This window comes from Geopsychrobacter electrodiphilus DSM 16401, from assembly GCF_000384395.1.
Lineage (GTDB): Bacteria > Desulfobacterota > Desulfuromonadia > Desulfuromonadales > Geopsychrobacteraceae > Geopsychrobacter > Geopsychrobacter electrodiphilus.
On the sequence record NZ_ARWE01000001.1, the window covers coordinates 2073318 to 2130988 of the forward strand.

The 57671-nt window shown below is 44.4% G+C and carries 54 protein-coding genes, 1 tRNA gene and 2 pseudogenes (2 of these 57 cut by a window edge); 3 read left to right on the forward strand and 54 right to left on the reverse strand.

All coding sequences use genetic code 11. From position 1 onward, the window contains the following. The 25 genes and pseudogenes from D888_RS0109805 to D888_RS0109940 form a co-directional block, all read right to left on the reverse strand. Positions 1–436: the 5' portion of a YdcF family protein gene (locus D888_RS0109805; protein WP_026362324.1), read on the reverse strand. The gene continues 161 nt to the left of window position 1, outside the view; 436 of the gene's 597 nt are visible here — the first part of the coding sequence; it begins with the start codon at positions 434–436; the stop codon falls past the left edge of the window. A gap of 334 nt (positions 437–770) precedes the next feature. Then, positions 771–1442, reverse strand: a complete 672-nt coding sequence (locus D888_RS0109810; protein WP_156826987.1) for an acyltransferase — start codon at positions 1440–1442, stop codon at positions 771–773. Positions 1443–1454: 12 nt separating this feature from the next. Continuing rightward, positions 1455–2546, reverse strand: a complete 1092-nt coding sequence (locus D888_RS0109815) for a DegT/DnrJ/EryC1/StrS family aminotransferase (protein ID WP_020676377.1) — start codon at positions 2544–2546, stop codon at positions 1455–1457. Positions 2547–2555: 9 nt separating this feature from the next. Beyond that, the gene (locus tag D888_RS0109820) at positions 2556–3539 is read right to left on the reverse strand and encodes a Gfo/Idh/MocA family protein (RefSeq protein WP_020676378.1); all 984 of its coding nucleotides are present in this window, start codon (positions 3537–3539) and stop codon (positions 2556–2558) included. Between the two features lie 326 nt (positions 3540–3865). Then, complete coding sequence (locus tag D888_RS0109825) at positions 3866–5971, reverse strand: hypothetical protein (protein ID WP_020676379.1); 2106 nt, start codon at positions 5969–5971, stop codon at positions 3866–3868. A gap of 118 nt (positions 5972–6089) precedes the next feature. Continuing rightward, positions 6090–7259, reverse strand: a pseudogene (locus D888_RS22665) (IS3 family transposase). A gap of 139 nt (positions 7260–7398) precedes the next feature. Continuing rightward, positions 7399–8688 (reverse strand): glycosyltransferase family protein, encoded by a 1290-nt coding sequence (locus D888_RS0109840; RefSeq protein WP_020676381.1) that lies wholly within the window; start codon positions 8686–8688, stop codon positions 7399–7401. Continuing rightward, entirely contained in the window at positions 8685–9206 is a 522-nt protein-coding gene (locus D888_RS0109845) for a serine O-acetyltransferase (protein WP_156826988.1), read from the reverse strand. The genes D888_RS0109840 and D888_RS0109845 overlap by 4 nt, the downstream gene beginning before the upstream one ends. Positions 9207–9208: 2 nt before the next feature. Further along, positions 9209–10360 (reverse strand): glycosyltransferase, encoded by a 1152-nt coding sequence (locus D888_RS23640; protein ID WP_083928832.1) that lies wholly within the window; start codon positions 10358–10360, stop codon positions 9209–9211. 74 nt (positions 10361–10434) lie between these two features. Next, positions 10435–11544, reverse strand: a complete 1110-nt coding sequence (locus tag D888_RS21295) for a glycosyltransferase (protein ID WP_020676384.1) — start codon at positions 11542–11544, stop codon at positions 10435–10437. A 49-nt stretch (positions 11545–11593) separates the two neighbouring features. Beyond that, positions 11594–12262 (reverse strand): acyltransferase, encoded by a 669-nt coding sequence (locus D888_RS0109860; protein WP_020676385.1) that lies wholly within the window; start codon positions 12260–12262, stop codon positions 11594–11596. Then, positions 12259–13758: an oligosaccharide flippase family protein gene (locus tag D888_RS0109865; protein ID WP_020676386.1), complete on the reverse strand. Its 1500-nt coding sequence runs from the start codon at positions 13756–13758 to the stop codon at positions 12259–12261. Before D888_RS0109865 ends, D888_RS0109860 begins: the two co-directional genes overlap by 4 nt. Before the next feature lie 9 nt (positions 13759–13767). Next, complete coding sequence (locus D888_RS0109870) at positions 13768–15039, reverse strand: O-antigen ligase family protein (RefSeq protein WP_020676387.1); 1272 nt, start codon at positions 15037–15039, stop codon at positions 13768–13770. Positions 15040–15041: 2 nt separating this feature from the next. Then, positions 15042–16142: a hypothetical protein gene (locus D888_RS0109875; RefSeq protein WP_020676388.1), complete on the reverse strand. Its 1101-nt coding sequence runs from the start codon at positions 16140–16142 to the stop codon at positions 15042–15044. A gap of 13 nt (positions 16143–16155) precedes the next feature. Next, complete coding sequence (locus tag D888_RS21300) at positions 16156–16965, reverse strand: glycosyltransferase family 2 protein (protein WP_020676389.1); 810 nt, start codon at positions 16963–16965, stop codon at positions 16156–16158. A gap of 51 nt (positions 16966–17016) precedes the next feature. Continuing rightward, complete coding sequence (locus tag D888_RS0109885) at positions 17017–18333, reverse strand: nucleotide sugar dehydrogenase (protein WP_020676390.1); 1317 nt, start codon at positions 18331–18333, stop codon at positions 17017–17019. Positions 18334–18446: 113 nt separating this feature from the next. Next, complete coding sequence (locus D888_RS0109890; protein WP_020676391.1) at positions 18447–19571, reverse strand: XrtA/PEP-CTERM system-associated ATPase; 1125 nt, start codon at positions 19569–19571, stop codon at positions 18447–18449. A 3-nt stretch (positions 19572–19574) separates the two neighbouring features. Beyond that, positions 19575–20807 (reverse strand): TIGR03016 family PEP-CTERM system-associated outer membrane protein, encoded by a 1233-nt coding sequence (locus tag D888_RS0109895; RefSeq protein WP_020676392.1) that lies wholly within the window; start codon positions 20805–20807, stop codon positions 19575–19577. Between the two features lie 193 nt (positions 20808–21000). Beyond that, positions 21001–21834, reverse strand: a complete 834-nt coding sequence (locus D888_RS0109905; protein ID WP_020676394.1) for an XrtA-associated tyrosine autokinase — start codon at positions 21832–21834, stop codon at positions 21001–21003. A gap of 40 nt (positions 21835–21874) precedes the next feature. Continuing rightward, a complete protein-coding gene (locus tag D888_RS0109910; protein ID WP_020676395.1) occupies positions 21875–23386 on the reverse strand; it encodes an XrtA system polysaccharide chain length determinant in 1512 nt (503 codons plus the stop codon). 9 nt (positions 23387–23395) lie between these two features. Further along, a complete protein-coding gene (locus tag D888_RS0109915) occupies positions 23396–24187 on the reverse strand; it encodes an XrtA/PEP-CTERM system exopolysaccharide export protein (protein ID WP_026362326.1) in 792 nt (263 codons plus the stop codon). A 4-nt stretch (positions 24188–24191) separates the two neighbouring features. Next, positions 24192–25553 carry a TIGR03013 family XrtA/PEP-CTERM system glycosyltransferase gene (locus tag D888_RS0109920; RefSeq protein ID WP_020676397.1) on the reverse strand — a complete coding sequence of 454 codons (1362 nt, stop codon included), beginning with the start codon at positions 25551–25553 and terminating at the stop codon, positions 24192–24194. A 12-nt stretch (positions 25554–25565) separates the two neighbouring features. Then, on the reverse strand, positions 25566–28223 hold the full coding sequence (prsT, locus tag D888_RS0109925) for an XrtA/PEP-CTERM system TPR-repeat protein PrsT (RefSeq protein ID WP_020676398.1): 2658 nt from the start codon (positions 28221–28223) through the stop codon (positions 25566–25568). A 12-nt stretch (positions 28224–28235) separates the two neighbouring features. Beyond that, complete coding sequence (locus D888_RS0109930) at positions 28236–28592, reverse strand: PilZ domain-containing protein (RefSeq protein ID WP_020676399.1); 357 nt, start codon at positions 28590–28592, stop codon at positions 28236–28238. 421 nt (positions 28593–29013) lie between these two features. Then, complete coding sequence (locus tag D888_RS0109940; protein ID WP_020676401.1) at positions 29014–29670, reverse strand: response regulator transcription factor; 657 nt, start codon at positions 29668–29670, stop codon at positions 29014–29016. A 532-nt stretch (positions 29671–30202) separates the two neighbouring features. On the opposite strand from D888_RS0109940, the gene D888_RS0109945 reads away from it, so the two are divergent. Further along, on the forward strand, positions 30203–30892 hold the full coding sequence (locus D888_RS0109945) for a CAAX prenyl protease-related protein (RefSeq protein WP_020676402.1): 690 nt from the start codon (positions 30203–30205) through the stop codon (positions 30890–30892). Positions 30893–31179: 287 nt separating this feature from the next. On the opposite strand, the gene D888_RS23110 is transcribed toward D888_RS0109945, so the two are convergent. After that, positions 31180–31884, reverse strand: coding sequence for a DUF4114 domain-containing protein (locus D888_RS23110; protein ID WP_020676403.1), 705 nt, complete (start codon positions 31882–31884; stop codon positions 31180–31182). Positions 31885–32314: 430 nt separating this feature from the next. Between D888_RS23110 and D888_RS0109955 the strand changes: the two genes are divergently transcribed. Next, entirely contained in the window at positions 32315–33394 is a 1080-nt protein-coding gene (locus D888_RS0109955; protein WP_020676404.1) for an IS5 family transposase, read from the forward strand. A 150-nt stretch (positions 33395–33544) separates the two neighbouring features. On the opposite strand, the gene D888_RS0109960 is transcribed toward D888_RS0109955, so the two are convergent. The 12 genes from D888_RS0109960 to D888_RS23115 form a co-directional block, all read right to left on the reverse strand. Continuing rightward, positions 33545–33847: a hypothetical protein gene (locus D888_RS0109960; RefSeq protein WP_020676405.1), complete on the reverse strand. Its 303-nt coding sequence runs from the start codon at positions 33845–33847 to the stop codon at positions 33545–33547. Positions 33848–34037: 190 nt separating this feature from the next. Further along, the gene (locus D888_RS0109965) at positions 34038–34637 is read right to left on the reverse strand and encodes a PEP-CTERM sorting domain-containing protein (protein WP_020676406.1); all 600 of its coding nucleotides are present in this window, start codon (positions 34635–34637) and stop codon (positions 34038–34040) included. A 368-nt stretch (positions 34638–35005) separates the two neighbouring features. Beyond that, positions 35006–35092, reverse strand: a tRNA-Leu gene (locus D888_RS0109970). A gap of 34 nt (positions 35093–35126) precedes the next feature. After that, positions 35127–35960, reverse strand: coding sequence for a menaquinone biosynthetic enzyme MqnA/MqnD family protein (locus tag D888_RS21310; protein ID WP_245555042.1), 834 nt, complete (start codon positions 35958–35960; stop codon positions 35127–35129). Positions 35961–36117: 157 nt separating this feature from the next. Beyond that, complete coding sequence (gene accC / locus D888_RS0109980) at positions 36118–37455, reverse strand: acetyl-CoA carboxylase biotin carboxylase subunit (RefSeq protein WP_020676408.1); 1338 nt, start codon at positions 37453–37455, stop codon at positions 36118–36120. Positions 37456–37526: 71 nt separating this feature from the next. Beyond that, positions 37527–38000, reverse strand: coding sequence for an acetyl-CoA carboxylase biotin carboxyl carrier protein (gene accB / locus D888_RS0109985; protein ID WP_020676409.1), 474 nt, complete (start codon positions 37998–38000; stop codon positions 37527–37529). Positions 38001–38051: 51 nt separating this feature from the next. Next, positions 38052–39122 (reverse strand): M24 family metallopeptidase, encoded by a 1071-nt coding sequence (locus D888_RS21315; RefSeq protein ID WP_083928834.1) that lies wholly within the window; start codon positions 39120–39122, stop codon positions 38052–38054. Next, on the reverse strand, positions 39119–39559 hold the full coding sequence (gene aroQ / locus D888_RS0109995; RefSeq protein ID WP_020676411.1) for a type II 3-dehydroquinate dehydratase: 441 nt from the start codon (positions 39557–39559) through the stop codon (positions 39119–39121). The genes D888_RS21315 and aroQ overlap by 4 nt, the downstream gene beginning before the upstream one ends. 1 nt (position 39560) lies before the next feature. Next, positions 39561–39920 (reverse strand): roadblock/LC7 domain-containing protein, encoded by a 360-nt coding sequence (locus D888_RS0110000; RefSeq protein WP_020676412.1) that lies wholly within the window; start codon positions 39918–39920, stop codon positions 39561–39563. Further along, positions 39913–40764: a tetratricopeptide repeat protein gene (locus D888_RS0110005; RefSeq protein WP_020676413.1), complete on the reverse strand. Its 852-nt coding sequence runs from the start codon at positions 40762–40764 to the stop codon at positions 39913–39915. The genes D888_RS0110000 and D888_RS0110005 overlap by 8 nt, the downstream gene beginning before the upstream one ends. Before the next feature lie 3 nt (positions 40765–40767). Beyond that, positions 40768–41868, reverse strand: coding sequence for a 3-dehydroquinate synthase (aroB, locus tag D888_RS0110010; protein WP_020676414.1), 1101 nt, complete (start codon positions 41866–41868; stop codon positions 40768–40770). Between the two features lie 78 nt (positions 41869–41946). Beyond that, complete coding sequence (locus D888_RS23115; protein ID WP_425402582.1) at positions 41947–44088, reverse strand: type IV pilus secretin PilQ; 2142 nt, start codon at positions 44086–44088, stop codon at positions 41947–41949. Here D888_RS23115 and D888_RS24975 point away from each other — a divergent pair. Continuing rightward, the gene (locus tag D888_RS24975) at positions 44054–44512 is read left to right on the forward strand and encodes a pentapeptide repeat-containing protein (protein WP_425402583.1); all 459 of its coding nucleotides are present in this window, start codon (positions 44054–44056) and stop codon (positions 44510–44512) included. The genes D888_RS23115 and D888_RS24975 overlap by 35 nt on opposite strands. On the opposite strand, the pseudogene D888_RS24980 reads toward D888_RS24975, so the two are convergent. The 16 genes and pseudogenes from D888_RS24980 to D888_RS21330 form a co-directional block, all read right to left on the reverse strand. Continuing rightward, positions 44500–44862, reverse strand: a pseudogene (locus tag D888_RS24980) (AMIN domain-containing protein); the annotation flags it as partial. The gene D888_RS24975 and the pseudogene D888_RS24980 overlap by 13 nt on opposite strands. A gap of 40 nt (positions 44863–44902) precedes the next feature. Next, on the reverse strand, positions 44903–45430 hold the full coding sequence (locus D888_RS0110020) for a pilus assembly protein PilP (protein WP_020676416.1): 528 nt from the start codon (positions 45428–45430) through the stop codon (positions 44903–44905). A gap of 14 nt (positions 45431–45444) precedes the next feature. Then, a complete protein-coding gene (locus tag D888_RS0110025) occupies positions 45445–46035 on the reverse strand; it encodes a type IV pilus inner membrane component PilO (RefSeq protein ID WP_020676417.1) in 591 nt (196 codons plus the stop codon). A 22-nt stretch (positions 46036–46057) separates the two neighbouring features. Further along, positions 46058–46606: a PilN domain-containing protein gene (locus tag D888_RS0110030; RefSeq protein ID WP_020676418.1), complete on the reverse strand. Its 549-nt coding sequence runs from the start codon at positions 46604–46606 to the stop codon at positions 46058–46060. Next, positions 46603–47664: a type IV pilus biogenesis protein PilM gene (gene pilM, locus D888_RS0110035; RefSeq protein WP_020676419.1), complete on the reverse strand. Its 1062-nt coding sequence runs from the start codon at positions 47662–47664 to the stop codon at positions 46603–46605. The genes D888_RS0110030 and pilM overlap by 4 nt, the downstream gene beginning before the upstream one ends. A gap of 41 nt (positions 47665–47705) precedes the next feature. After that, entirely contained in the window at positions 47706–47909 is a 204-nt protein-coding gene (locus D888_RS0110040) for a helix-turn-helix transcriptional regulator (RefSeq protein ID WP_020676420.1), read from the reverse strand. Between the two features lie 120 nt (positions 47910–48029). Then, complete coding sequence (locus D888_RS0110045; protein ID WP_020676421.1) at positions 48030–48809, reverse strand: prepilin peptidase; 780 nt, start codon at positions 48807–48809, stop codon at positions 48030–48032. Further along, complete coding sequence (locus D888_RS0110050; RefSeq protein ID WP_245555007.1) at positions 48799–49998, reverse strand: glycosyltransferase family 9 protein; 1200 nt, start codon at positions 49996–49998, stop codon at positions 48799–48801. The genes D888_RS0110045 and D888_RS0110050 overlap by 11 nt, the downstream gene beginning before the upstream one ends. Continuing rightward, entirely contained in the window at positions 49962–50927 is a 966-nt protein-coding gene (locus tag D888_RS0110055) for a glycosyltransferase (RefSeq protein ID WP_020676423.1), read from the reverse strand. The genes D888_RS0110050 and D888_RS0110055 overlap by 37 nt, the downstream gene beginning before the upstream one ends. Before the next feature lie 174 nt (positions 50928–51101). Then, positions 51102–52271, reverse strand: a complete 1170-nt coding sequence (locus D888_RS0110060) for an IS4 family transposase (RefSeq protein WP_020676424.1) — start codon at positions 52269–52271, stop codon at positions 51102–51104. Between the two features lie 262 nt (positions 52272–52533). Then, the gene (locus D888_RS21325) at positions 52534–54033 is read right to left on the reverse strand and encodes an O-antigen translocase (protein ID WP_020676425.1); all 1500 of its coding nucleotides are present in this window, start codon (positions 54031–54033) and stop codon (positions 52534–52536) included. Further along, positions 54033–55139: a DegT/DnrJ/EryC1/StrS family aminotransferase gene (locus tag D888_RS0110070; RefSeq protein ID WP_020676426.1), complete on the reverse strand. Its 1107-nt coding sequence runs from the start codon at positions 55137–55139 to the stop codon at positions 54033–54035. The genes D888_RS21325 and D888_RS0110070 overlap by 1 nt, the downstream gene beginning before the upstream one ends. Further along, the gene (locus D888_RS0110075) at positions 55140–55550 is read right to left on the reverse strand and encodes a sugar 3,4-ketoisomerase (RefSeq protein ID WP_020676427.1); all 411 of its coding nucleotides are present in this window, start codon (positions 55548–55550) and stop codon (positions 55140–55142) included. A gap of 71 nt (positions 55551–55621) precedes the next feature. Next, positions 55622–56362, reverse strand: coding sequence for an acyltransferase (locus D888_RS0110080; RefSeq protein ID WP_020676428.1), 741 nt, complete (start codon positions 56360–56362; stop codon positions 55622–55624). Between the two features lie 73 nt (positions 56363–56435). Then, complete coding sequence (locus tag D888_RS23645; protein ID WP_083928836.1) at positions 56436–57341, reverse strand: glycosyltransferase; 906 nt, start codon at positions 57339–57341, stop codon at positions 56436–56438. A 3-nt stretch (positions 57342–57344) separates the two neighbouring features. Beyond that, a protein-coding gene (locus D888_RS21330) for a glycosyltransferase family 2 protein (RefSeq protein ID WP_020676429.1) crosses the window boundary here: on the reverse strand, positions 57345–57671 show its 3' end. Its footprint extends 660 nt past the window's final position; 327 of the gene's 987 nt are visible here — the last part of the coding sequence; its start codon lies beyond the right edge, outside the window; its stop codon occupies positions 57345–57347.

The following is a 57671-nucleotide window of genomic DNA, read 5'->3' on the forward strand; positions in this document are numbered from 1 at the left end:
CAAAGGCATAATCGAGGATATGTTTTACATCAAAGTAGGTTCCGCTTTTTGTAAAGGGTAATTTAACGATCGCGTGAACAGGAACCCCAGCTTTGATTAATTTCTGCTCTGCCCATTCAATTTTATACAAGTTTCTTTGGAAAGATTCCGACCAGGCACTTAAGACTCCATCGTTGGCCAGAATGACCCGTGAGGCTCGTCCCTGATTAAACAAAAGAGCTGCTGCCGGTAACCTTTCGCGTGCGCTCCCTGCCATTAAAACAATCGCATCTGCGTGAGCCAGAGGTTTCTCAAAAACCAAATACTCATCGAGTGCCATAAAAAATAGAATCAACCCCAGGATAAAAAAGGCTGGGATTAAAAACCCAGAGATAAAGAGGAGTCGCCACTTTCTCGTTATGGGAGATTTATTCTTTACATTAAAGAAATATCTCATCTCTCGGATGGGGTCCACATGGCTATACGATTACCACTAAAATATCGAATCCAGGCATCCAGAATTGCAGCATTTGCCGTGACGAAATAAAGAGCAAATACAAAGTGCCTGTCCTATTGATTAATTACCAGACTCCAGGAAATTCTATGCACAAGGGTCGACTTATCGAAAATACCCTTTCACATACGGAGAAAAGAGTCAGCTGTAGACTTGGCCCCTAGAGTCATTTGGAGTGTTTTGTAGCGGTCTTTCACCTCCTGATCCATGCCGGCTTTTACCGACGCTTCCCTAATATTCCTTAGCCTTTCTATAGCCTTTCTAGAACGATTAGACGTCAAAAAGTTGGTTTGGGTTGACGCCTACTTTTAAATTCACGGTAAACAGTTGCTCCAACAGCAAGGTCATCGGGCAGTACTGAATCTTCATCCAGATCGAGGCAGCGCAATAGCCCGGGTTCGTTTGCCTGATAGCGGTACCCGCTTTCTGGACAGGTCAGAATCCCCTGCTCATCGGGAGTTCCTAGCAGATGCCCATGACGGCTCATCCAACCTGTCTGCTTAGCAGGGACGCCAACCATCAGAGCATAATCGGGAACGTCCTTTGTCACCACCGCGCCGGCAGCGATAAAGGCATAGCGCCCAATGGTGGTGCCACAGACAACGGTAGCGTTAGCTCCTATGGTTGTTCCACGACGAAGCAGGGTTTTTTCGTAAAGCGCCTGACGTAAGACCTGTGAACGAGGATTGGTGACGTTCGTTAGTACGCAGGAAGGGCCGAGAAAGACATCGTCTTCAATCTCGGTCCCTTCATAAATAGAGACATTATTCTGTACTTTGACATTGTTGCCGATAAGTGTGCCCCCAGAAACACAGCAGTTCTGCCCAAAGCTGCATTTCTCGCCAATTTTTGCCCCCGAAAGGACGTGACTGAAATGCCAGATTTTGGTACCACTACCAACTTCAGCTCCATCATCAACATAGGATGATTGGTGAACAAAATAATCCATGACGATCTCCATTTAAGAAAGGGCTTCCTTAGCGCACATCACAATAAAATTTTGGTCTTTCTCGCTCAAATAAGGGTATATTGGTAGACTCACAATACGGGAAGCTACCTTTTCCGAGACTGAGAAGTCTCCGTTTTTATAACCAAGATAAGTAAAAGCAGGCTGCAAATGCAGAGGAATGGGATAATGAACTGCGGTCGGCACCCCTTTGCCCTTAAGATTTTTCACAAAGCGATCACGCTCGCTCACCTGAATGCAGTACTGGGCGAAAACAGAAGTGTTGGCCGATGCAATATGCGGGGTGATACAGGTGTCGCAAAGTTTTTTGCTGTACCGAGAGCCGATGGTGCCACGCATCTGGACCTCTTCGCTAAATATATCTAACTTAGCCAACAAGATTGCAGCCTGCAGCGTATCAAGCCTGCCGTTAATACCAATTAGAGGATGGTTGTAGCGGCGATCCTGGCCATGCACACGGATCTGGCGCATTTTACTAGCCAGCTCGTCATCATCGGTAAAGCAGGCACCGCCATCGCCATAACCACCTAGCGGCTTGGATGGAAAGAAACTGGTACAACCGATGGTGGAGAGCGCGCAGGATCGACGTCCGTTGTAGGTTGCGCCGAAACTCTGGGCACCATCTTCAATTACCGGAATGCCATGCCGCTCAGCGATGGCGTTTATAGCATCGAAATCAGCGCATTGGCCATACAGGCTAATCGGCATAATCGCCATGGTTTGTGCGGTAATGGCCTTTTCGACCAATGAGGGATCAAGGTTATAGGTTTGCGGATCGATATCGACAAAGACTGGACGGGCACCAAGTAGTGCAATCATCTCGCCGGTGGCAATAAAGGTAAAAGGGGAAGTTATCACTTCGTCTCCTGTGCCGATTCCCAATGCCAGCATGGCGATCAGAAGGGCATCGGTCCCAGAAGAGACGCTGATACAGTGCTTTACTCCAGTAAAGCCCGCGAGTCGTGTTTCGAGTTCCTGCACCTCGGGCCCCATGATGTACTGCCCGTGTTCCAGTACCTTATTCATACGGCTATCGAGTTGTTCGCGAATCTTTGCCTGTTGGGTCTTCAGATCAATAAAATCCATAGTATGTCTCTAACCAACGCTGGTCTTTTTGAAAGGCAACAGTGAATGTGATCTATCTTGGCTAGGACTAACCGGATTGAGATTGCGCAATTGATGCACCAGACTAATAGAGGCGCGCGCATCTTCGAGACCGAAACCACCGCCAGTGAGGATATCGCGGTAGACAAGCGTATGCAGATCGGTAAAACCGGCAGAAAACTCGATTTCTTCTTCATTCAACAAAATAGAACGGTACGTCGTCTGCCCAGATGTCTTGACCGGTTCTGGCAGGTCGCCGCGATCAGCAGAAAGAAACCAGCGAATATTGGCGTTCTCAAGTTCCAGAAATCCTGCCATGCGCTTTTCGTCGGCACAGTGAACTTCAGCATGCTGCAACCCGCCGAAGATCCAAAGGAGCATATCGAAGAAATGCACCCCGATATTGGTAGCGATACCCCCCGATTTCTGTACATCTCCTTTCCACGAATGAAAGTACCAGTTACCTCGTGAAGTGATGTAGGTCAGTTCAATTTCTTGTTTTATTCCGGAATTATTAGATTCAAACCGCTTTTTTAATTCAACAATGGCAGGATGAACCCTGAGCTGAAGGATATTGTAGATTCGCTGACCACTCTCCTGCTCAAGTTCAGCAAGTGCGTCCAAGTTCCAAGGGTTGAGCACCAAAGGTTTTTCACAAATAGCATCGGCACCGATCCGCAGAGCGAAGCGAATATGAGCATCGTGCAGATAATTAGGGGAACAAATACTGACATAATGGATCTTCTGCTCATGATTCTGGCGGCGTAGCTTTTCGGCAAAGCGATCAAAGCGTTCAAATTCGGTAAAAAATTTAGCGTCATACGAAAAACTATCAAGAACACCGACTGAATCATTTTTATCAAGTGCACAGATCAGGTTGTTACCCGTATCAGCGATGGCCCTCATATGCCTAGGTGCAATGTAACCACCAGCACCAATCAATGCGAAATTCTTGCGGCTAATGCCATCATTCATAAAAGTTCCTATATTATTCTATAATCACAATAAATTATTCATTATATCTTTACGATAAATGTTAATTGTATATAACAGTCATACGTTTTTACGTTGAAACGATACCATAGAAGGTCTCAATTATGTTAAAGGGCATGCAAGCGTATACTGATCCATCTCTGTTGAACGGCTTAATCATCTACCATCGCTCAGATGGCTACCCCATTGTTTTTACAGAGCATTCGTTGACGTTCTCAGCTTTGTTTCGTTCTTCCGCATACTTTTCCCCCTGTTTTTCTAGCCTCAATCTCTTTGTGCCGGGCTATAGCGAGGCGACCTAACCGACTCTAATTTAATTTTCGTAACGTTGGGGGTAAAAGAGTAGTATTTACACTATAAATAGCTCTTCCACTAGGCGCCGTAAATTCAATTATCCCAGCACTTCCAGAACTTTGAGCATCAACGATCGTTGTCCCTGCTCTGATTACTGTGATTGCTGTATTAACAGGCAGGTCAGCAATATAGTGCCTTGTGGCGTCTACCACATAGGTAAGCGCTGACATATCGGCGTTACCTGTTGAGCTGGTAAACATAACAGCAGTATTACTAAACAAAGCCCCTTGGCCACCTATACCACTAATCAGCGAGGTTGTGAGTTTTTCTGATGTCGTTCCAGCCTTATTGACAACTAAAAACTTGTCATGTTGTTGAAGCGTTGAGTTTTTGATATTAACTCGCGTTGCATAGGTCAGAGCAGTGGTTGTTATTGTTGCTGTGGCTGGTAGCAATACTTCGCTGATAACTCTGGAGCTAGCCCCGGTGTAGGTGATCTGGTTGCCGGAGATAGACGGTGCTCCTGCATAGTGGATATGGTCAACCTTTAAAACTTCATGCCCGTTATCAACCCCGCTCACCGATCCAGCAAGGCTTGTGGTTGTGATATTATCAGCGATGACAACGTAGTCGCCTACATGCAGAAAAGAGCGGTAATAACTATCCACTTTCTTCATGTACGTGCCATCGACATATAAGGAGGTCAAATTACCTCTGGCGTAAGCATAACCAGTTCCTACCTCTTGTCGGTCAATTTGTGCAGAAGGACTAATATAACTCCACCCACCAGTATTTCTAGCCGACCCATAGGATTCATCACGAATATAGCCATCATCAAGAAAAACATTGTTTGCATCAATAACGGAGTTTACGCCTGTAGTTTGTGCGGCTCCTGGCCCTTCTGTTATCAACGGTTCTTCTCGGTAGATTTTAAATGATCCTGCGTTTTTACCTTGATGATCGCCCATCCAATCAGCGGCAGTAAAACCGGCCCACGTTGCGGTGGTCGTCCAATCAGACTTAGACAAGATAATATCTGTACCATCGGAAAAGAACGCCAATGGTAAAGTTGTGTAGGCACTGGCTGTTTCCCGGCTGTCCAGCCACATAAACGCATCACGAAAATAAAGAGAACCACTCACAGAAGTTGGTTGAATGACAGTGTTTAAAAAGTTATACCCCTGTTGTTTTAAAGTACCAGTTGCCCGATAGAGAGCCTGAAAATAGGCGGTCATCGTTCTAAGATTCAAGGTCGGATTGCCGACATTCCCCTCATGGTAGAAGGTTGCAAGGCTTGCCGCACCACTGTTGGTGTTTGGTGCCAGTTGCAACATGAAATATTTTAAGGTCGGATCAGTATCGGGCCATGCGTCTAATCCTAAAGCGTTGGCAAGCGTTTGATAGATAGCAAAACCATAGGTGGCAACACGGTTATATCCGTATGCTGCCCCGCTGAAGTTGTGGCCGTTAATCGCTCCGGCTAGAAACTTTGGCTCTATCGTTCCTTTCCATTCCGTCCAAGCATCCTGCACCCATTGCTGACCTACTGTTGAATCCTCATAAGTTGAAAGGCCGAGCATAAAATAGCCCATCATTTTTGTTAATCTGAGGTTCCATGTTGTGTAAGCGTGTCTATCCAGCATGGGTTTAAATGACCCTTCCATCCATGTGATGAAAGTCGTTTTGTCTCCAGCAGAAAGAAGGGGATACATCCAATCATAGGCGTAAGCAATATCCCTCGAATGAATCGAGCCATAATCCTCGTTCACTGTCCCGGAAGAGGTATCATAATAGCTACCAATATTGATCAGCATTAACCGGGCGGCTGCGCCCTCGGCAGCGTAGGTTGTCGGATCGATCATATACATAAGTGCGTACTGAGCCATATCTTCGGTGTAGCCGCTGACGGTATAAGTCGGAGTAGCAGGAAGCGCCCGATCAACAATCCAGTTCCAGTAAGTATTACCAACAACTGCTTTCGCTTGCAGTTCTGCCGAAGAAATAAACCTATTTCCATGTGACGTTAAAGCATAGTCAGTCCCACTTAGAGTCACAGTCGCAGAGCAAACATCATGAACAGAGAAAAGCATAACCAATAAAAATAAAATAAAACTTTTCATTTTATGTCCTCCCGGACGCCAAAACTCTGTTAAAAGCTACTTTTAAACCTACAATAACGTAGAGACTTACAAAGAGACTTACAAAATATTATTCTTTTTTAAATCTTTGGTGTAGTGGTCAACTATTTCCGGACAGCAGTTTAAGTTTTTCTTCTGCCAGGGTCGGTGCGACTCCACCATTATTCTGATGCGGCCGGTACCAATTGTAGTAATCCATCAAATAATCACTGATGTCTTTTTTTGCCTCTGCGAATGACCTGTAGCCCTCAGAGGGCATCCATTCACTTTTAAAACTACGGAACACGCGCTCCATCGGTGCATTGTCCCAGCAATTACCTCGACGGCTCATGCTTTGCTTCATGCGGTAACGCCAGAGTCGTTGGCGAAACAGTTTGCTGGCATATTGACTGCCTTGATCCGAGTGAAACATCACGCCACTTGGATTCCCGCGTAATTGATAAGCCATACATATCCAGTGCCGCAATAACCAATTCAGCATCGGGCCGACCAGACAGGCTCCACCCAACAACACGACGCGCGTAAAGATCTAAGACAACTGCTAGATACACCCACCGACCTTGGGACCAAACGTATGTGATGTCGCCACACCACCGCTGGTTGGGTTGCGTGACCTCGAATTCACGATTGAGATGATTCGGAATATCTGGTCTCTCAACCTTTGCCGTTTTGTAAGCGGGAGGCTTTGGTTGCTTGCTTACCAAACTTGCCTCTTTCATCAGACGGCGGACTTTGAACCGCCCAATAACCTCGCCTGCCTCACGCATTTTGATTTTGATGGTGCGACTGCCTGCCGATTGACGACTCTGGTTGAAGATCTCGGTAGCCTTGATTCGTAGCCGTATGCGCGCAGCGTCTATCCGTTTCTTGCGGTTGCGATAGTCGTAATAACTCGATCGGGAGATATCAAACACAGAACACAGCCGATACACATCTTCACGCCCCCTTAATTGGTCGATCAGTGCAAATGCTGTATCTCGTCCGATATCAAGAGAGCGGTAGCCTTTTTTAGAATCGACTTCTCTCTTTCAAGCCGTTGCACTTGTTTCTCTAGCTCTTGAATACGCCTCTGCTCTGGTGTCAAAGCTGGCGCTTTTGGCGTTACCCCGTGATGTTCGCCTTGAAGCTGCTGAACCCAACGTCGTAATGCAGTAGTTCCAACCCCCATAGCACGGCAGGCCTCAGCCATCGTATAGCCCTGGTCAACAACTAGGCTGGCTGCTTCGTGCTTGAACTCTTTAGTGAATGATCGTCTGTTTCTTTGGTTCATTGAACACCTCTCGTTGGGTGGCGAATATACCACCTTAATTGGTGTCCGGTTTTATTGAACCACTACATGGCATAAGTAGGTAGCACTGAGTTTTTTCAAACAACGTGATACCCTAAATTAAACTGATAAAAATACTGCGCTATTTTAGGTGACTGGCTACACCATCAAAGATATCCGCTAATTTACCAGTGAGAGCCTTTCTAGAAAAATCAGCCCCCCGACCCTCGTCAATAATTCGATAAGATTCAACCATAGCAGGAAGACTTATAAAAAAATTCTCAATGGCCGCAGTATCACCAGGGGAGATAATTGTGCAATTGCTATAATTTTCCAGCAATGCCTTTTTGGCCTCGCCGTCAGGAATCAATGCCAATATATGTTTTCCTGTAGCCATATATTCGAATGTTTTCCCGGGCAAAAGGGCATCAGCATTTGGTAAATCAGAAATAGTCAGGACCAAAACATCTGCTGACATGGCCTTAAGAAGTGCATCCGAATGTGATAAGTAGCCAAAAGTCCGTATATGTTCAGATGTATTTTCAAAACAAATGGCTTCCTCGTCAACAACCCTACCGACAATGGAAACGTTCACCCTTTCAGAAAGTTCAGTATTCAAATTTATGGCCGAACCAAAAGAATATAATAAGTTCTTAAGACTTGTGGCTTTCCAAACAGTCCCCATATAAACAACTGATATGTCTTGCTCATTCAATACCTCGTCGTTATGATCTTGCTTAAAGTCCTCCTGATCATAACCATTAAAAATAACCAGACCTTTACACAAATCATAAATGCCATTACGATATTTAATATTCTCTACACACTTCCTTGTAACTGAAATGAAATTATCACAGTTTTTAACTACATATTTCTCAAAAATAGAGTCTATCAAGAAGCTAAACTTACCCTTCACTGTCTTTTCCCAGTTCAAACGTGAAAAGGTCCACTCATCTCTAAAATCAGCAATTACGGGTTTTTTATAAAATCTACACCAAAAAACGGTGAACAACAAAGCAGAGAAAGGAGGACCAGTAACAAAAACTACATCATACTTACGACTGCGAAGCAAATTTCTTATTTCTATAGAGGTATAAAACCACCAAAGAGTCTGAACATCAGGTATAAGCAATATTTTTACTAAATATTTAATTATTGTTTTAAAGAATGAAAGCCTCCCCCCTTCACCGGAGGAGACAAAGTTCTTAACTTTGTATGATGGTTCTAATGTTTTAGTACGAATGACCGCTATATCTTTGGATATTTCATCGAGAAGGGCATCATCAACCAACGGAACTGAAGGGTTTTTTGTGGTTAAAACAGTCGGCCGCCAGCCAAAACACGGCAAATACTTCACAAACTTGCTCACTCTCTGCACCCCAGCGCCACCGACAGGAGGAAACGTATATGAAACAATCAGAACATTTTTCATTCGGTAGGCACCTTACCCTTATTAATGACTTTCGCAGGAACACCTACGGCGACAGAATCACAAGGGATATCCTTTACCACAACGGCATTAGCGCCAATCAACACATCACTTCCAACTGTCAAGCCACCCACTATTTTAGCACCCGAACCTATAAACACCCGCGAGCCAATAACGGGCGATAATCCCTTTTCTGCACCAATGACAACACCGCTTTCAAGGACAACTTCATCTCCAGCCACAACAGAGGAATTAACAACCACGCCAACACTATGTAAAATAAGTAATTTCCTACCAAAACGAGCATTAATACCAATGACACACCCACAAATGATGGCATTTAACTTATGAAAAATTAATGCAAATAGCATAGTCCATTTTCGTTTTGCACAAAATGCCATTATACGATAAAAAACCATTGACATTGTTGCATCACTACAAATAGCCCGTAAAATTGTTATGAAACTTATTCTGCCATAAAGCCATTCTGCCTTAAATTTAATGTCATCAAATATTAACACAATCACCCCTCACCTTCATAACCGAACAAATTAGCCAACTGAGACGCATTTTGATCCCAAGTACCTAAATTAATAGCCTTTATATCGTTAGTTGAGACACCTAAAGCGTCAATAAGGCCACTCCGAAGCCCTTCAGAATCTCTCGGTTTAACAAGTATAACTCGATTGTCTTGGGCAGCTATCTCTGGCAACCCTCCGACATTAGTAGTAACGACCCTTGTACCACAAGCTAACGCCTCCAACACCACATTCGGTACACCTTCCATGTAGCTTGGCAAGCACAAAACATCTGAAACATTCATCCACTTTGCCACATCGGGCAAAGGGAGAAAACCCATCATCCCCACTATATTTAATAGTTTATTGTCAGTCAGATATTTATTGATCGATCCGATGCAAGAGCCCTCACCGATAATATTCAATCTCAAATTATTAATGTTATCTTTAGACATTTCCTTAAACGCATCTAAAAGTTCAAAAATTCCTTTTTCCTTCTCTAACCGACCAACATAGAGAATAAGTTTGCTACCTTTTTTTATTTGCATTTCCCCTTTTAATAGAAATTTATCTGCTGGATGGAAAATTTCCTTATTTATTCCATTATACAAAACATGAATTTTGCTGCCATTACATCCAAAATCGACAAGCCTATTTTTCAATGCTCGACTAACACAAACAACACCCGAAGATTGTATTACTGCAGATAATGATTTTTTCGCAAATAGACTGCCCCGATCAAGTCTATTCACATCCGTGCCATGGACCTTAAAAAAAAACGGTAATTTCAATTTGTCAGCGACTTTCTGAGCAGCCCAAACATCAGGGTATAGCCAAGATGAAAATATTAATTCATAATTATTTTCACGAGCTAACCTATTAACAAGACCTATAATGGAATAATAATAAAAATCGCCATGGAAACACCTTGCAATCCTAGGCGGATAGTAAAAAGTTGGGAAAAAACAGCGGACATCACCTTCATCAACCCAATTACACCTACTAGAGTTATTCTTTTTAGAAATCCAAGGTATAGGAGAAATCACATCTATCAAATAATACTTACTCAAGCTAGATAGCTGCTGCTTATTAAATGGGGCCACACGCATGTCGAATGGATTAGGATAAAGACTTGATATGAATAATATTTTTTTCAAAAAAAACACCCTACAATCAATCTTCTCAAACCAGGCTAAAACTAGGGCAAAACACGTCAATATTGACGTTCGCTCTAAGAAAAATCCCGACAAAGAACGGATTCATAGACCTTTTCATACTTATGAGCTGTTTCCTGTATAGAAAAATACTGGCTGACTCTTTTTTGTGCTGCGCTAGAAAAGTTTTTGCGCAATTCCGCACTTTCAAACAATTCAAAAACTTTACTGGCAAACTTAACCGGTGAGTTTGAAGGAACAATGAAGCCACTAACACCATCCTCAACGACTTCTGCAATACCACCGACATCCGTTACAACACATGGCAAGCTACAAGCAAGTGCTTCAAGTAACGTAAGAGGAACACCTTCAGTTACTGACGACAAACAGAAAACATCCAGCTCATTTAATATATCAGGGATGTCAGACCGCAACCCAGCAAAACAAATTTTAGATTCAAGTTTCAAATCAGCAGCTTGCTGCATAATATCCTTACGTAACGGGCCATCACCAACAACCAACAATTTGAATGGAACCCCTTTATTTGCAAGATGGCTACAGGCTTGAAGTAGCATTTCATGATTTTTTTCTGGGCACAGTCGTGCAACAATTCCTAGCAGAAAATCATCGGGCAAGATACCAAACTCACCTCTCACGTTATTACTTGCTGGCCCCTTCTGAAATTTAGCAATATTGATACCGTTCCATATTGTAAGTACCTTTGATTGACCCACATGCTCAAATTCAAGACAAACTCTCTTGGCGTCCTCAGAAACTGCAATGATTTTATTTGTCAACAGGGAGGAAAACCAATTCAACAAAACTTTTTTTCGTGCGGAGGGATCATTTCGACCGTGTTTAGTATGAACAACCGGAATATGTAAAAGAAATCCTGCGATAGCCCCGTAAAAATGGGGCGCAGCATTATGGGTATGAATAAGATCAATCTTATTCTGCCTGAGAAGTTTAACCATCGCAAAGACAACACCCAAGGAGAGTCCTTGTTTACGATTTAAAGTCAAAATTTTAATTTTATCAAGGTCACTACCAAGTATCCCCTTACCTTCCAGGCAAAGAATTGCAGAATTATACTTACAAGAGAAGCTTCCGATTAGATCAATGACAATCTTCTCAAGCCCGCCTACATTCAAGCTATTAACAATGTGCAACACGTTAATATTACTCATACACACCTAGGTAATTCCACGTTAACAGCAGCAAAAGAAAGTACCCACATCAATAAGTTTTCTCGCTCAAAATCTTTTCACCTAATTCCAAAACAGACATTTCCGGCACAGGTAAATCTTTCACCTTTTTGGCCGGATTTCCTGCAACAACAGTAAAAGGAGCAACATCTTTAGTCACTACAGAATTCCTGGCAATAATTGCCCCATCGCCAACGGTTACCCCCTTTAAAATTGTACAATCGGTACCAACCCAAACTCCATCGCCAATTACGATAGGAGCGGATTCAGATTCTTCCCAACCGTTACCCAAGCCAGAATATCCCTCCCCACCAGGTGCCACCCTGATCCTGTGCCGGACCCACTTCTCAATACCAATAGCATGAGTGTTATTGTCTATAATAGTCGTGCCAGCAGCAATGCCGGTAAAGCTACCAATGCGGATATTCTCAAGACAGAGAAGAGAGGAACCATCCTGGAGAACGGAATAATTGCCAATCTCAATGAAACCGCCAGATTTACATGTAATCCTACTCGCACTTATTTTACAGTTATCCCCAATAACGATTTGGTCAGGGTTGCCAGATTCATTTTTAATCCTAACGTCTCCCTCTAGCTTAAAGTTTTCTCCGATATTGGCATTTAAGTTAAACAATGTAACTCGTTGTGATATTTGTTTATTTAGAAAGTAATTCATAATAACTTTAAACAGATATGTCATTTTAAACCCTTACTTGAAATCAAACTGCATATTTTCATTTTTTCTGAACTATTAAATAAAAAATAATAAGTAAACAACGCATGACCAATGCAACAACAAGTCACACAAAAAGAAAGTGAGCCAAATCCAATAATATTAATGTATTTATTTATTGATAAATATATAACTAGATAACTAATAGACGAAAAGACTGGAACAAGCATAGAAAAATAAATATATTTATAAATATTTATTGAAAATGATTTTGTCATATAAATAATAATACCTATAGTGACAATAATATTTGGGATTGTGGTCCCCCATGCAACACCATTGATACCAAATATTTTCCCCCACCAAATACTTAAAATTAAATTTAAAAGTGCACAAAAAAACATCAACAAAGTAACAAATTTCATCCTTGATGTTCCCATCAGAATCGGAAAAGCGATTCCTCTTTGTACTAAGAAAAATAAATACCCACTCGTCAGGATAGACAAGACCTGGCCAGAGACATAGCGATATTTCTCCCCCATCCAAATAGCGATAAAATCGCCACCGTACAACCAAAAAGACAAACAAACGGGCACAACGAAGAATGCCACCAATCGGCTGTAGTTATAATAAGTGTCGCCGATAAGCCTACTATCGCCAACGGATTCAGATTCGCTAATTTTCGGCATTAACGTCCGGGAAATTCCAATCATAAATTGCATAAAATAGATTAGCAAATTATTAGCAATATTAAACCAAACGACGGAAGCGACAGAAACAACACTACCCAAAACAAGAGCATCTGTTTGAAAGCTTAAACGACTTGAAAATTGAAAAAGTAGTACAAAAATGCTGTAATTTAGAATCTCTTTAAAAATCCCTTTATCAATAAACTTTATGTCAAACTTTACAAATTCATAGTTTTTCTTTGTGTAAATAAGAAATACTAAAGATTGGGCTACAGTAAGAAACAATAGAATAAATGCAATTTGAACCAAACCAAAATCTGAGGTAACAAACAATATTGTCACGACAACACGAATGACAACAATAAGATTCTTAACGACATTGATAAGTACGAATCTTTGTCGGGCGTGCAAAATCCCTTCAAAGACCTCAAATACAAACCGACACGCGATTTCTAGAGTAACAACTACGGTTGCTAATTTTGCCAAACGTACATACTGAACAGGAATATCAAAGAGATTATCTATGAAATAAGAAAAAGTCGTGCCAAACAGAAGAACAAAAACACTTAAAGCTGAGAAGAAAAGTAAGTTTGTACAAATAACACCGCTTAATCTATCGAAATTTCGACTGGCATAATAACGAGATATATAACGAACATTCGCTAAAGGAACACCAGCCTGCAATAATGAAAAATATCCTGTTGTGGAAGAAATAAGCAACCAAACCCCATATTGGTCTTCACCTAATGTTTTTACAAAAAAAGGGTACAGAAAAAAAACACCAAACGCCGAAAAAAAAATATTTGACCAGTTAGCAATTATATTTTTTAACATTGTAATCCTTCAAATAAAAATTTTTATAAAAATATTAACTAATACGATTTGAAGGACTACTAGTATAAATATATTTTTGTTGAAAATTTCATTACCAACTAGACAACATTCATTACCTGAGGTAGCGTTGCTTGATATGGAAACTATTGTAGCAATAAGTGCGAAAGGCAACAAAATATATGAACGACTCAAAAAAAACATTGCGATTAACATACCGAATAGAGAACCATAAATTGCGCAGACCACCCCCCCCAAATCGGGGTCCAGATCTAAAGCATTGGTAAAGAGAGTATTCTTTACCCATTTAATAGGATGGTAAAAAAGTCCGAGAAAAAAATACAAACCAAACAAACCCAACTCAGCCATTACTAAAACGAAAGAATTGTGGGCAGTTAAATTATAGTATTCAGTAAACGCTCCCCTTCCAACTCCAAAAAGAGGAAAAGATTTAAACATTTGATAACCTGCATACCAAGCTTCAAGACGTCCATGAGCGGATCCTTCGGAGGATGACAATTGAGCCATTCGACTTGGACCGAAGGTTACAATAAGAACAGCTAACAATAAGCCGAAAATTACACCATAAACCGATCTTGTTCTAAGTACAAAATATACAAAGACTGATACAATGAGAGCCAGAATAGAACCTCTAGAGTCCGTCAAATAGATACCATATAATATAATTGGTAAACATATTAACGGTACAATTAATTTTTTTTCTATCAACATATTAACAAGAAAAGGAACAGAGATAACTAATGCCAGACCTAAATCATTTGGATCATTAAATGTACCAAACCAGCGTGCCCGATATATTACATACCGTAGTCCCTCATCACCATAAAACCACTGTGACATAGGCTCCATTCCACCATGAGAATACCCTGTTGTGATTTGTAAATATGCTTCAATGGCAAGAAATGAAGACAAACAAATTAGAAAAAAAACAAAGAATTTTATTTTTTTTGGGGAATCAAGTGCATAGACAATAAGAAAGTAGGCTACTAAACTTGGGAAAAAAAACATAAGAGAGTCATAAGCACCACCTAAATAACCATGCCTTAAATGGGAGAAAACTATAGCTAGGACAAAACCAAGAACCATTAAATCTGTTTTGTACTTAAACGCTTTGTTTTTTCCACCGACGCCACAAATAAACAATGCAAGAATACATACAACACCGAGTACGGAGAATATAGGTAAACCCCGTAGACCTGGTAGCCAATCAAATGGCCGTACATAATATAAACCGATATAGAAACAAGTCAAAAAATACAACATACCTAAGTAGCCTTTAAATAGATTTGATCGGTCGATTCTTGCAAATTTCTGATTTTTTCATTTTCAATTGAGCAAATCACATTGGCGACTTCCCTAGCACTGACAAAATGAAGGACAGCGCCTAGCTTCTCAGTACATGTAATAACCGAATACAACAGTTCCTCCCCTCCTCCGGCATTAAAAAAATAATGCAAATTTCTTTCCTGTGTCCCATGTGCATAAATTTTCACAAAAACATGTTCACCGGCACCAGATACATGCACTGCTTGAGAAAACCAATCCTTCACTCTATGTTGAGTCACAGGGTTATTCGCGATCAAACCACCGTTCTCAATACGGGGAATAATACCCCACTTACGATTTCGCAAAGCCAAACCCAACGGCCCCTGGACAATTAAAAGCCCTTTCTGCGCAACCCCAACTTGAGCATCCCGCCCCCAATCATGCGACTTTGATTGACCGGGCTTGTCCACCGCATAATAGATACTATTCACCTTACGCGTCTGAGTATCACTAGGCGCCGAGGGCATGGTGAAGTCGGCATAACAACCTGTTTCCTGAAGTATGCGGATCTCCTCATTCACCCCACACCAACGCCCATCGGGTCGTGAATTGCACAGTGCCCAATTGCCATGAATGAAACCATAGACAATTTCACCGGTGCGCTTATCGATGGAAAGCAACCCATGCTCTTCATGCAGACGCTTTTTATAATCCAGCAAGGTCCGACGCAGATTCTCGGAAGTATCATTGTCGTGATGTAGGTGGATTTCGACCTCTCCATACCCGGCATGACACATCTCAGACAGGGCAGACAGGTCATCTTTTTGATATTCCTCTTCCGGGTAGAAAAAACTGTATTTCAGCATCTCACCATCTGAATCACGATATTTCTCAGCGATCTTCGGCCATTCATTAGTCCAGGTATTTATGCGTATCTGTGCCGTCCGCTTATCAGCCTTACCCCAATAGGGTTCAAAATGATCGCAGATACAAAAATAAACGTGTTTGGGTTTAACGTACGAACTCAGCAGTTTCATTTTGAGGTCACGATGCAAATAGTATGGCAGCCAATTGAGGGTGTTTTTAATTTTATTGAACACTCAAGTTACCTTGTTATGAATACAGGTGGCTGTTGCTAAACCAACCACCATGCTTTCTGAAATAGTAAATAAGACCAACAAAGTGACTGCGGGAGACCTTGGAGAATGGCTTCTTGTGGGAAATGTGCTGGGTGTCGTGAAAAACCCGCATTGCCGGCCAATAGAGAATTTTTAAACCCGCTTTGCGAACACGAACACAAAAATCCAGATCTTCGGGCGAATAAAAGATCTTTTCGTCTAAATATCCGACGGAATCAACGAGCTCGCGGCGGAAAAACCAACAGGCAGAAATTGCCGTATCGACGAGTTTTTCTTGTTCAAATGGAAAATCAGAATAGAAATCTTTATTGGGAGATTTTAGCCCTAGGGCAACTTGTGGAATTTTTAAAAGTTTGTGCCAAAAGGTCGGAAATTTTTTTACGGAATTTTGTATGGTTTTATCCTGCAGAAAAAGCTGCGGGATGATCAAGCCAAGGTCCTTCTGTTCCCTGAGCCTGTCAATAATATCGGCAAGGTTCCCCTCATGTAGTTCGGTGTCTGAATCCAGGATACAAAGGGTCTGTCCTTTTGATTTGTTAATCCCGATATTTCTCGAATAAGTTGTTCCGGTATTCCTACCCAGATATTCGACCATAAATTGATCAGGATATTCAGCTTTAAACGCGGAAAACACCGTTTGCGACTCATCCGTCGAACCATTATCGACGACAATAATTTCAAAGGTCAGATTTTCATCCTGACATTTCTCAATAATTGAGCTGAAACACTTAGTTAGAAAGCGATATGAGTTCCAAGTCAAAATAATAAATGAGATATCTACCATTGAGTTCCCCTGTTAGAACAACAACTGAATGAGCCATAACCAACGGTAAAATCATAACGACCAGTAAGCCAGCCCCGCCGCCTCAACCTCTTCCTGCTGCAGCAGGCATTTCACATCAACCACCACGCCACAACCATGTCCATTGCAGCAGAGCTCTGCCATCTGCTCAACACCCAGGGTGGAAAATGCCTGGTGACTGACAGCATAAATAACAGCGTCTACCTTGCCGACCTGATCAAGTGGGGTGAGTTGCAGGTTATATTCGTGAGCGGTCTCTGCCGGATCTGCGTGGGGATCGTTGATCAGGACCTCGATTTCGTAATCTTTCAATTCCTTGATGATATCAACCACCTTGGTATTGCGGATATCCGGCACGTTCTCCTTGAAGGTCAGCCCCAAGACCAAAACCCGCGCACCCTTGATCACTTTACCGGCTTTAATCATCTGCTTGACGGTATTTTCTGCGACATACTTGCCCATGCCATCGTTGATGCGCCGCCCGGCCAAAATCACTTGCGGCAGATAGCCGATCTGTTCGGCTTTGTGGGTCAGGTAGTAGGGATCGACGCCGATACAATGTCCGCCGACCAGGCCGGGGGTAAACTTGAGAAAGTTCCATTTAGTCCCAGCAGCAGCGAGCACGTCGCGAGTTGAGATCCCCAGTTTGTTGAAAATCAACGAAAGTTCATTGATCAGAGCGATATTCAGGTCGCGTTGGGTGTTCTCAATAACCTTGGCGGCTTCGGCGACCTTGATGCTTGAGGCGCGATGGACACCGGCGGTAACGATCAACTCATAAACCCTTGCGATGGTCTCGAGGGTTTCGGCATCCTGGCCGGAGACCACCTTGATGATCTTGTCAACCGTGTGAACCTTGTCGCCGGGATTGATCCGTTCAGGCGAATATCCAACCTTAAAATCAACGCCGCAGATAAGCCCGGATTCCGCTTCCAAAATCGGTACACAGATTTCCTCAGTCACGCCCGGATAGACGGTCGATTCATAAACGATGACCGCGCCCTTTTTCAGGTTTTGGCCGATGGTGCGCGAGGCCTTCTGCATGGGGCTGAGATCGGGATTATTGTTGGTATCAATTGGGGTTGGAACGGTTACGATAATGAAATCAGAGGTGTTGAGATCGGCGGGATTGGTGGTGTAGTTGATTTTGGTGTTAGCCAGATCAGCCGCGCTCAGCTCACCAGTACTGTCATAGCCTTCTTGCAGCTGATTGACCTTTTCGCGGTGGATATCAAAACCAAGGACATCGAATTTGCGCCCAAATGCAGCCGCCAGCGGCAACCCGACATAACCAAGCCCAACCACGGCGATACGCGCCTGTTTATTGATGATTTGCGTAACAGTAACCACTTTGTGCCCTCCTGAATAAATCTAAGAATCTAAATTCAAACGTTTATTCAATCCCCTTGCACATAACTGCACCCATCCGTTCAAACTACCCAGACTGTTATTTTAAAAATCACCTACAAAAAGCCGGGTTTCCCGTTCCCGAGCAGCAGTTTTTCGTGTGTTGCGGAAGACTTGCATTCGTCCTGGATCTCCTGTCGCAGATAATCTATCTGGGCGGAGATTTCGGCCAGCCGTTCTTCTGAATGATTAAACTGTTTTTGTTGCTGATTGATCAGGTACTTCAAAATATTCCCCTGACTCTCCAGGCGTTCCAATATTGATTCTTTCTCGGAACGGCTGACATGCAGCTTGTCGTATTTTTGTTCAATCTGAAGCAGTCTTTCATCCTTCGACGCCTGCGTCAGGGACTCATCAGCTGGACTGGATTCCGGTTCTTCAAATGAGAGTTCTTTGACGGCTTCCGACACCAGGTCGAGGCTGATCTGGAACGTCTCTTCGACAAAGGCCGAGAGCAGGAGAAAATCACAGATCACATTGATCAGTCGAGGAATGCCGCCGCTGAAATCAAAGATCAGATCCATGGTGCCATCCATAAAGGTGACACAGTCCCGCCGACCGACGGTGGCAAGGCGGTGAAGGATATACTCTTCGGTCTCTTCGCGGCTGAGGGGCTCCAGGTGGCAGCAGAGGCTGATGCGCTGACGTAACTGACGTAGTTCCGGTTGCGAAATAAGCTGTTTCAATTCGGGCTGGCCGACCAGAATGATCTGCACCAGTTTAAAGTTGTCGGCCTCAAGGTTGGACAACAACCTGACCTCTTCCAGCGCCTCTGCCGACAGATTCTGTGCCTCGTCGATAATGATAATCGGTTGGCGACCCGTGCTGCCTTCGTCGATTAAAAAATCATTCAATTCGCGTAACAGCTGGGGCTTATCTTTCCCCTCTGCATCAAGCCCGAATTCTTCATTGACCATGGCGATCAGTTGTCGGGGATCAATCCGGGTATTAAAGATCATAGCCAGAGTCGCGTCTGCACAGTTTTTATTGACAATGTCGCGGATCAGGGTGGTCTTACCCGAGCCTACCTCACCCGTTAGCAGGGTGAACCCGGCGCGCTCCTGGACACCGTATTGTAGATAGCTGAGGGCCTTGCGGTGCCCCTTGCTCAAATAGATAAATTTGGGGTTGGGCAACAATTCAAACGGCTTGGCGCTCAAACCAAAAAAGTCGGTATACATATTTCAAAACCGCAGGGCAGCGTTAAAGGCAATGATCGCGTTCCTGAAATCTCGCCCGGGAAGATCAGAATTATTGATGCGATAATGAAAACTGGAGCTCAGCAAAACCCGGCGATATTCAAACCCTATAGTGCCACCGAATCCGTAGCGATCAATCTGCTCGGCGTCCGGTTTAAAGTTGGCGTGTTCAAAATCAACATCCAGGTCGTAAAAAACAGCTTTGCTCGGCAATATATGCAGTTTAAAGCGGCCTCCCCACGCCTTATCCTGACGTGAAGACTGAACATATTGGGAGTCGTTCCAATAGACTTCGCCGCGGCTCTCAAGCCGAACGCGAGAATAAATGATGCTGGCCGTGGCAACACGGTCTTTACTAAGACCATCGAGGGAATAGAGTTGAAACTTCTGGGCATAGTCGAACGCCAGACTAACGGGTGGGGTCAGTTGGTAGTTCAGGCCAACCAGCCAATTTGGGCTGGAGGCATCGCCTCCGTGGTCATATTTTACCTGGGAGGCCCCCGCTTCGGCCTTGACGCTCAGGCGCTGACCTACCTGTTGCGTCAACCCAAGTGTATAATCCTGCTGTTTATAATTATCCTCAACGTCAGACTGCTGCATCAGGTAACGATAGGTTGCGCTGACCAGGGTGTTAGTAGAGAGCTTCTTTTCGAGCGACACCGACCCTGTGTGCCCTTCGGAATCGTTTGCCGCATGGGCGACCTGGATGCGGTCGTAGAGGTAGCCAAAAACTACCGAAAATGAGGGGGCCATTTGCCAACGATATTCTGGCGCAACCGTTAAATGGTAGACGGTTGACTTGTTGACCAGGTCATTTGCTGCGGCGCTGTTGTTACGCACATCTAACGATTCGCGGGAAATATCACCGTTCATGCGCAAAATAAACGGACGCCCCGCAAAAAACAACGCCGTGCCATGGGTGCGTTGGACATCGACAAACCGATCGAGGTTTTGCTCGCTATGCTTCTTATAAAATTGATAGTTCAAGGAATAATCAAGCGCAATATCCGCATAGGGTGCTTTGTAATTCAGAATAACACCCGGGGTGAAGGTCGTGATTGCATCCGATTGCGGATTGTTATCGGATAAAAAAAGGTTATCCGTGTACTCCTCACCCAAGGCCACCGAAGGGTGGAACTCGACCTGGGCGGCCATAACCGAAACAGGGAGTAAAGGCAGACAAAAAACGAACAGCAGTACCCTCTTGAATAGTTTCATACTATGACCTCGATTCGCTTATGCAGACGATATATTCCCAGGGCTGAGCTAAAACAGAGCCTGAACTTTTTGGACTGGAGAACAATCAGTGCTGTCTGTTGAAAGGGGAAAGGCAACAAAGCTTGTCGTCTATGGCTAGCCTTCATCAGCAGTTCTCCCTTTTCTCCCGTCAAATAAATGCCTGAGTCACAGGCTAGTAGTAATAACAACTTGGTTTTTTGACGAAACTTCGTGCATCGTTGTAGACGACACCAAGAAGATTCCCAGAGCTAAACTCCTTCAACGTTTTTTTAACGTCTTCGAGTTCGGCCTTCCCTTCACGCACCACAAACAGAATGGCGTCGACGATACCCGCTAAAATGCCCGCATCGGCAAACGGCATGGCCGGTGGCGTATCGAAGATGACATAGCGTTCGGAATAACGCTCTTTAAGCTCTTTGACGACCTGCTTCATCCGCTGCGAAGCAAGCAGATTGACCGGATCATTAATGGCTTCTCCGGCAGGTAGCACGACTAATTTGCCCAGACCGGTTTTGATCAAAACCTCCTCCAGCGGCAGATTATCCCGCAAGCAATGCACCAGCCCTTTTTCCGGAGTCAGCCCCAGATACTTGTGTATCGAAGGACGGCGCAGGTCGGTATCAACCAACAGAACGGTATGATCGTGCTCTTTCGCCAACGAGATCGCCAGATTCAGCGCCATTAGCGACTTGCCCTCTTCACTGGAGGTGCTGGTCACCATTACTGTGTTAAGAAATTCTGTGCCGGTGGTCAAAGCGATAATGGCCGAGCGCAACTTGTTGAATTCTTCGACCAAGGCCGTTTTATCATCGTTGACCGTCGCCAGCAGCGGATGATCGACCGTGATCGGCACCACATCGAGCAGAGCAGAGCTTGTTTTTTTACTAGCACGGCTCCTGACCTCACCGCTTATGGGTTCACCTGGTTTTTCGGCGACCGTCAATGTCGGTGAAGGATCTTTCCGTTGTGCTGCGGCCTTTTTTAATGCATCTTCAATTCGGCTCATCTCTATAACCCCGATTACTGACTTTCTCTCTGGATTTTCATTAACGAAGCAGTAGAATGGTATAAGCAAAGACCCCGATAACGCCCGACATGTACAGCCCGAAAAAGCTGGCCAACAGAAGATCTTTGCGGCCATTACGAGCCATTTCTTGAGCATTAGTGATATTTGGCACGACCGCTAATATCTCAATCCCAAGATCATCCAGAAAAGAAATATCACGCACACGCGTATCAAAATTTTCACGTAGAAAAACTGCCCCGAAGCCACAACCCAACCCACCGATAATTGCCAGAAACAACATTTTTAACATGTTGGGAGAAACCGGAACCTTTGGGAGGATGGCCGGATCAACTATGCGAAAGGTCGCGGCCTTGTTGCTGATTTCCATCTGCTTGGAAACTTCAGATCTCCCCATACGCGCCAACAGTTCCTCATAAATTTTCCGATGCGAATCGCGCTGCTGAATCAAGAGGCCCAGTTCTTTCTTATTGGTGGGTACACTCGCCAGATCTTGCTGGCGCTTGGCAACCAGACTTTCCAGACTATGTTTCTTGGCCAATAAAGAGGAGACTTCCGCTTCCACTTCAAAAAGCTTCTCCTGTATGTCCTGGTGCAGGGGATTCAGTGAGGTCATTTTTGAGGTTTCAGGTGTTTTTTCTTTGCCATCTGTTTGGCTTAATTGCTCATGGAAACTCGCGATTTCGGACTTGAGACGCACAATTTCAGGGTAATTATCGGTATAACGCAGGCGCAGATTCTCCAACCGCATTTGCAAGGCAGCCAACTTTGACCCCGCGGCGGAACCACTGAGGACACTGTCAACAGTGGGCGTCAATGAATTAAGCTGTTGCTGAAGTCGAGCCTTTTTTGCATTCAGAGTACCGATCTCCAGATCAAGATTCTCAAGCTGAAGCATATAATCTTTAATTGTGGAGAGCGTGGCCTGTTCGTCGACGGAGAAATATATCCCCTGTTTCTGACGAAAGGCGATAATTGCATCTTCGGCTTTTTCAAGCTTTTGTTTGAAAACTTCGATCTGTTCCTGCAAAAAGCGGTTGGCACCGTAAGTCTCGTCACGCTTCGACGAGATATTTTCTTCAACATACTTGGAGACCAGAGTATTTATAAATTTTTGTGCAAAAACGGGGTCAGAGTCGACCAAAGAAATGATGAACAGATCGTTTCCCTTGACGCGCAAATCGATTCTTTCTTTCAATTTTGATAAATAGCTTTGCTGTTCCTGGACCGACTTGGTGAAAATTGACGAGTCAATCTCTTCCAGAGTCTTCGTCAACAGGTCACGACTGAGCAAGGCGTATTTAAGAACCTTGATCCGGCCATCAAGATCAGGAGTAATGGCAATCCCCTTAACCAGATTGTCGATCACATTTTTTTCAATAAAAACAGTGCTGTCGACCTGATATTTTTTAGGTGCAAAAAAACTGTAACCGGTCACAAGGGTCATGACCAGAATCGACACACAGGTGAACATGTAGCGATATCGATATGTGGCACGTAAATAACGATAAATTTCTTCCAGATTCTGTTTCATAAATATGACCTAAAATATGCTCTCTTCAACGACGACATAGTCACCAGGGTTGAGCGCCACATTATCCGTGAGATCCTTACCCCGCCGAACATTCTCAAGATTCAATTTCTTTTTCTGCTGTTGTTTATTGATCAAATATACCGAACTGTCCTTGGCGAATTCGGTAAAGCCTCCAGCAGCCAGAATGGCGTCGAGTACCGTCATCCCTTCAAAATATTGAATTTTTTGGGGTTTTACTACAGCACCTAAAACATAAACCTGATTCAGCACATTACTCGGCAAAAAGATAATATCTTCTGCCTGCAGCAGCTGATCCTGGCTGAAATCTCCTTTGTAGTAGAGGGCATAAAAATCTTTGAAGAGGATCTTCCCCTTGCGAGACAGGTATGCCTGCCGCAGATCGATTGCGGAGAGATCACCCAGTTCACTCAGCAACTTCAGCAAACTGGTCTCCTTGACCATGTCAAATACACGGGAGACATTCCCTCCGGTAATGTAGACCCGATTATTCCGGATCTGTTCAACCGAAACAGTCACGATCGGTTCCTTGATAAAGTTTTTCATGGCAGTTGATAATTGGCTGCTGAGTTGGGACGGGGTCACACCGGCAGCAACAACATCCCCGATGGCAGGAAGAGTGATTTTACCATCGGGTCGGACAACCACCGAACGACTCATATCCGCAACCCCCCAGACAGAGATCTGAAGCACGTCCCCTTTGCCGATCAAGTAATCTGAATCAGCCGCAGCGATCTGGGGAAAAGAGCCGAGCAGCAGTACGAACAGCAACATTAAACGCATTTTTTTATCTCCCACCAAAACCTGAAAGAACCACATTGACCGTCTCTTTGATGATCTTTAAATCGAGAAATATTGAGTAGTTTTTAATGTAATACAGATCGTAACGCAGTTTTTCGAGTGCGTCTTCATCGGAGGCGCCGTAGGGGTAACAAACCTGCGCCCAACCGGTTACGCCGGGTTTTATGAAGTGTCGTGTCGAATAAAAAGGGATGGTCTCTTTGAGCCGATCAACAAACACCTGTCTTTCGGGACGTGGGCCGATAAAACTCATATCCCCCTTAAGAACGTTGTAAAGTTGTGGAATCTCGTCCAGACGGCATTTGCGCATGAATTTACCAATCCGAGTCACCCGTGGATCCTGTTTTTGCGCCCAAACGGCCCCCGTCTCACTCTCGGCATCCAGCCTCATGGTTCTGAATTTATAAACAAAATATTCCACCTCTAATTCTCCAACCCTTAGCTGCTTATAAAAAATGGGCCCAGGCGAATCGAGCTTTATCGCCAGAGCGAGCAACGGAATGATTGGCGAAACCAGGAGCAGGCCAACCCCGGCAAAAATGAGATCGAGTATTCGCTTGGTACTGCGCATGAATGACGTAATTCGAAATCCATCGGAAAAAATAAACGCGCTGGGTTGAATATTTTCAACCATCAGGCGTCCGGTTTGTTTTTCGTAGTAGGTTGCCGCATCAAAAACTTCGACGCCGCGTATTTTACAGTGCATGATCTCTTTTAAGGGTAATGCACCCCGTCTTTCGGCCAGAGCCAGTATCAACTGCTGTGGCCGGTAATCCTGAACCAGATCAGACAATTCATCGATGTGGCCAACAATACGTTCTGCCGCTATAAGTGGTTTTTCTTTGCCGCAGCTAACAAACCTGACGTAACTTAAGAGGTTCATATCTTTAGGCACAACTTCAGCGATCGTCTGGGCCAATTTGCCCACACCAATGATCAGTACCCGATTCGCAAAACGTGTTGTTCTTAAAAATTGCCGGGCCAGCAAACGTAAGAAAATTTGACCGCACAAGGTCAACAACAGATAAAGCGATAAAAGTCCACGTCCAAACTGCAGATCTGGCAGCAGGTAAAAGAGAGCCGATAACAAAAAAAATGACGCCAAGGATGAGTAAATGCACCTTTCCACAATAAATGCGCGACGTCTAAACAGATGGGGTTCATACATTTCAAAATAATATGTCGACAGTTCAACCACAAACAGGTAAATCAACAAACGCAGCAGGCCGTCGTTTGGTAATAATCCAAACTCATCCAACTGCCCGAAACGCAAGTCAAAAGCGCTAGCGAGACATCCGAAAGCCAAGGCCAGATCACAGAGAATAAGGATAAATTTGGGTCTGATCATGGACTGCCTCAATTACAGATTTTTAAGCAGAGCTTGTGCTTGGCCCACTTCTGCTACCGCTCCGCTTGAGACGACCTCGTTCAATAATTTTCTGGCTTTCTCTTTTTGACTTATTTCGATCTGCGCCATGGCTAAATGCAATTTTATAGCTGCAACCTCCGGCAGAAGCTCGGCGGCATGAGCAAGCAGCTTGGCGGCATCACCGGCGCGTTTGTTTTTCAACAACACGTAACCGAGGGTATCCATAATCCGTGGATCATTGGGTTGATTACGGTAAGCCTGCAGCGCAAGATCAAGCGCTTCTTTTTCCTGGCCGAAATTATCGGTCAGCAGATAAGCCAGGTTATTCAGGGCAGAAACATTGTTGGCGTCATATTTAAGTGCCGTGCGGTATAAATCGAGGGCCTTCCCTTTCTCGCCACGCTGCTCGTTAATAAATCCGAGCGCTGTATAGGCCGGAGAAAACCGTGGTGATTCTTCGAGCATTCTCTGATAAGTCTGCTCAGCCTGCACCAGGCTCCCTTTGGCCTGATAAACTCCAGCAAGCTGCATCTGCAAGCGCAGTTTGTTCTTCACTTTTCCAAGGCCCTGCTGCAGAAGTTTTATTGCCTCTTCCGGGTGCTTCTGACTCATAGCCAGCCCCGAAGCTAACAGATAGCTATAGTCCTGATCGGGAGCTGACTGCAGCAGCTCCGTGATGAGTGTTGTCGCCTTGTCCGGTTGCCTGGAAGACAGATAAAACCGCAACAGCAATTGGTTCCCACGTTCCGGGGTGACCCTGGAAAGATGAAGGAAGCTCGACTCAGCCTGATCAACCTGGTGAAGCTGCTGATACAAATCCCCCTGCAACTCAAGTAAAGTAGCGGAAGTTTTATACTGTTGCAGACCCCGCTCAACAATCTGCATGGCCTCAGCAAATTTTTTCTGTTTTATTTTATAGCTCGCTGCAGCGACGAAACCCTCTTCGACACCCGTGGCTTCAAGCTGAACATAGGTTTTGGCTAATTCGGCGGGGAGTCCTTGCAGGTTATAAATTGCAGCCATGCCGAGTAGCGCCTTGATGCTCTTGTCATCATGCTTCAGAACGGCCTGATACTCACCAAGCGCCTCTTGATAATCAGCTTTCGTAGCATAATAAGAGGCGAGATTAAAATATGGCGTCAGGTAGTCCGGATTGACCTTCTTGGCGTTTTGCAAAGACTGCAGGGCAAGCTCAGGCTTTTTTTGCGAAAAATAGGCGGCAGCCAGGTAGTTATCGAGCAGAGCATCGTTGGGGGATCCGTTAATACCTGCCTGCAGTGTTTCAATTGCCCCCGAGTAATTTTTTTGTCGCAGATAATGAGTCACCAACATCAGACGGCTGTTGAGCACTTCGGGAGCGGCCGCTACCGCTTTAACCAGATCCGCCTCGCCCTGGATCCCTTCGCCCTTTGCCAGATGAAAAATACCTTGTTTCAGATGGGCGTCCGCCAACCCAGGATCGATCTCAGTCGCCCTGTCCAGTTCAGCCATTCCATCATCGAACTGCCCCTTGGCCAGGTATGCACTACCGAGAATATTATGGGCATATGCATTATCAGGGTTGGAGCGCAGAACTTTCTCAATTTCAGTGATAGCGTCATCAATCCGCTTCTGTTTAAGCAGGGTCATGGCAACCAGAACCCGTGCCCTTTCAAAGTTCGGGTTCAGGTCGAGGGCCTTTTGAAAATCATTGAGCGCAAGTTCAAGCTGATTCAAACTGAAATGACTCAACCCCATAAAAAAATATGCAAGAAGATGTGGTTGCTTGACAATTGAGGCTTCGAAGGTCTGCACTGCCTCATTAAATTTTCCCTGATGGTAGAGCAATAAGCCTTTCAAACGCTGGCCTTCCGGACGATCCTTAAATCTGGTCAGCAACGAGTCAACCGTCTTTTGCGCCTCACTCAGTTCTCCTTTATCCATCTGCAGTAATCCAACCATATAGAGTGCCTGGATCTCTTGAGGCTGGACAGCCACCAGCGCCTTATAAACATCAAGTGCAGCATCCCGTTTGCCGTCGCGGGTTTCAATACCGGCCAGCAAATAATAAGCCTGAACGTTCATTTTATCCTGAAGGATAATTGCTTTAAGCAGTTGACGCGCAGCGGTTAAATCTTTGCGTTGCAGATAAACCTTGGCCAGGTTCAAGCGTGGTGGGATAGCCTTTGGATCCAGTTGGAGTGCTTTTTTGAAAAACTTCTCGGCAGCATCAAAATCGCCTGAGGAGCCGTGCGCCTGGCCATATAAGGTGAATAATTCAGATGTTTCCGGCATGGAAGAATGGTATTCATCCAAAGCGAGGAGTGCCGCCTCTGATTTTTTCTGGCCCAAATAAACCTTGGCCAGTTTTAGCAGAAGTTCGGTAGATGCAGGGTTTTGGTGCAATACCTTTTTATATTCGTTTTCCGCCTTGTCGAAACTCCCGGTAGCCAAATAAGCATTGGCCAACTCGGTTCGTGCTTCTAAATAGTTGGCATCTTTTTCAAGAGCGTTTTTATACAGGACGATAGCACCGCGATAATTCCCTTGAGAGCTAAGCTGATTGCCTTGTTTTAATAAGCTTTCTTTGGACTGACCACACCCTGCAAGCAGAAGCACAAGGGTCAGCAGGCAACAAACATTCCGAAAAAGTTTAGTTTTGGATAGCATAAAAACCCCTCTTTAATTATTGCTTTTATTTAATCCTACCGGCAGATTGATCGGCATGTGCAGATAATTCCGATCGAAGCGAACTGCCATCCCGGTCTTCTCTGCACGTATGACCTGCCCTGTAAATTCAAGAAAGAAATGCTCCTTTTCTGTCTCAACTTCGGGTTTATTAATTTCGAAAATCAGACCTATTTTTATCCGGGTCTTTTCTGGGAATGGATTTGTGGTATGAAAGTACCCGCCATCCCCTGATAAATCACGAGTCATTGGGTAACAAAAGATATTCTGCTGATCAGATTCGAGGATTTCCACAAGAGCTGACAACTCAATATCAAATCGTTCTAACGCTCTTGGAAAAGTGTAAGTCATGCCATCCCCCAAAGCATCTTGTGATAATTAACAAGCTGTTACTAAACGCCGCCGTACGTACCTGCTCGCTGTCAGATTTACCAAGGCCGAAGCGAAAACTTGGATGGTTAAGCTAAAATATTGCTTCATCTGAAGGTTCTGGTTTTTAGCTATGAAGCAACAAAGAGCTAGGATGCTGTCCAAGTTATTGAAATCGCAGCTAAACCTAAAAATCCCGGCGGGCTTCCAAGGTTGCAAGGATAACGAGTATATGCGGAGAGGGTTAATTAACAATAAGACAGAACTCCTATTTTTATACGTATTTATTAATTAGAGATCTGATACAAATTTCGTAGACAGAGGATGAGTGGATAAACCCCACTCTGATATTCTAGGTCTGTGTAGTAATTGGATATGGCAGGATTAAACGGGAGGAATACCTTTAGAAATTCTTGGCTGCCCACAAAGACGCCTGTAGACGACTGGGAACTTTGATTTTTTTAAAAATATTATAAACATGAGTTCTAACAGTATGAGGACTGATGCAAAGCTTTTCAGCAATCGCATCGTTACCCCCCCCCATAGCAATCATCGACAGAATTTCAATCTCCCTGGCTGTTAGAATTTTCTCGACAGGACGTCTCTTTTTTGGGCCGGAAGCATTATTTTTACCTAGAGCCAGACAATCAATAATTTTCTGTCTGGACACCCAATAATCACCGCTAAATAATACATCCACCCCCTTGATCAAACTGGCAGCGCTGTCAACTTCGTAAAAAAAACCACGAACGCCATAACCCAGGGCAATATTTTCGATCTCAAGTCCAACACCAAGGTTAATAAATGCCATCAGGCTAGTTGAAAAGACATCCGGCTCAATATTATTTAAAAATTCTTGAAAATCATCACTGCACCAGCCCCTGCAATCACAGAGGACCAGCAATTTTGCCTGCTGATTGGGAATGCACATTCGCGGAAGCTTACCGAGGTCATCAATAATTCGGCAATCCAAACCCAACTGACTGGCGATATGCCCAGCAATCAGGTCATTCTGCAACCCGTTATGACCAATCAAGTAAACCTGTCCGGAATCAGACAAATAAAAACCCCTCTGAAAATAAAAGCAACAACAACCATCGGTCAGAAAATAGATTCAATAAGAACAAATAAGAACCAATAATCAGAAGGTTAACAGAATTCCGCAAATCTACAACAGATGAACACAAAAGCTTTCCTGCAGCCGTAAAGCTGTCTGAGGAAGATTTACCACAAGTTGAAGTTAGGCATTAAACCAACAAACTCAAAGTTTTTCTCTGCGTTCTCTTCACCTCGCCTCAAGGGACCTAAAACACGGGCATGAGATGTTTATGGTTCGTTTGGTAGTTGATAGAGCGAAGTAAAAAAACAAATTCCTTTTTTAAAAAAATAGTTAAAGCATTGATAATACGAATAGTTTTTTCATACGCGGTCAACTAATTACTTTGGATATTTGATGCAAAACATAATGATGCAAAATGACATAAAAATAAATTTTTCCACTATTACTAATAAAATGTCACAATTTATCTGATAAAGTCATCGACATATATCAATTCTGCATTGCTCTATTCTACAAAAAATCAGGAGGACACATGGTGAAATTGGAATCTTTTGCCAGAATCACACCATTCGCAATATATATGGTGTTTGTTGGCATCGAAGGCGGACTTCGCTATTTTAATCGAGAGGGTATTTTCGCATTATCAGATCAGTCTATCTACCTGCTTTATCCCCTCAAGGTGCTGGTCGTGACCTGTTTGCTGATTTTTTTATGGGGAAAATATTCTGAAATCAGCCTTCGCGATTTTTATAATGTTAAAAACAATCTTCTCAGCATTTCTGTGGGTCTGGTCGTATTTGTTCTATGGGTCAAGATGGATTGGACTTTACCAGGACAAGATGCTCCGACAGGGTTTGACCCCAGAGTCTATACAAATGAACTGACCAGACATATGATTGTCCTCAGCCGCATCGCTGGCGCTGCTCTCGTGGTCCCGATCATGGAAGAGATTTTCTGGCGTTCCTTTTTATTGCGCTACATCATCAACAGCGACTTTTCAAAAATCCCCATCGGTCAGTTCACCTGGGTTTCTTTTTTGATCTGCGCCGCCCTCTTCGGCCTTGAGCATCATTTTATTATCGCCGGAGTCATGGCTGGCATGGTTTACACCCTGCTGCTGTACCAAACCAAAAGCATTGCGCAATGTATTCTGGCCCATGCTGTGACTAACTTTACTTTGGGGATTTATGTGTTGCAGACCGGGAGATGGTATTTTTGGTAGAAGATTTGTAGTTGGATCTGTTGGGTGATCACAGAAGTCACCTATGAAGATGATTAATTCCTTTCAGCCAAAGATCGATAGTTGCAAGTCATCAGCACCAAACAGAACCTATCTGCGCAGATTGGTGGGATAAACAGAGCGTTCTGAGTTTCGTGGATTGGACAGACAGACTGTCTGTCGGTTTTCTTTACAGCCATTGCCCCGTCACAACCAAGAAAGAGGGCGATGCATTCGCACCACCCTCTTTCTTGGTTGACACTTAAGATCCCTGGTCAGGGAATTTTCAATCAGGCTTGCTTACGACGCTTCAGAAAAGCCAGACCGATCAGGCCGCAACCGAGGAGAAGCAGAGTGCCTGGCTCTGGTACGGGAGCGATATCAGTCACACCAACGACCATATCGTTATAATCAGCGTCACTTCCAGGGTATGCCAAATCTTCCATCGCGAGAACAAAGTCAGAACCATTCAAATCAAGGCCAACATTATTCCTTGTGTCAAAGGTTAAGAAGTGGTCAGAGTTATCTAGATTCAAAGAAGTATGAGTATAGAAAGTATTATTCTCAGGCGTTGTAAGATAAAACCCAAAAGCATTCCTATCAATACCAATAGATTCACTCGAATAATTATTGGTAACTGTCCCATTTGAAAAATCAAAAGCAACAGTGATAGATGCTCCATCAGACATTGGGCCGGTAAAAATATCCAAATTATCGGAAACAACAACATGTCCAAGACTATCTATTTCATAAGTGTACAATCCAAAGATATTGGACGAGGCGAAACCAGCATATTCAAAAAACAAATATGCGCTAGCATCATCAGAGGTACCATCCACATCGGTTAATGAAAATGCCTCAGTACCACTGTCATGGTAAAGATAAGAATCAAAAGTTGATGTTAGAGTACCTGCTGGACCATTTACAATCGGTGTCGCAAAAGATAGACTGACACTAGCCAAAATTCCTATAATCGTAAAAATTGCTTTTTTCATTGTTATCTCCTTCCCCTCCTCGGGGTGCCATAAGTTGTTGTTACTCATTTGGATTTAATATTTGCAAGCTAGCGATACTAGTAGCAAAATAAATGCCATTTTTTTTATCCAATTATTCCGGGTAGTTAGGGATTACATTTTGCTTTCAACATCTTCTGTAAACCTTTTCGACATCGCTGGAATGGATATGGAGTCAAGCTTGCAAAGTTTCAAACTCAACCAACCGCCTCCTCCAAGCCGCCATGTCCGCTTGGAACTCACTATCAGTTTTTGCTCTTTCCCGTAAACGCCCGATGGCCGAACTTAGGGTGCTTACATCTAGCAGGTTGTTGAAAAACAAATGGGCTAAACCCTTGATTTTGCTAGAATCAGAGGGTTAATTTTGTTATAATTTTGCGCATAACTATCAGATATTGCAGGAGAAACCGTTATGCGCGGCGAAGACCAAAACCAGCAAGCCATGTTCAGTTATGTCTCCCCGGAAGCACGGGTTCCCAAAGATCACCCTCTGCGTCCAATCCGGATCATGGTCGATAACGCATTGAATGATCTGGCCCCCTTGTTTCGGGAGATGTATTCGCATACCGGTCGGCCATCGATTCCGCCGGAGCAACTCTTACGGGCCTCTTTGCTGCAAGTGCTCTACTCCATCCGCAGCGAGCGAATGTTGGTCGAGCAACTGGATTACAACCTGCTGTTTCGTTGGTTCGTCGGACTGTCCATGGATGACAAGGTCTGGAATCATTCCACCTTCTCCAAAAACCGGGAGCGCCTGATGCAATTCGAGGTGGCGACAGCGTTCTTCCAGGCGACCAAGGGACTTGCCGAGCGGGCTGGACTGATGTCGAAGGATCACTTTACTGTGGATGGGACCCTCATCGAAGCCTGGGCCTCGATGAAAAGTTTTCGGCCCAAGGATGATCAGGACCAAGACCCACCAGCGGCGGGTGGCCGTAACCCCGATGTTGATTTTAAAGGGCAGAAACGCAAAAACGACACCCATCAGTCCACAACCGACCCGGATGCTCGGCTCCTCAAAAAGGGCAAAGGCAAGGAAGCGAAGCTCTGCTACATGGGGCACGCCCTTATGGAGAACCGCAACGGCTTGGTGGTCGACAGTCGTCTGACCCTGGCTAACGGCACCGCTGAATGGGATGCCGCTCTGGAAATGGTCGAAAACCTGCCGGGAACCAACCAGATCACGGTAGGCGGAGACAAAGGCTACGATGTCCCGGCTTTTGTCGATGGCCTGCGAGAGTTTTTGGCAACGCCTCATGTGGCTCAGAAAGATAAGGGAACAGCTATCGATGGACGAACCACTCGCCATGAAGGCTACCGGGTCAGCCAGAGAATCCGTAAGCGAGTCGAAGAGATCTTCGGTTGGCTCAAAACCATAGGATATTTGCGTAAGACGCGCCATCGAGGTCTTGATCTGGTTGGCTGGATGTTTGAATTTGCCATGACCGCTTACAATTTGATCCGAATGCGAAATCTGATCTGGGCAACATAGCCAGAAAAGGCGAAAACCGTCGAATAATGGCAGAAAACGAAGCCATCTGACTTCAAAACAAGGACATTCAGCCAGGAATTAACGAAACACAGATTGTCAAAGATCAAAAAAAGCTTTCGGGAGAGAAGAGGAAAAATCCCGGCTAGTTTTTCAACGGCCTGCTAGTGCTAACCACTGACCAAACGCGGACAAAGTCGCAGCACTCCCCTCGCTCACCACCCTGGCAGCCCGCGCACGCATCCGTGATATCTGTCGATTTTGGCCAAGTAGGCGCAGTTCTGCAATATCACACCGAAAATAGTCGGTCACCAGTTTAAGCGTGATCAAAAGCTCTGGTTGGCGTAGCAGTATCTCAGCGGCGCGGTGCAAAACCTCGTTCAAAAAGAAAAGGTCTTCAACCAAAATACACGCATCATTACACCCTGTTCCGTGGAATTCCTTCCGGTGTTCCATCCCCTTCTGGCCCCATACAATATCGGCATAATGCCTGCGGTCTGACTTTATTTTTGGCGAAAATTGTGAAAGTACGGGATCGCAAATACAGCCGAGGGATTACTCACCCCGACAACGACAAACCGAAATTCAAAAAGCCCCGACATTAATGCCGAGGCTTTTTGAATTTCATTTTGAAATAGAAAATGTGTTAACTTTTCCGACGGCTCCAGGCTAGGCCTATCAGACCAGCACCAAGAAGTAAAAGCGTTGACGGTTCAGGGACAATACTGACTTCATTCCAAGTACTAAGATGAGAAATCCCGGGCTGATTTGAGCCACCATTAACGAGATGTCGCGTACTCCAATCGCCAGAATCTGCACCACCATTGATCCAGTATAAAGCAAATTCATTGGATCCCTTAACGGTATAAAATTCAATTGGTGCAGCAGTAGCCCATGTCCCGGACCGATTATCACTAGCATAAGATATGGTCATATTGCCATTGATGTTATCCGCTGCATCAACTTTTGAGTAAAATGTGAAATCAACGTCACGCACCAAAGCTCTCGTCGTGAACCAATTTTCTGCAGCGCTTTTCATATCAGAAAGTGCCATTGTTGCTTCTGTATCATTAGCGCTAAAGAAACCGCCATTATTTTTTAGATTGCCCAAAACCGTGAACATATATTCACCAGAATAAAGGTCAGTACCACCGTAATCCCATTGGTAAAAAGTTAGGGCACTCGCAGTAGAAGCACTAACAACAATACAAATATAAGCAATAAGAACTATTCTGATTTTTTTCATGGGAGCACCTAATCAGTAAGAGAGGGTTAACTTCGATATTCAAGAGAGCAATATCTATTCCACACCAATAAATTCCCAATATTAAAGGAAAATTTAAACATCAATAACCACTAAGTAAAAAAAATCGACATTTTGTCTTTCACACCAAAGAGGTGTCTCCTCCATAGAAACCATGCCCCTTTTTAACCTCGGCTCTTACCGTCTAATCGATATGCCGACCTACGATGAATAATATGATTCAAAACTCCAACAACCCAATTCGCCAGAGCGCCCCTGCCGTCTGGTTAATCTGCCTGTAAATGTGATTAATGAAGATATTAACAAAAGAAAAAGGGCCTAGCAGTTAAGCTAGGCCCTTGATCTTCTTATGGTACCCGGGACGAGAATCGAACTCGTACAGACTTACGTCCGAGGGATTTTAAGTCCCTTGCGTCTACCAGTTCCGCCACCCGGGCGTGGGGTCATATCTTAGTGATTCTACGAAATCTGTCAACCTTGAAAGAACTCTATTGCTGGCGAATCCGTTAAATATTTATATTTCAAGCAGAGACGGTAATAAAGCTCAAGGCCCTGTAGATGTTTTGGAGATAAAGAATAATCGATGGTCTGCCAATAATTAACAAGAAATGGTAGCTCTTCTGGTGATGCTCCATGTTTAAGGGCAAGGCCAGCAAGGTCTCCCAGTGCCTTCCCTATGGATTCACCCAGCAATCTTTGCAGATCAAGTACCTCGCTCTTTAGACGCTGGACGCTCTGACGACGTAGGATCCACAATGCGAACACAAAGGGTAAACCTGTGTAATAAAGCCAGAGCTCTCCCAGATCAAAGCAATGCATACCCTCAGGCAGGTTCATCGCCTGAACCATTGCACGATCACCGATCAACAATCCCGGTTTCTTTTCTGCAATGAGAGACTCGACCGCGGTGGTGGGAACAAAATCATCCACACGCCTTATGCCTACGTATTCGCGCAACAGAATCCTCAATAAATTAATAGAGGTCGCTGAATCCCCGGTTACCGCAATTTTGTAGTTCTGAAGTTTATCCAGGGGACAGGGGCTAAACAGCAGAACACTCTTAACCGGGCCACAGGCTGATATAGAGTGTCCAGGGAGCAGGACATAATCATGATAATTCTGCCCATACTCAAACGAGGATGAGGGGCTGATATCAATCTCTCCAATTTGCAGCATATGGTTCAGTGCCGTGGGGACACCGGTGATGATTGATCCGGAAAATCCAAGTTCCGCGAGATAATGGAAAAAAGGGACACAATTTAAATATGGGATGTATCCTACCCGTAACCCCCGGCAGTACTGCATTTTCAACCCTGACTCCTTTTTCAGTTATCCTCGCTCAACCGGGCACTACACTAAACATAACAGGCGGAGGAGACCCCGCCTGTAGTTTATGAATAGTTATTTTTTCAATATCCCTGAATTGTTCCTATAACTGGCCTCAACGCATGATACAAAATGTTCAAATTTTGGTGCGCTCAAGGAAGTTGGTATCAAAATCTACATCACAAAATTGTTTATTATTCATCAGTTTTTGATGAAAGGGGATTGTGGTCTTAATTCCTTCGATAATGTATTCGTCTAACGCAACTTTCATACGATTGATGGCATCCTCACGGGTATCTGCATGAACGATCAATTTCCCGATCATGGAGTCATAGTGCGGCAGGACCGTATACTGGTCATACATGGCACTTTCAACCCGCACGCCCATTCCGCCAGGCGTATGGTAACCAGTGATTTTTCCGGGAAACGGGGTAAATTTTTCAGGATCTTCCGCATTAATCCGGCACTCAATAGCGTGACCGGTAATTTTGATATCAGACTGTTTGTAACGCAGTTCCAAGCCTGCTGCTGAACGAATCTGTTCCTTGATGATATCAACTCCGGTCACCATCTCGGTCACAGGGTGCTCGACCTGAACGCGGGTATTCATTTCCATAAAGTAGAAACTGCCATCCGTATCAAGCAGGTACTCAATGGTCCCGACACTGGAATAGTTAACCGCTTTCGCAGCAGCCACGGCACAGGCCCCCATCCTCTCCCGGAGTTCAGGGGTCATGACCGGGCAGGGAGATTCTTCAACCAGCTTCTGGTGACGACGCTGGATAGAACAGTCACGTTCACCAAGGTGTATAACATTGCCATGCTTATCCGCCAGAATTTGGATTTCGACGTGACGGGGATGCTCACAAAATTTTTCTATGTAAACATCTGCCTTACCGAAACCGGCCTGCGCCTCCGTTCGCGCGGTAGCGAGGGCATTGGGCAGGGACGCCGGAGAGTGCACAATTTTCATGCCCCTGCCGCCACCTCCCGCAGAAGCCTTGATGATGACAGGATAGCCGATTTCGGCAGCAATCCTGATGGCCTCATCGGTGGTCTCGACACTCTCGTTGGTTCCTGGCAAAATTGGAACCCCCGCCGCGGTCACCGTCTGACGCGCACTGATTTTATCACCCATCTTACGCATATTGTCAGCGGTCGGCCCAATGAACGTCAATCCGCACTGTTCACAAATTTCTGCAAACTCGGCATTTTCTGACAAAAACCCATAACCTGGATGAATCGCATCAGCGTCAGCCAACTCGGCCGCGCTGATGATGGCTCTCATGTTGAGATAACTTTTAGCGCTAGCCGCCGGACCGATACAAATTGACTCATCGGCCAAACTGACGTGCAAAGCCTCTGAATCGACATCAGAATGAACAGCAACCGTTTTAATTCCAAGTTCTTTACAGGCTCGAATGATGCGAACCGCAATTTCACCACGATTAGCAATCAAAATTTTATGAAACATTATTTTTCTCCCGACTGTGACAATCCAGCCTTGTGGTGCAGTAGCGTCATTACAATATGACGATAATTCGCTCAGAGACGTTCAACCAGGAACAAAGCTTCACCATACTCAACGGGAGTAGCATCATCTTTGAGAATTTCGATGATACGACATTTAAATTCAGCTTCAATTTCGTTAAACAATTTCATTGCCTCAACCAGACATAAAGTTTGTCCCACTTCAACGACATCTCCGGCTTTAACAAATTTGGCAGCATCTGGTGCGGGCTTTTGGTACATGGTTCCAACAATAGGTGAAAGGATAGTCTCATATCTCTCATCGACAGTGGCTACAGCTGGACCAGCGGCCATAGCTGGGGCAGATGCCGCCGCAGCAGGCGCAGTTATGATATTCTGCGGTGCGGCATAAGATGTAGCCATCTGAACATACTCCTTCTCTGGGCCCCGCTTGATTACAATTTTTTCATCCTTTGTCTCCATGCGGAATTCTGAGATATCGGTGTCAGTCATCATTTTTATAAGTAATTTCAGATCTTTAATTTCCATTTTATACTCCTTGCATATTGCGAAACCGACAAAAAGCCGGAAATGCCCTAACTAGGTCAGAGCTCGAAATTTTTTTGGGATGCTCGTCAGAGCTCGATATCCATCTTCGGTTATCAAGATAGTATCTTCAACCCTGACCCCTCCGCGTCCAGGCATGTATATACCCGGTTCTATAGTGATGACCATTCCGGGTTGCAATTTATCCAGACCTTTGTTTGAAACCGTCGGGTATTCATGAATATCAAGCCCAACCCCGTGGCCAAGACCATGCCCAAAATAACCGCCAAAACCAACAGCCTCAATATGACGTCGCGCGACTGCGTCCAGATCGGCCAAAACAACTCCAGGCTTTGCCTCCCCCATCGCAAGATCATGAGCCTCAAGAACAACATCAAAAATGTGTCGCAGATCTTTATCAACCTGTCCTAAACCGACAGTGACAGTCTCATCTGAGTGATATCCACCGACCCGGGTTCCAAAATCAATGGTGACCATATCACCAATCTCTAGCACACGGTCAGTAGCTACACCATGCGGCATTGCCCCTCGAGGACCTGATGCAACAATAAATTCGAATGCTCTATCTTCGCCGCCGAGTCGGCGGAGGGAAAATTCGAGCTCTTGCGCTATGTGCAACTCGGTTATTCCGGGCCTGATCAACGACTCAATTTCAGAAAAGGCAACCGCGTTCAAATCAGCTGCCCGCTGTAACAGATTAACTTCACTATCAGACTTAACCCCTCTCAAGGGTCTGAGTTGCTCAGCAACCGGAACCCATTCGAGTTGGCTGGAACGCTGCGTTAAGTCATTGAGTCGAGAGACGCTGACGCTATCAGCTTCAAACCCTACTTTATGATACCCAGCACCAAGAAGCAGGTCGATAAGACCGTCGATTTTATTTTGATAACAGGATTGCCCTGAAGCAATGACTTCATTACTGGCCTGTTCCTGATAACGTGAATCGGTCAAAAACCAATCCCCTGAAGGATGATAAACATAAAGACCATCTGTGCCACTAAATCCACAGCAATAACGTATATTTTTTAAATCAAAAAAAACAAGTGCATCCAAAGCGCATTCAGTAACAACCCTCTTACAAAAAGTGGAACTCGCTGCTGTCATTTATGCGCCAGAAAAGATATGAGAGCATCCAGGGCGAGGGCATAACCTTTGGGACCAAATCCACAGATCTGCCCCAAAGAAACACCCGCGATATAGGAAGTATGACGAAAAGCTTCTCGCGCGTGTATGTTTGAAAGATGAACTTCGACTGTTGGAATTGATACTCCGGCAATTGCATCGCGTAATGCGATGCTACTATGAGTCAACCCACCGGGGTTAAAGATGATTCCTGAAACCTCATCCCGTTGAGCTTGTTGAATTTGATCAATCAATTCGCCTTCATGATTAGATTGAAATGCGGACAGAGAAGCGGAATGAAGAGAGGCTTCATGGGTTAATTCAGCAACAATATCATCCAGGGTTTGATATCCATAAGTTTCGGGTTCACGCGTTCCCAAAAGATTAAGATTGGGGCCATTCAACAATAACAATTTCATCTTAAACCAAAGCCTGATTAAGAGCAGGGGCGTCACGTAAAACGATATAACGGCCTTTGCCCAGGTTCCCTTCACGGCGTATGGTGAGCGCCACAAAATACTCATCAGTCAAGGCGTGAATGATGACATAAAAACGTCCTGTCTTTATGGTGACTTCCTGAAGAGTTCCAGTTCCAAGTATTTCGGCGGTATGATGGATTTCTTTTACGACATTGGAATATTCAATCGCTACGAGTTGAAGGTCAACATCTCCAACGTCCAAAAAAAATTGATCAATTGCGATTCCATCGTAACCCATCAAAACAATGCCTACACCACCGGGTGTATCTTTGACCATTTTCTCTAGTAATTTTCTAAACATCCCCTCGCCTTTCTTGAATAGAAAACAGCAGTCTATTTAACTTAGCCAGAACAGAGGCGCCAACATCCTCGTTGTTGAATGAAGTGAACTTATCGAGGTTGCTCATCTCCTCTACTGGGGAAGGTAAATCCGTGGATAAAATATCCTCGAAACCTTGCTGTTCGGGCGAAACATTTATTGGAACGGAAGGACTTGGGCTGGTAAGCGAAGTTGCTATTTCAATATCACGAATACAACGACGATATTCAAGATTATCCGGGTCACGAACCAAAAGATTACGATAGATTTCGAGGGCTTTGGAGGTTAAACCTTGTTTTCGATAAAGATCTGCCAATGTGGCAGATTCAAAAGGTTCGGATGTTATCGGAGAGGATGGTTCCACGTTTAATTCGGCTGGAGATACCGAAGTTTTTGGATCTGGTTCAGATTCAGGCAAACCGAGCAGCAGTTTATTTATAACCGAATCGGCTGGAGAAATTTCTCTTGCTCTCAACAAAAGGGCGCGTGCTTCAGCCCGGCGCTCTTGAAGCAGACAGACGCGTGAGAAACCAACCAGCGCCGCGAGGTTATCAGAGTCTAAACTTAAAGCCTTGGTAAAAGAGAGCTCTGACCCTTTCAGGTCATCCTGTTGACATTTGATACGTGCCAGAACGACATGACCAGGACAATAATCAGGAAGTTCATTTATCCCCTGAGTCGCAACGGCATCTGCATCTTCGAGCATACCCATTTTACGGTAGGCTTCACTCAAGGAAACAAAGATGGTTGAACGAGGATCAGAGGCGAGAATCTCGGTATAAGCAGCAATTTTCCCCAACAGGGAGTTTTGTTGTCTTTCAGCCATGCATCAAGCCTCCAATTCGGGGAGCGCAGTGCGGAAAATATCTTCCACATTCGAGACCGGAACAAGTTTAGCCCGACCAATTCCCAAATTCAGAACCATAGTCAAGTTTCCTGCACGGACTTTTTTATCGCGACTCATTGCTTCAACATATTGCTTCAGATCAAAAATCGGTACCTTAATCGGAAGATTAAATCTGCGAAGCAGTTCCTCTATCCTTCGGGTGGCCCCCCCGTCTGACAAACCCAGGTTTTGGGAAATTTTACTAGCGACGATCATGCCACAAGCTACAGCTTCACCATGTCTCCATTCACCATATCCACAAAGTGCCTCAATGGCGTGTCCGAAGGTATGTCCATAATTCAGAAGAGCTCTGATCGAGCCCTCACGCTCGTCAATTTCTACAATATCCGCCTTTATTTGGCAAGATCTCTTTACCGCATGAAGCAACGCTTCAGAGTCTAGTCGAAGTAATTTATCAACATTATTTTCCAACCATGCAAAAAAGTTCGCATCATAAATGACTCCGTATTTTATAATTTCAGCGATACCTGCCCTGATCTCTCGCGGGTCGAGCGTTTGAAGCGTCATGATGTCGATCAAAACCAGTTTTGGCTGGTAAAAAGCACCTATTAAATTTTTCCCCAGACGATGATTAACACCTGTCTTCCCCCCGACGGAACTATCCACCTGAGAAAGAATCGTCGTAGGGACCTGAACAAAAGGGATTCCTCTTAAAAAAGACGCTGCGGCATAACCAGCCATATCACCGACGACACCACCACCAAGTGCAAGGATTCCACAACCACGGTCAAATCCACCTTCGATCAATTGATCATAAATTGATTCTAGAGTGGAAAGACTTTTAAATTGCTCTCCATCAGGGACAACTATAAAATGACATTCATATCCGGAAGTGACAAGAGAGGCCTTGATTTGATTCCCATATAAAGGGAAGACACGATCATTCGTAATAATGGCCAGCTTAGAGGGGAATTTTTTAGATTTAAGTTCTTCTCCAACTTGTGAAAGAATATTCTCACCAAAATGAATAGAGTAACTCCTTTCAAGAAGACCTACCTGAATCAAATCATGAATATCTGACATCTCTAAATTCTCTTAATATTTAAATTAAAAAAGGGCAGGATCACCCTGCCCTTTTTTGCCCTTATCAAGTTCTATGTATCAATTATTATCTAAAATATGTGGAGTAATAAAAATCATAAGCTCAGCCTTCGTATCAGTAACCTTGGTGGATTTAAATAAATGCCCAAGCCAGGGGATATGCATTAAAAATGGCGTTCCGTTTTCGGACTCTGATTTATTATTAATAAATATCCCACCAATAACAGTTGTTTCGCCATCCATAACTAAAACCTTAGTTTGTGCCTTTTTGGTGTCAATACTCGGAGCAGAGGCTCCCGCAGTAATGGAAGGAGAATCGTTTGTAGCAAGAATCTCAAGTATGACACTATTATCAGGGTTGATTACAGGTTTCACAGTCAACTTTAATTCTGCGGCAATAAATTCTGTTTTGGGGCCATCGGCGCCAGATGTCTGGTACGGGATTGTCGTCCCCTGGGAAATTGTTGCTTCCTCACCGTTCAAAGTTGTTACTCTCGGAGTGGAAACAACCTTAGCGTTACCATTGGACTCAAGTGCTGAAATTCTCAGGTCAAGGACGGTCTGGTCAATGCCAATTCGACCGAAGGTCATGCCAGCCCCTAGCCCAGCCTCAGTAGAGGCCAGCCCCCCAACAGGCAGGCCTACCGTAAAATCACCGCCGACACCCAATTGACCTTTACCATAATACTGGGAACCATCAGCTTTATCGGCATAACGATCTACCCCCCAATTCACCCCAAGATCCCGACTGTAATTGGAGTTAACCTCTACAATACGTGCTTCAATCATAACTTGTCGTTCAGGTGTATCCAGAATTTTAATTAACTCTCGAATCTTGTTAATTCGCGCAGGAACGTCATTAACAATCAGCAACTTATTCCGGGAATCTTCGGTAATACTGCCTCTATCACTCAACAGCTTTTTCGCTGGCCCAGAAACAGCTCCAAGTGTGGCGTAACTTACCGTTATAACCTCAGTGACGGTTGGCTCAAGCTTCTCTTGAGACTTGACAGCTGTCAATTCAGCCTCTTTCATACTCCTGATAGCATCTTTTGGCATGACACGAACAACGTTACCTTCTTGAATCATCCCAAGGTTAGTAATATCAAGCACCAGAGCAAGTGCCTGGTCCCAGGGCACGTCAGTCAGGCGCAAGGTCACCTCACCCTTTATTTGATCGGACGCTATAATATTCAGGTTACTCACCTCAGCGATTAGTTGCAGAACATTGCGCACGCTGATGTTATCAAAAACGAGGGAAATTTTTTCCCCTTTGAATTCTTTATCAGTGCCTTTTTCAGGGACTACCTTCTCTATAGGCGAAGCGGAAGTTAACTGACCGGGTTTCGCCGCATCATCTTCCTTAACTACTAATGGGGCCGACTTGGAACCTGATGGTTCTGAGTTTTCAGCCACAACGGCAGATTCGACTGCAGTCCCTTTGGTCTTAGGTCGCACTGTTTTATCAACCGGGACTGGAACAATTTCCCCATCAACGGGCTTAGCTTCAGCAAATCGGCCATCAGTAACTTTAAGGACGACACCATCCTTCAGAGCCACCAACTCATAAGGGGCATTTCCCTTAAGCTGAACAACAAAGCGTATATCAGAGGACTTACCATTATCGATAAGATAGGGAGTTATTGACTGCACCGCAGTAGGAAATGCCATCGAGGTATAAACGCGTCGGAGTGACCTGGAGATAGCAGTATTTTTAAGCCCAAATTTAAGGATGCTTCCCTCTTTAACAATGGGGTCAATGTTAACCGGCCCGTCTACGCTGATGTGATATTCTGAGACACCTTTACTTGCAGTAAACTTAATCGAAGATACTGAGGATTCTTCAGGCACGGTCGATAGAGATTGTACAGCAGGGGCCGCGGGCTGTGACCAGGAGACATCAACAGTATTTTCGACTCTATTGACTGAAAATTTAGGTAATTGAACATCAGATGATGAGTCAAAAACAAAACGCAGCTTGTCAGCATAGGGGCCTATTCGTAGCTTGGAAAAGCCGCCGGTCAAGGAGTAATCCCTTTTGCTTTCAGCAGGGGTAACACCAAAAATATCCAACACAAGACGCTTGGGGTTATCAAGGGTGAAATACCTGAGCCGTTCTATCCCTGCAGAGGCCGATATGGCGACTTGATTCCCCTGTTGATGGATCGTGACCTGGCTACCGGCCACATTGGTCGTAGCCACATTGGTCGTAGCCAGTTTGTCGGCAGCCAGTTTGTCGGCGGCCAGTTTGTCGGCGGCCAGTTTGTCGGCGGCCAGTTTGTCGGCGGCCAGTTTGTCGGCGGCCAGTTTGTCGGCGGCCAGTTTGTCGGCAGCCAGTTTGTCAGCAGCCAGTTTGTCGGCAGCCAGCTTGTCGGCAGCCAGTTTGTCGGCAGCCAGTTTGTCGGCAGCCAGTTTGTCAGCAGCCAGTTTGTCAGCAGCCAGTTTGTCAGCGGCCAGTTTGTCAGCAGCCAGTTTGTCGGCAGCCAGTTTGTCAGCAGCCAGTTTTTCAGCAGCCAGTTTGTCAGCGGCCAGTTTGTCAGCAGATTGTTTGTCGGCGGCGACCTTGGGCGATTTAGTTGTGGGAAATGTTAGTGCCATCTCGTTATCAGAAAAATTAACTTTATAATCAACCGAAGAGTCTAAGAGAACTTCGACTCTGACCAAAGAACCTAAAGATAAATCAAAGGTCGACAACCGAATCTCCTGGATTCCACCCTGACCAACGAGTATCGGCGACTTCAAATCACCGAGCGTCATCCGGGGAAAATCGACAACTATCCTGACGGGATCTATGGAATCATAAACGGTATATCGATACCCAACAGGTTGAGACGATACGATATTAACAATCGCCTGGCCACCTACCACCTTAGCAGACACACTTTTCAGGCTGTTGGGTGTGCTTTCAGCAAAACCGCTGGGCACAACTATAAGCATCAACAATAAAATCCAGATCAACCTACGTAACAATCTCATAACGGTAATCCCCTAGCGCCAATTCGTGCTGGTTGCATATTTAATTGTTTTTTTTCTCAGGAATAGTCAAAAACTGTCGACCCTTTATAGGTTTACCAGTCAAATCGATAGTAGATTCTTCAACAATGATTTCCGATTTATTAATATCAATGATAACACCATTGTTTTTTCCAATTTTAAGACCAGGCTTCAGAATGTAGTTCTTGCCATCTGGAGCACTAACCATGGCCCGGGGTGCTCCTTTACCAACTAAGATCGCCTGTATTCTGAATTGGCCCAGATCAAATTTTTCCAGAGGAGTCCTGGGGACACTCGCTTCCCTGGCGTCCGCTTCTTTCTTCAGCAAAGACTCAAAGGGATCACGTTGACCTATCGGACTATAAACAAAGTCATTCGTTGAATCCTCTTTAACGACCTTTTCAGCAGGAGCAGAAGCTCGCGCTGAAGATACCTTCTGAGGCGCCGGCTGCTTAGTGACAGGAGCTGGGTCCTCTCCACAACCCCATAAGGTCAGAAGTAGACAAAAAATAAATATTTTCGCAACCATCTTCAAGAGGCCCTCATTCATGAATTTCATCCAGACTACTGTGTTTTTACACCACTCGGGGAATCAATAAATCGGAAAGTTGTCGTTCGACAATCGACATTCAGGATAGTACGACCGGCAACAACCGACGGCTGCCCCATTCTTAACTGATCAATATTTACAATGCGTGGCAATCGGCCCACAGCATCAAAAAACAGTGCAATATCGTGATAGGATCCGCGCAATTTTAAACTGACTGGCACCTCAGCATAAAACCCTTTGGCAACTTCAGCCTCTGGTCTAAACTCGAGAACATCGAGGCCCTGAGCTTTTGCCAAATCTCCGATATTTCGCAGTAATTTAAAAATCTCCTTTTTATCTGGCAACTCTGATAGCGCCTCATCCAACTGAGCTTGCAGGCGTTCATATTCTTCACGAAATTTGGGGAGATTTGCGGCAATGCGTTGTTTTTCAGCAAGAGTAGAGTGAACGGATTCCAGGCGTTGATCAAGAGCAGTTATTTGCTCTAATTGGCCCTGGTAGAGGAGGAAGTAAAAGCCCACAACCACAAGCATCATCAATATGACGAGGGTAATTACACGCTGATAAACTGGTCGCCTCAGAAAGCCTTCTAGACGTGGATCCATATTTTAATCCTACCCTCTCAGACTATTTAACAGGCTTAATCGCCCGACAAGTCAAAGTGAATTTTTGGAGTTTAACCTGGTTCATCACAAGTTGAGAGATACCGTTAAGTTCAACCTGCGTATAATATGCCGAGGCACCAAGCCTCTCCATAAAGCTGGCGACGACATTTTCATCTGCAGCAATACCATCAATTTTAACCGAATCTCCGGCGACTGAATAATCAGTCAGCCAGAGTTTATCAGGCAGAGCCTTATTCAACTCATCCAACAAATGAACCGGACCTGAACGACTATCCTTTAAAACCTGCAATATTTCGAGTTTTTTGGTTAAATCCGTTTGAAGCTTTTTATAGCGAGAGACTTCGCCGATCTGTTTTTTTAATTGATTAATTTCGGATTCCACGGACGATATTTCATTTGTCCTGGCCTCTATTTTTGTCATCATTCTAAAGTACACAGCACCGCAGACAATAGAAACGCCAATGAGGCTAAGCATCAGGATAGATACTTGTGATCTGAGTTTTTCTTTTTTCTGGGCGGCCCGGACTGGGAGTAGATTTATTTTAATCATTTGTCACCAACCCTTCTCATCGCAAGGCCGGTCGCAACTGACAACATAGGGCCTATCGCCTCCAGGTATTCAAGATCAAAATCTTTTTCGCTGATAGAAATATTCCTGAAAGGGTTAATCACTTCTGTCTTGGTTCCCAGTTTTCGCTCAAGAGCCTCGCAGACCTGACGAGAGTTGGAAACCCCTCCAGTTAAATATATTTTGGCAATCTTATCGTCGCTCGATGTCGCGGAGAAAAAGTCGAAGGACCGCTGAACCTCCTGAACAAGGTTTTCAACTGCATCCGCCAGGACTTCGTCAATAGCTTCTGGATCAACATCATCGATGTTTCGAATTCCCATTTTTGCCAGCTCGGCCTGGTCGCTGCTGATGCCGAGTCGCTTCTGCAATTCCTCCCGGATCAAATTGCCACCAGCCTGAATATCGCGGGTAAAAAGAGAGATGTCACCTTTAAGGATATTGACACTGATTGCACTCGCCCCCATATCAACCAGGGCAACGACCTCATCCTCGACAAAACCGTAGTTAACGTCAAAAGTATTTTCGGTCGCAAAGCAATCAATATCCATAACTACAGGTTCGAGACCCGCCTCAGTAAATACTGCCACGAAATCGTCGACATAATCCTTTTTTGCGGCGACAAGCATAACATTCATCTGGGATGGGTCTTTGGCATCCGCCCCCAGAATTTGAAAATCGATATTCACCTCAGAGAGATCAAAAGGAATATATTGCTCCGCTTCCCACTGGATACTCGCTTCTAGTTCATCCTCGGTCATGAGGGAAAGCATAATCTTTCGGATAATTACCGAATGACCTGAGACCGAAGTTGAAATCTTCTTGCCTTTAACATTCATCCCGACAATGAGATTACTAATGGCTTGAACAATCGCCGCAGAATCCATGATGGTGTTATCCACGATGGTTTCTGGAGCGAGGGGCAAAATACCAACATTTACAAGTTGATAGTTCCCACGGGATTCCTTGAGCCTGACGAGCTTCACCGAGCTCGACCCGACATCGATCCCTATCAGATCTTTTTTTGATGAAAACAGCATTTTATCCCATCCAGTAGGAAAAAGGGTTCATGCAACGCACATCATTCCCCTTCGGGGAAGACCTTAGACTTTTCAGAAAGGTTAAGGCCAAGGGCCAAAATTATCTTTCGCATCGTATCAACGCGGCAATCACTGCCCTGCTCAATCCGCGAAATGGTCAAAGGAGAAACCCCCGCCTTACGGGCCAATTCTGCCTTACTCATCAGCAGCGCTTCACGCATCTGTAAAACCTTATTCAATGCCATCGTCTCACCCTATAATAGTATCAACTTACATCATGATGCGTCATTATAGGTCAAAGATAGCAAGAGTCAAGAAGAAATCATTATGATCGTCTTAACATCACCCTGCGAAAAAGATACGAACTACCTTAAAAAGTTAAGGTACCAAGAGATCAGCCGGGGACCCCACAGTAAGACTATGATCGCCGACACAGCCAGAAAAGGACCAAAAGGCAATGCTAGTCGAGTGTTTTCACGCCGGATAAGCATCAAAGGAAGCCCGACAAATGTTCCACAAAGAGAAGCAATAAAAATTAACGGGAATATCGCTTTCCAGCCGAGGAATGCTCCAAGCATAGCCAAAAGTTTGATATCGCCCCCGCCCATCCCTTCCCGCTTGGTTAAAAATTGATAAACCCAGGCAATCGAGAGCAAAAGGCCACCACCAAGCGCTATCCCCAGCAGAGAATCAAACCAGGTCACCCAAGGGACAGCGAACGTGCAAGCAAAACCAATAACAATGCCAGGCAGACTGATAACGTCGGGGATAATCTGATGGTCCAGATCAATAAAAGTGATCACGACAAGGCTCGCTACAAAAATCCAGTAAACGATCGTCGCCGGACTCAGACCAAAATAATAAAGCACCAGGACAAACAGGCCACCCGTCAAGCCTTCAATTATTGGATAACGCAATGAAATTTTCTGCCCGCACCCAGCGCACTTTCCTACGAGAAACAGGTAGCTGAAAATCGGGATATTTTGAAACCAGCGGATCCGATGCCCACAATGAGGGCAAGAGGATGGCGGCGAAACAATGGATTTCCCTGCAGGAATTCGATAGATGCACACGTTGAGGAAGGAACCGACAACAGCACCCAGGACAAAAGCGGAACCCAATAAAAAATAATATTCAAATGGCATCAAAAACGACTCTCTTCAATTTCAAGCCCAAAAGTTTCTTCGCAGCAGAAAAAACCTCTTCAACAGAAATGTCCTGAATGCACTTTGCCCCAATCGGGCAGGGAGGCGTCGTGCCGAACCTGGTGCATGGTGAACAAGGCAACGCATGATTAATGACCGTATGCGATTCACCTACTGGAGCCCACTTATCAGCAATTCCTGGGCCAAAAAGTGAAACCGTCGAAACGCCAAGACCTGCTCCGAGATGCAAAACACCAGAATCCCCGCTGACCAAAAGCTGTGACCGGCTTAAAACGCCAGCCGTCTCTGGCAAATTCGTTTTACCCGCAAGATTTAAACCAGAGGTGTCAGCTAAAATAGCTGCGCCAACTGCGTAATCCTCTTGTCCACCGACTACAACGACGGAAACTCCCACGTCAAATAACCGAATTGCCAGTTGATGAAACTTCTCAGCGCCCCAGCACCGTTCAGGAATACTCGCACCAGGGAACAACACCACAAATGGTTTATTCAGTGTGTTCTCAAGAAAATTATCCGCAGATTGTTGAACGCTGGCAGGGACAGCAAGAAAGGGGTAGGAAATAGGCATAGGTACGTCAATGTTCAGCGGTGTCAGCAGGTCAAAAAAGCTGCGCATTTCATAGCTTTCATGACGGTAACCTATCGAATGGGTAAACAAACGTTTCCGCTCATTTGTCCCAAACCCGATCTTAATCGGCGAACGGATTGTACGGGCAACCAGCGCAGAAAGACGATGCCATTGTTCGCTGTCAATAGCCACATCATAACGTCGCCGCAAGACAAGCAATAAATCGCGCGCATTGTCATAGCAAAAGACTCGATCGACGCCTGGACATAAGGCAAAAACCCTATGGTTCCGGTTTTCAGCAAGCACCTCAACGCGACAATCGGGGTAAGCCTTTTTCAGTGCCAAAATCATCGGAATCAGCAACACGGCATCGCCGATGCCGCCGGGACGGATGAGCAGGAAGCTGGAAGGAGTCTGTGTAATTGTGGCGACCTGTGCCGGGCGGGGCAGCAAACGGGCAAGTAAGGGGCCGACGAGACCATCTATTTTTTTTAGATACAGCATAGCGATGAGTTCTGATAGCGAATAATAGTTCTTAACTTGAAAAACTTCTAGCGCTCTTCTCAAAAAAAATAGCGAGAAAAATAAAGAAGATACCATCGTCCAAAAAACATAAGCTCATGTAAGATTAGATCTATTACCAATAGAAAATTTTCTAACGAGAGACTACTTAAACTTGCCTCGCCTCTATAAAGATTTAAAAGAATTGACCACTTGAATAATTCTTTCTTGTTAATATTTAAATATTTTTTCTTCTTAGATAAATTGCTTAATCTAATATCTTTTTCTCGCTGTGAAAGGGTATCAACCATTACTTCTGCCATATTTTTTCTTACTTTTAGCACTTCTGAGATGCGAATAGATTTCCCAATTTCAGGGCATAGGCCGCCACCGACTCGATAAGCCAATAAAGGTTTATCAATGTAGTGAATACTATCTTCTACGATTGCCCTGAACCCAAGCACTAGGTCTTCGTAGGCCATTTTGTAATCAATATTTCCATATTTTTCAAAAAGTTCTTTACTCCATGCGGCACTAGCCCCTAGATAAATGCTATCAGAAGTGCAAGCTTCGGCCAAAGAAAGCTGTCGGCGCAATTTCACGTTTGGAGCTTCGGTACCTAATCGGCTACCATGTTTATCAATTTCATAGGCCTTCGAGTGAATCAAGAGAGGTTTCCCAAATGAGATAAAATTTTTAACGATTTCACTTGTTCTATTAGGGAACGAGATATCATCCCCGGCAGACGCAATGATTAGATCACCCGTGGAAATGTTAAATAATTTATTTACATGGGCAATCAAGCCAAGATTTTTTTTATTTCTATTTACCCGCACGTGGTGTTTGCCACGGTAAGCAGCAACTTCATGTTTGATAATTGAAAATGTTGAGTCAGTCGATGCATCATCCGAAATGATTATTTCAAGGGGCGAGTATGTCTGCCGTAAAGCACCTTGAATTGAATCATGAATAAATTTTTCCTGGTTATATGCAAAAATTACAAAGGTAACCAACGGTGAAGTTTTCATCGAGAAGTTCAATATGAAGGTTTGATGTTGGGTATGTATATAGTTGTATTCATGCGCAGCATAATTTCGATAGACCTTCTTTTATTTTATAGATGCTAAAGGTGTAAAACTTCAAGGATATAACTCTCTTTTTCTTCATACCAGAATTATATACAATATATCACTACTGTCCGGTTAACAGTTGAATAAATTCAGCTGGTTATCATCTTGAGGGTCCGATATTTGTTTGAGAGCGTCCGCAACCAACGATGAAATGGGCTTTTTCTCGAACAAATTGACCTCCAGAATTTGTAAGAAAGTGTAGAGCTGACAAGGTAGATCGAGCTTCTTCTTGGCAATTACAACCAGCAGATAGATGCTCGAGGCAACCCAGACCTGACTCTTCACCGCATTGATTGATGTTCCGTAAAACGACTTGATTCGTAAGTGCTGTTTGACCCATTTGAAAAACAGTTCCACTTGCCATCGCTGTTTGTAGATCTCAGCAACGGTGTGTGCTGGAAGCGTGAAATTGTTGGTCAAAAACACCAGCCGCTTACCGCGTTCTTTGTCAACATAACTGACCCGACGTAATTTCTCCGGGTAATCGTTTTTTGATTTGTAGGTCACCAGGGCCACGGTTTGATCCGCTCTGATACCAGCGTCTTTGTCTTTTGGTGCAGAATACAATCGCTTAAAGCGCAAGTTGTCTTTTGCTCTGACGACAAAGAATGCACCCTGCTGGTGAAGCGTATGTAGTCGGGCAAAATCAATGTAAGCCCGATCCATGGTGTAGATGGCATCTTCGGTTACGGGCAAAGCATCGAGCATTCTGACATCATGAACCTTGCCGGTCGTGACCGTCACGTAAGTGGGGATAGTTCCCCGAAGGTCAATCAGCGTATGCATTTTTACTGCTGCCTTTGTTCTTCGGAACTCGGCCCACGGGAACAGCGTCAGGCACAGATCAATCGTTGTTGAGTCAAAGGCATACAGTGGTTGATCGAGTTCAAGAGCAAAAGGCTCGTCATGATAAAGCTCTTGGGCCATCCGAATCAGAACTTGGCCGAAATCCTGAAAGATGTGCCAATCTCTGCGTTCGTTGGCATCTGCCAGAGTGGAGCGTGAGACGAAACCTCGAAAACCAACGTGGTAAAGTTTCTCTTGGTGCGAGTTCAAGCAGGTTTCGATGTCGCGCAGACTCTCACGACCAGACATCTGGGCATAGGCAAGGCACAGAAACTGGTCGAAGGTGGAAAAGCTTCTGGCTCTGTAGTCACCGCGATAACGACGAACGCACAGATTGAAATCATGCTGTGGTAGAAACTGCAGCAGTTGTCGGAAAACGGTATGACCGGAATTCATAGAAACCCTCCTGCGAAAGCGGAAAGGTATCAACCCACGTTAACGGGGCGAATTCAAATCGAAAACGGAACAATCATGTCAAAGAGCTATTATTCTCAACAACTTACATCGTTGCGTTATTTTTTAACCGGACACTAGTGACAATATATTAAAAAATATAATTTTATATAAAAAACCTGCAATTGCTCACAAGCAATTAAACGACGTTAAATTATATTACTTACGAGTTGACAAGCTTTCCTAATATTAAATTTTCTTATGACTAATGTGTCTTGTTAATCAACGTTTTCAGACTAAATTTAGACTTCCGAGACAGCTCTCTTAAACACAGACATGTGACAAGGGGAAGAAGAATCCCATCAATAGCCCATTCACTGATAATATTTTTATTAAATGTGCTGTTTAGAAAAAGAGCCATCAATGTTATTGAAGCAAACAAGATTATTTTCTGGGAGTATTTGTCCCAAGTAGCAAGGACCAACCGGCATGTAACAAAGAGCATTAAAAGTGTATAGATTACATACATACCCAAAAAAGCAATGCCTGCCCCTTCAAGGCCCCATATCTGTGTAAAAAAGTACACGCCCGCCAGATGTAAGCTATTAACAAAAATCTCAGTAATTAAAAATACCTTCCCTTTCCCCTTAGCTAGCAAGACATACGCCATTGGCCAAGAGAAGACCCGCCCTAATACACCCAGTATGCACCAACGCATGACTGGCACAGCCGTTCCGAAAGATGTTGTGTAAAATAGCTTAATAACTAACGGCGCAAAAATCATCATTGCCGCGAGTACAGGTAGTGACAGTAAAATAGATATCTGCGTCTGTTCATTTACCATCCGATACACACTTGCATTGTCGTTCGCAACTGCAGTCATGCGCGGATAGTAATCCGTCCCCATAGCCCCAAGAACGAACCCTACAAGAACACCGGAAAGACTGAAGGCTGCTTGATAAATACCAACATCGACAAGACCAAACCTTCTTAACATAATCATGTAAATAAAATAATTTGAAAGCGCCAAAACTAAACCGGCCCCCATAAAACTTACACCCAAGGAAAGTAATTGGCGCGCTTCATCGTAGCTTTCACGCCAGGTTAGACTAATCCCCCCTATAGGTACCTTTCGAACGAACCACCATGAGACAACAAGAGAAGCAAATGCGGTGAGAACTAAGCTAGGCACAATCCCGGTTTGACCCCATAGATAAAAACAGGGGATGCTGAAAAGTACCCCAAAAAAGGAACCGATCACACTGACTTTAGCAAGGTCCCTAATTCTACGTGTACCGGTCAAGATACAGCACTGCCCACCCATTATGGCACCGGCGAATACAGTTATACCAAGAACCGCAATGGGCCAGGCATATTTTTCAGTATTAAAGGTTAACCATGATATGGGAACACAGAAAATAGCCATTACCAGCAGGCCAATTCCACCAGTCATCCATGCAGCCCTGCGAAGAGTTATGACGGTACGTACAATACGCTCGTCATCTTTACTTCCAACCGCTTCAGCAACTTGCCGTACCCCGCTACTATCAATGCCCATTCCAGTCAGGGTAGCAACAAGCGCGGTAACTCGGCCAAAAGTAGCCAGTAAACCTACGCCAGAAGGACCAAGCCAAAGAGCAGCAAACTTAGTACTAATCATCCCAATCAGGATATTAAGAACGGACGAACCACCTATTAGTGAAGTTGACTTAAGGATATTCCGAAAGCTTGAGCTTTCCTGATCGGTTTGTCCTATTCCATCCATCAGATCAGACCAACGTTCTGAATGGATTTAATTATGCGCAAACATTCCAAATTTCCCAGATGCGGCCCTATCGGCAGGCTGAGAACTTCCTGTGCCATCCGTTCAGTAAGTGGAAAATCCCCATTTTGGTAATTGAGTTCGACGTAAGCCGATTGCAAATGTGGTGGGATCGGATAATGGATCATCGTTCCGATTCCGGCTGTCGTAAGTGACTGTTGTATGATATCGCGCTGCGCAGTGCGAATCACGAAAAGATGCCAGACTGGATCGGCCCATTCAGGAACCCGTGGCAAGATCAATCCGGACTGGGCGAAAAGCTCATGCAAATAATTCGAGGCAACTTGGCGACGTCTTTGATTCCAGTCATCGAGTTTAGTGAGTTTAACTCGTATCAGCGCAGCCTGCAGTTCATCAAGGCGTGAATTAAAACCGACCACTTCATTGTGGTATTTAATGCGCGAACCGTAATTGCGGAGAAGGTCTATACTTTCAGCTAAATCTGAATCATTGGAAACTACAGCCCCGCCGTCACCGAAGGCGCCGAGGTTTTTTCCTGGATAAAAGCTGAACCCTGCAGCATCTCCGAGGGTCCCTACTCTTCGTCCCTTGTAGCGGGCTCCGTGAGCCTGGGCGCAGTCTTCAATAACCTTGAGTCCATACTTCTTAGCCAGGGCATTGATCGGGTCCATATCAGCCGGTTGACCGTAGAGATGCACGGCCATGATCGCCTTGGTGCGCTCGGTAATCGCAGCCTCGATTCGACTCGGGTTGATATTAAAGGTCACCTCATCGGGCTCGACAGGGATAGGCCTGGCCCCGGCGTGGGAAACCGCCAGCCAGGTGGCGATGTAGGTATTGGCTGGGACGATCACCTCATCCCCCGCACCGATTCCGTAGCCACGCACAATCAGATGCAGGGCATCCAGACCATTGGCGACCCCGATGCACTTCCCGGCCTCACAATAGGCAGCGAATTCAGTCTCAAAAGCCTCTACTTCCTGACCGAGAACATACCAGCCCGACTCCATGACCCGGCGATATGCGGCGTCAAATTCGAACTTAAGTTCAAGGTAAGGCGCCTTCACATCTAGAAAGGGGATGTACACTTACTGAATCACCAGAGCAGCGAGGTATTCGTCATAGTCACGATAATAGTCGGCTTCATCATATAAGTTCGATGCTAGAACCATACACACTGACCCCGAAGAAAAATTGTCAAGTTCTCGCCAGACCATTGGGCAGACATAGAGCCCTTGATAAGATCGGTTTAGGTGAAAACGTTTCTGCTCTTTGCCGTCATCAAGAAGAACATCGAAGCTACCAGACATAGCAATTATTAATTGGTTTAATCCCTTGTGAGCATGCCCCCCGCGTTCGGCACCACCGGGGACATCATACAGGTAGTACACCCGTTGAATATTAAAGGGGATATGTTTGTCGTTTTCGATAAAAGTCAGGTTCCCACGTGGGTCTGAAATCTTAGGAAGGACGATTGTTTTACAATGGAGTAGTGACATAAATGACCCTTGTCAAAAAAAGATTTTAGAAAATTTAGCTGCTAAAGGTATTAGCTGATTCCGCTTAAAGTTTAACACCCAAACTCTTTTTCCCATTGCGCAATTATTGACTCTGGGTATCCGCGATGAAAGTGCTTCGGCCAAGGGTAAGCACTTTCATTTAGATTTGATAATTTTATTTTAGCTGTTTCACAAATTACTTTGGCTGGATTCCCCGCAACAACCATTTTAGGCGGGACATCTGACTTTACTAGACTATGTGCGCCGACCAATGCGTGCTCGTGTATAATGACGCCAGGCAAGATAACAGACATAGTTGCGATAACGGCATAATCTTCGATTGTTACGCCAAGCAATGTGTCACTTGGTGGATGTGGATCATTTGTAAGAACTACATACGGAAAGATAAAAACATAATTCCCAATTTTAGATTCTTTGCCTATATGGACATTGCTATGTGTCCTGACAAAATCACCGATGACACAGTCACCCTGAAAATCACATAATGTTCCTATTTGTAGATTTGATCCCGCTTTTATTTTTTCTCTGATCGTTACTCTATGGCCTGTGACTAAATTGTCTCCAAATATAGAACCTTGATAAAAAACGCTATGGGAACGGATGTGAGAATTTGCACCAATTACCAATTTTTTATTTTCAGCTAGTGGTGTTGCGTAGCCTATTTCACAATAATTTTCAATTACTGTATTATCACCTATTTCAACATAATCATTTATACTAGTATATGCTCCTATTGTTACGTTATTACCAATAGATGCTTTATTGCTAATTATTGCAGTGTTATGTATCAAAGTTTACTCCTTAATTAATTGAGTAAGAAAGAGAAGTAGTTTATTTTTAGTTATTTCTTCACACTGCAAAGCGTTAAGAACTTGCACGATCAGATAAAAATATACCTTTCCCCGACTTCCCACACAACCCATGCCACAAACCCAAAGCCATCAGCGTGATCTTGCTTAACTTATTATTTTCAAAAAATATTACAAGAATCAACTCACGCAATCTAACGATGGCAAGCGACAAAACCCAAAGTGGATCAAAAAATAGATACTCTCTAGCCAAAACAATATAATTTCTTACCATATAATAATGTCGTGTTGGAGAATGATTAGCCGGTCGAAAGGTTTTCCAGAAGAATCGATGTAAAGTATGGCTACCAATTGAGTGGCTCATCAAGGGTGAAACGGACATAACTATTGAAAAACCAGCTTTCCGAGATCGGGCACAAAACTCCTGATCGACCGCGTCAATAAAGTAATCATCCCTAAAAGGTCCCAACAAGTTATAGGCTTCAATCGAAACTAAACTACCTGCTGAAATAACATCTTTCTTCTCAACCCACCAAGCATTTGCTCTACCGACAACTGGTATACCAGTATCAACAAATGCCGAGCCAATTAAAGAAAGTCGATCCCTTAAAGGATAATCACGGTATACAGATGACAGTACCTCAACCATAGATGCAAACGGTGAACTGTCCTGATCAAACAGGAGTGCCCAAGAAAAACCTTGATCACGTGCCGCACATATCCCTTGGTTAAATGCTGTAGCAACCCCTAAATTCTCCTTGTTCAACACAAGAGTTATTCCAGGGCGAGTTGCAATACTTCGTAACATTTCAATAGAATTTTCACCAGAGCAGTTATCAATAATAATTAAACGGTGGGTCAGATCAAAAATCTTGGAAACATGAGAAGAAAAATTATCATCTGGAAAGTAAGTTACAACAACTGAACAAATATTATACGGAGAAGGTTCTTTATTGTTCATACTTTACCTATAAAAATAATGTAATTTCGAAAAAATAAATTTTCTGAAAGGCATTAATTCCTTGTGAAAAGCTTGCATATTTTCCCCCATATTTTTTTTGGGAATTTTTCTTTTTTTTAATATTTTTAGAAAATTTTTCAAAAAAAATAATTTTCCATTCAGATATGGTCGCCACTTATTCTTCAATATACAAAAATAGAAAAAAGCCATGAAATGATAAATGATTCGAATATGAAAATATCGAACCATTGAAGTAAGTGGGATATTCTTTAACCACAAAAATTCAATATTCCTTGAAAAATAAAAAACAGAGGTATCACTCAACTCCCC

What these genes read in the sequence shown, in the direction of transcription:
- D888_RS21315 (WP_083928834.1), bottom strand. Translation starts at nt 39,122, where the DNA reads ATGACAGCAGCGAGTTCCACTTTTTGTAAGAGGGTTGTTACTGAATGC.
- D888_RS0110030 (WP_020676418.1), bottom strand. Translation starts at nt 46,606, where the DNA reads ATGATTAAAATAAATCTACTCCCAGTCCGGGCCGCCCAGAAAAAAGAA.
- D888_RS0109955 (WP_020676404.1), top strand. Translation starts at nt 32,315, where the DNA reads ATGCGCGGCGAAGACCAAAACCAGCAAGCCATGTTCAGTTATGTCTCC.
- D888_RS0110045 (WP_020676421.1), bottom strand. Translation starts at nt 48,809, where the DNA reads ATGCCATTTGAATATTATTTTTTATTGGGTTCCGCTTTTGTCCTGGGT.
- accC (WP_020676408.1), bottom strand. Translation starts at nt 37,455, where the DNA reads ATGTTTCATAAAATTTTGATTGCTAATCGTGGTGAAATTGCGGTTCGC.
- D888_RS23110 (WP_020676403.1), bottom strand. Translation starts at nt 31,884, where the DNA reads ATGAAAAAAGCAATTTTTACGATTATAGGAATTTTGGCTAGTGTCAGT.
- D888_RS0109910 (WP_020676395.1), bottom strand. Translation starts at nt 23,386, where the DNA reads ATGAAACAGAATCTGGAAGAAATTTATCGTTATTTACGTGCCACATAT.
- D888_RS0110020 (WP_020676416.1), bottom strand. Translation starts at nt 45,430, where the DNA reads ATGAATGAGGGCCTCTTGAAGATGGTTGCGAAAATATTTATTTTTTGT.
- D888_RS0109960 (WP_020676405.1), bottom strand. Translation starts at nt 33,847, where the DNA reads ATGGAACACCGGAAGGAATTCCACGGAACAGGGTGTAATGATGCGTGT.
- D888_RS0110040 (WP_020676420.1), bottom strand. Translation starts at nt 47,909, where the DNA reads ATGGCATTGAATAAGGTTTTACAGATGCGTGAAGCGCTGCTGATGAGT.
- prsT (WP_020676398.1), bottom strand. Translation starts at nt 28,223, where the DNA reads ATGCTATCCAAAACTAAACTTTTTCGGAATGTTTGTTGCCTGCTGACC.
- D888_RS0109890 (WP_020676391.1), bottom strand. Translation starts at nt 19,571, where the DNA reads ATGTATACCGACTTTTTTGGTTTGAGCGCCAAGCCGTTTGAATTGTTG.
- D888_RS21295 (WP_020676384.1), bottom strand. Translation starts at nt 11,544, where the DNA reads ATGAGTAATATTAACGTGTTGCACATTGTTAATAGCTTGAATGTAGGC.
- D888_RS0110075 (WP_020676427.1), bottom strand. Translation starts at nt 55,550, where the DNA reads ATGTCACTACTCCATTGTAAAACAATCGTCCTTCCTAAGATTTCAGAC.
- D888_RS0109825 (WP_020676379.1), bottom strand. Translation starts at nt 5,971, where the DNA reads ATGAAAAGTTTTATTTTATTTTTATTGGTTATGCTTTTCTCTGTTCAT.
- D888_RS0109840 (WP_020676381.1), bottom strand. Translation starts at nt 8,688, where the DNA reads ATGAAAAATGTTCTGATTGTTTCATATACGTTTCCTCCTGTCGGTGGC.
- D888_RS0109870 (WP_020676387.1), bottom strand. Translation starts at nt 15,039, where the DNA reads ATGTTGTATTTTTTGACTTGTTTCTATATCGGTTTATATTATGTACGG.
- D888_RS0109945 (WP_020676402.1), top strand. Translation starts at nt 30,203, where the DNA reads ATGGTGAAATTGGAATCTTTTGCCAGAATCACACCATTCGCAATATAT.
- D888_RS0110000 (WP_020676412.1), bottom strand. Translation starts at nt 39,920, where the DNA reads ATGTTTAGAAAATTACTAGAGAAAATGGTCAAAGATACACCCGGTGGT.
- D888_RS0109820 (WP_020676378.1), bottom strand. Translation starts at nt 3,539, where the DNA reads ATGAATGATGGCATTAGCCGCAAGAATTTCGCATTGATTGGTGCTGGT.
- D888_RS0109905 (WP_020676394.1), bottom strand. Translation starts at nt 21,834, where the DNA reads ATGAGCCGAATTGAAGATGCATTAAAAAAGGCCGCAGCACAACGGAAA.
- D888_RS0109965 (WP_020676406.1), bottom strand. Translation starts at nt 34,637, where the DNA reads ATGAAAAAAATCAGAATAGTTCTTATTGCTTATATTTGTATTGTTGTT.
- D888_RS0109920 (WP_020676397.1), bottom strand. Translation starts at nt 25,553, where the DNA reads ATGATCAGACCCAAATTTATCCTTATTCTCTGTGATCTGGCCTTGGCT.
- D888_RS23645 (WP_083928836.1), bottom strand. Translation starts at nt 57,341, where the DNA reads ATGAACAATAAAGAACCTTCTCCGTATAATATTTGTTCAGTTGTTGTA.
- accB (WP_020676409.1), bottom strand. Translation starts at nt 38,000, where the DNA reads ATGGAAATTAAAGATCTGAAATTACTTATAAAAATGATGACTGACACC.
- D888_RS0109915 (WP_026362326.1), bottom strand. Translation starts at nt 24,187, where the DNA reads ATGCGTTTAATGTTGCTGTTCGTACTGCTGCTCGGCTCTTTTCCCCAG.
- D888_RS0110025 (WP_020676417.1), bottom strand. Translation starts at nt 46,035, where the DNA reads ATGGATCCACGTCTAGAAGGCTTTCTGAGGCGACCAGTTTATCAGCGT.
- D888_RS21310 (WP_245555042.1), bottom strand. Translation starts at nt 35,960, where the DNA reads ATGCAGTACTGCCGGGGGTTACGGGTAGGATACATCCCATATTTAAAT.
- D888_RS0109815 (WP_020676377.1), bottom strand. Translation starts at nt 2,546, where the DNA reads ATGGATTTTATTGATCTGAAGACCCAACAGGCAAAGATTCGCGAACAA.
- aroQ (WP_020676411.1), bottom strand. Translation starts at nt 39,559, where the DNA reads ATGAAATTGTTATTGTTGAATGGCCCCAATCTTAATCTTTTGGGAACG.
- aroB (WP_020676414.1), bottom strand. Translation starts at nt 41,868, where the DNA reads ATGTCAGATATTCATGATTTGATTCAGGTAGGTCTTCTTGAAAGGAGT.
- D888_RS0110055 (WP_020676423.1), bottom strand. Translation starts at nt 50,927, where the DNA reads ATGAAAACTTCACCGTTGGTTACCTTTGTAATTTTTGCATATAACCAG.
- D888_RS0110005 (WP_020676413.1), bottom strand. Translation starts at nt 40,764, where the DNA reads ATGGCTGAAAGACAACAAAACTCCCTGTTGGGGAAAATTGCTGCTTAT.
- D888_RS0110050 (WP_245555007.1), bottom strand. Translation starts at nt 49,998, where the DNA reads ATGGTATCTTCTTTATTTTTCTCGCTATTTTTTTTGAGAAGAGCGCTA.
- D888_RS0109860 (WP_020676385.1), bottom strand. Translation starts at nt 12,262, where the DNA reads ATGACATATCTGTTTAAAGTTATTATGAATTACTTTCTAAATAAACAA.
- D888_RS0109895 (WP_020676392.1), bottom strand. Translation starts at nt 20,807, where the DNA reads ATGAAACTATTCAAGAGGGTACTGCTGTTCGTTTTTTGTCTGCCTTTA.
- D888_RS0109810 (WP_156826987.1), bottom strand. Translation starts at nt 1,442, where the DNA reads ATGGATTATTTTGTTCACCAATCATCCTATGTTGATGATGGAGCTGAA.
- D888_RS0110060 (WP_020676424.1), bottom strand. Translation starts at nt 52,271, where the DNA reads ATGAATTCCGGTCATACCGTTTTCCGACAACTGCTGCAGTTTCTACCA.
- D888_RS21300 (WP_020676389.1), bottom strand. Translation starts at nt 16,965, where the DNA reads ATGGTAGATATCTCATTTATTATTTTGACTTGGAACTCATATCGCTTT.
- D888_RS0109930 (WP_020676399.1), bottom strand. Translation starts at nt 28,592, where the DNA reads ATGACTTACACTTTTCCAAGAGCGTTAGAACGATTTGATATTGAGTTG.
- pilM (WP_020676419.1), bottom strand. Translation starts at nt 47,664, where the DNA reads ATGCTGTTTTCATCAAAAAAAGATCTGATAGGGATCGATGTCGGGTCG.
- D888_RS21325 (WP_020676425.1), bottom strand. Translation starts at nt 54,033, where the DNA reads ATGGATGGAATAGGACAAACCGATCAGGAAAGCTCAAGCTTTCGGAAT.
- D888_RS0109865 (WP_020676386.1), bottom strand. Translation starts at nt 13,758, where the DNA reads ATGTTAAAAAATATAATTGCTAACTGGTCAAATATTTTTTTTTCGGCG.